General features: G+C 62.0%; 56 protein-coding genes and 1 riboswitch. Of the genes, 37 read left to right on the forward strand and 19 right to left on the reverse strand.

Annotation, left to right across the window (positions count from 1 at the left end):
• The coding region (locus ACCC94_RS06595; RefSeq protein ID WP_413348537.1) for an MFS transporter at positions 1-1085 on the reverse strand (1085 nt) is incomplete at its 3' end.
• A gap of 103 nt (positions 1086-1188) precedes the next feature.
• Between ACCC94_RS06595 and ACCC94_RS06600 the strand changes: the two genes are divergently transcribed.
• Positions 1189-2091 carry a LysR family transcriptional regulator gene (locus tag ACCC94_RS06600; protein ID WP_413348538.1) on the forward strand — a complete coding sequence of 301 codons (903 nt, stop codon included), beginning with the start codon at positions 1189-1191 and terminating at the stop codon, positions 2089-2091.
• A gap of 1 nt (position 2092) precedes the next feature.
• Here the strand turns inward: ACCC94_RS06600 and ACCC94_RS06605 are convergent, their stop codons facing one another.
• The gene (locus ACCC94_RS06605; RefSeq protein ID WP_413348539.1) at positions 2093-2605 is read right to left on the reverse strand and encodes an ankyrin repeat domain-containing protein; all 513 of its coding nucleotides are present in this window, start codon (positions 2603-2605) and stop codon (positions 2093-2095) included.
• Positions 2606-3030: 425 nt separating this feature from the next.
• Between ACCC94_RS06605 and ACCC94_RS06610 the strand changes: the two genes are divergently transcribed.
• The 3 genes from ACCC94_RS06610 to ACCC94_RS06620 are packed head-to-tail and all read left to right on the forward strand — an operon-like array spanning position 3031 to position 4996.
• Positions 3031-4152, forward strand: coding sequence for a beta-ketoacyl-ACP synthase III (locus ACCC94_RS06610; protein ID WP_413348540.1), 1122 nt, complete (start codon positions 3031-3033; stop codon positions 4150-4152).
• Positions 4152-4763, forward strand: coding sequence for an RNA polymerase sigma factor (locus tag ACCC94_RS06615; protein ID WP_413348581.1), 612 nt, complete (start codon positions 4152-4154; stop codon positions 4761-4763). The genes ACCC94_RS06610 and ACCC94_RS06615 overlap by 1 nt, the downstream gene beginning before the upstream one ends.
• On the forward strand, positions 4757-4996 hold the full coding sequence (locus ACCC94_RS06620; protein ID WP_413348541.1) for an anti-sigma factor family protein: 240 nt from the start codon (positions 4757-4759) through the stop codon (positions 4994-4996). The genes ACCC94_RS06615 and ACCC94_RS06620 overlap by 7 nt, the downstream gene beginning before the upstream one ends.
• A 199-nt stretch (positions 4997-5195) precedes the next feature.
• On the opposite strand, the gene ACCC94_RS06625 is transcribed toward ACCC94_RS06620, so the two are convergent.
• Positions 5196-6110, reverse strand: a complete 915-nt coding sequence (locus ACCC94_RS06625) for a DedA family protein/thiosulfate sulfurtransferase GlpE (protein WP_413348542.1) — start codon at positions 6108-6110, stop codon at positions 5196-5198.
• A 300-nt stretch (positions 6111-6410) separates the two neighbouring features.
• Between ACCC94_RS06625 and ACCC94_RS06630 the strand changes: the two genes are divergently transcribed.
• Positions 6411-7727, forward strand: a complete 1317-nt coding sequence (locus ACCC94_RS06630) for an OprO/OprP family phosphate-selective porin (protein WP_413348543.1) — start codon at positions 6411-6413, stop codon at positions 7725-7727.
• 184 nt (positions 7728-7911) lie between these two features.
• On the opposite strand, the gene ACCC94_RS06635 is transcribed toward ACCC94_RS06630, so the two are convergent.
• Positions 7912-8376 (reverse strand): N-acetyltransferase family protein, encoded by a 465-nt coding sequence (locus tag ACCC94_RS06635; protein ID WP_413348544.1) that lies wholly within the window; start codon positions 8374-8376, stop codon positions 7912-7914.
• 145 nt (positions 8377-8521) lie between these two features.
• Between ACCC94_RS06635 and ACCC94_RS06640 the strand changes: the two genes are divergently transcribed.
• Together ACCC94_RS06640 and ACCC94_RS06645 are read left to right on the forward strand one after the other, a co-directional pair.
• The gene (locus ACCC94_RS06640) at positions 8522-9661 is read left to right on the forward strand and encodes an acyl-CoA dehydrogenase family protein (RefSeq protein ID WP_413348545.1); all 1140 of its coding nucleotides are present in this window, start codon (positions 8522-8524) and stop codon (positions 9659-9661) included.
• Between the two features lie 43 nt (positions 9662-9704).
• Positions 9705-10886: a CaiB/BaiF CoA transferase family protein gene (locus tag ACCC94_RS06645; RefSeq protein WP_413348546.1), complete on the forward strand. Its 1182-nt coding sequence runs from the start codon at positions 9705-9707 to the stop codon at positions 10884-10886.
• Between the two features lie 6 nt (positions 10887-10892).
• On the opposite strand, the gene ACCC94_RS06650 is transcribed toward ACCC94_RS06645, so the two are convergent.
• From ACCC94_RS06650 to ACCC94_RS06660, 3 genes are all read right to left on the reverse strand, one after another.
• A complete protein-coding gene (locus ACCC94_RS06650; protein ID WP_138525106.1) occupies positions 10893-11390 on the reverse strand; it encodes a SprT family zinc-dependent metalloprotease in 498 nt (165 codons plus the stop codon).
• Between the two features lie 263 nt (positions 11391-11653).
• Positions 11654-12250: a Yip1 family protein gene (locus tag ACCC94_RS06655; protein WP_088419777.1), complete on the reverse strand. Its 597-nt coding sequence runs from the start codon at positions 12248-12250 to the stop codon at positions 11654-11656.
• 160 nt (positions 12251-12410) lie between these two features.
• Entirely contained in the window at positions 12411-13007 is a 597-nt protein-coding gene (locus ACCC94_RS06660; RefSeq protein ID WP_413348547.1) for a DNA-J related domain-containing protein, read from the reverse strand.
• A 353-nt stretch (positions 13008-13360) separates the two neighbouring features.
• On the opposite strand from ACCC94_RS06660, the gene ACCC94_RS06665 reads away from it, so the two are divergent.
• The 3 genes from ACCC94_RS06665 to ACCC94_RS06675 are packed head-to-tail and all read left to right on the forward strand — an operon-like array spanning position 13361 to position 15921.
• Positions 13361-14005, forward strand: a complete 645-nt coding sequence (locus ACCC94_RS06665) for a hypothetical protein (RefSeq protein WP_413348548.1) — start codon at positions 13361-13363, stop codon at positions 14003-14005.
• Positions 13998-14861, forward strand: coding sequence for an ImmA/IrrE family metallo-endopeptidase (locus ACCC94_RS06670; RefSeq protein WP_413348549.1), 864 nt, complete (start codon positions 13998-14000; stop codon positions 14859-14861). Before ACCC94_RS06665 ends, ACCC94_RS06670 begins: the two co-directional genes overlap by 8 nt.
• Positions 14854-15921 (forward strand): beta family protein, encoded by a 1068-nt coding sequence (locus ACCC94_RS06675; RefSeq protein ID WP_413348550.1) that lies wholly within the window; start codon positions 14854-14856, stop codon positions 15919-15921. Before ACCC94_RS06670 ends, ACCC94_RS06675 begins: the two co-directional genes overlap by 8 nt.
• Here ACCC94_RS06675 and ACCC94_RS06680 read toward each other — a convergent pair.
• Entirely contained in the window at positions 15880-16524 is a 645-nt protein-coding gene (locus ACCC94_RS06680) for a sce7726 family protein (RefSeq protein WP_413348551.1), read from the reverse strand. The genes ACCC94_RS06675 and ACCC94_RS06680 overlap by 42 nt on opposite strands.
• A 478-nt stretch (positions 16525-17002) precedes the next feature.
• Between ACCC94_RS06680 and ACCC94_RS06685 the strand changes: the two genes are divergently transcribed.
• The 12 genes from ACCC94_RS06685 to ACCC94_RS06740 all read left to right on the forward strand — a co-directional run bounded on the left by ACCC94_RS06685 (position 17003) and on the right by ACCC94_RS06740 (position 25413).
• Positions 17003-17224 (forward strand): DNA-binding protein, encoded by a 222-nt coding sequence (locus tag ACCC94_RS06685; RefSeq protein WP_413348552.1) that lies wholly within the window; start codon positions 17003-17005, stop codon positions 17222-17224.
• Between the two features lie 264 nt (positions 17225-17488).
• Positions 17489-17821, forward strand: coding sequence for a lysogeny maintenance protein PflM (pflM, locus tag ACCC94_RS06690; protein ID WP_413348582.1), 333 nt, complete (start codon positions 17489-17491; stop codon positions 17819-17821).
• Between the two features lie 3 nt (positions 17822-17824).
• Complete coding sequence (locus ACCC94_RS06695; protein WP_413348553.1) at positions 17825-18052, forward strand: hypothetical protein; 228 nt, start codon at positions 17825-17827, stop codon at positions 18050-18052.
• Between the two features lie 224 nt (positions 18053-18276).
• A complete protein-coding gene (locus tag ACCC94_RS06700) occupies positions 18277-18690 on the forward strand; it encodes a DNA-binding protein (protein ID WP_413348554.1) in 414 nt (137 codons plus the stop codon).
• 98 nt (positions 18691-18788) lie between these two features.
• The gene (locus ACCC94_RS06705; RefSeq protein WP_259753265.1) at positions 18789-19001 is read left to right on the forward strand and encodes a hypothetical protein; all 213 of its coding nucleotides are present in this window, start codon (positions 18789-18791) and stop codon (positions 18999-19001) included.
• 13 nt (positions 19002-19014) lie between these two features.
• The gene (locus ACCC94_RS06710) at positions 19015-19257 is read left to right on the forward strand and encodes a major capsid protein (RefSeq protein ID WP_401084899.1); all 243 of its coding nucleotides are present in this window, start codon (positions 19015-19017) and stop codon (positions 19255-19257) included.
• A 144-nt stretch (positions 19258-19401) separates the two neighbouring features.
• Complete coding sequence (locus ACCC94_RS06715) at positions 19402-20928, forward strand: virulence factor TspB C-terminal domain-related protein (RefSeq protein ID WP_413348555.1); 1527 nt, start codon at positions 19402-19404, stop codon at positions 20926-20928.
• Complete coding sequence (locus ACCC94_RS06720) at positions 20928-21254, forward strand: DUF2523 domain-containing protein (protein WP_259753269.1); 327 nt, start codon at positions 20928-20930, stop codon at positions 21252-21254. The genes ACCC94_RS06715 and ACCC94_RS06720 overlap by 1 nt, the downstream gene beginning before the upstream one ends.
• A gap of 12 nt (positions 21255-21266) precedes the next feature.
• Positions 21267-22448, forward strand: coding sequence for a zonular occludens toxin domain-containing protein (locus ACCC94_RS06725; RefSeq protein WP_413348556.1), 1182 nt, complete (start codon positions 21267-21269; stop codon positions 22446-22448).
• 135 nt (positions 22449-22583) lie between these two features.
• Positions 22584-23879, forward strand: coding sequence for a hypothetical protein (locus tag ACCC94_RS06730; protein WP_413348557.1), 1296 nt, complete (start codon positions 22584-22586; stop codon positions 23877-23879).
• Positions 23879-24883: a tyrosine-type recombinase/integrase gene (locus ACCC94_RS06735; RefSeq protein WP_413348558.1), complete on the forward strand. Its 1005-nt coding sequence runs from the start codon at positions 23879-23881 to the stop codon at positions 24881-24883. The genes ACCC94_RS06730 and ACCC94_RS06735 overlap by 1 nt, the downstream gene beginning before the upstream one ends.
• 152 nt (positions 24884-25035) lie before the next feature.
• On the forward strand, positions 25036-25413 hold the full coding sequence (locus ACCC94_RS06740; protein WP_413348559.1) for a response regulator: 378 nt from the start codon (positions 25036-25038) through the stop codon (positions 25411-25413).
• Between the two features lie 103 nt (positions 25414-25516).
• Here ACCC94_RS06740 and ACCC94_RS06745 read toward each other — a convergent pair whose 3' ends face one another.
• The gene (locus ACCC94_RS06745) at positions 25517-25726 is read right to left on the reverse strand and encodes a cold-shock protein (protein ID WP_081520103.1); all 210 of its coding nucleotides are present in this window, start codon (positions 25724-25726) and stop codon (positions 25517-25519) included.
• A gap of 276 nt (positions 25727-26002) precedes the next feature.
• On the opposite strand from ACCC94_RS06745, the gene ACCC94_RS06750 reads away from it, so the two are divergent.
• The 8 genes from ACCC94_RS06750 (at position 26003) to ACCC94_RS06785 (ending at position 32476) form a co-directional block, all read left to right on the forward strand.
• Positions 26003-26170 (forward strand): hypothetical protein, encoded by a 168-nt coding sequence (locus ACCC94_RS06750; protein ID WP_401084884.1) that lies wholly within the window; start codon positions 26003-26005, stop codon positions 26168-26170.
• 251 nt (positions 26171-26421) lie between these two features.
• Complete coding sequence (gene ttcA, locus ACCC94_RS06755) at positions 26422-27249, forward strand: tRNA 2-thiocytidine(32) synthetase TtcA (protein WP_017522174.1); 828 nt, start codon at positions 26422-26424, stop codon at positions 27247-27249.
• A 19-nt stretch (positions 27250-27268) separates the two neighbouring features.
• The gene (locus tag ACCC94_RS06760) at positions 27269-27940 is read left to right on the forward strand and encodes a DNA-3-methyladenine glycosylase I (RefSeq protein ID WP_413348560.1); all 672 of its coding nucleotides are present in this window, start codon (positions 27269-27271) and stop codon (positions 27938-27940) included.
• A 25-nt stretch (positions 27941-27965) separates the two neighbouring features.
• Complete coding sequence (locus ACCC94_RS06765; RefSeq protein WP_413348561.1) at positions 27966-28730, forward strand: NAD-dependent protein deacylase; 765 nt, start codon at positions 27966-27968, stop codon at positions 28728-28730.
• 69 nt (positions 28731-28799) lie between these two features.
• The gene (locus tag ACCC94_RS06770; RefSeq protein WP_413348562.1) at positions 28800-29426 is read left to right on the forward strand and encodes a C40 family peptidase; all 627 of its coding nucleotides are present in this window, start codon (positions 28800-28802) and stop codon (positions 29424-29426) included.
• An 80-nt stretch (positions 29427-29506) separates the two neighbouring features.
• Positions 29507-30037 (forward strand): C40 family peptidase, encoded by a 531-nt coding sequence (locus ACCC94_RS06775; RefSeq protein WP_413348563.1) that lies wholly within the window; start codon positions 29507-29509, stop codon positions 30035-30037.
• 15 nt (positions 30038-30052) lie between these two features.
• Complete coding sequence (locus ACCC94_RS06780; RefSeq protein WP_413348564.1) at positions 30053-30721, forward strand: O-methyltransferase; 669 nt, start codon at positions 30053-30055, stop codon at positions 30719-30721.
• Positions 30722-30859: 138 nt separating this feature from the next.
• Complete coding sequence (locus tag ACCC94_RS06785; RefSeq protein ID WP_413348565.1) at positions 30860-32476, forward strand: hypothetical protein; 1617 nt, start codon at positions 30860-30862, stop codon at positions 32474-32476.
• A gap of 67 nt (positions 32477-32543) precedes the next feature.
• Here the strand turns inward: ACCC94_RS06785 and ACCC94_RS06790 are convergent, their stop codons facing one another.
• The 5 genes from ACCC94_RS06790 to ACCC94_RS06810 form a co-directional block, all read right to left on the reverse strand.
• Positions 32544-33239 carry a pirin family protein gene (locus ACCC94_RS06790; protein WP_413348566.1) on the reverse strand — a complete coding sequence of 232 codons (696 nt, stop codon included), beginning with the start codon at positions 33237-33239 and terminating at the stop codon, positions 32544-32546.
• A gap of 126 nt (positions 33240-33365) precedes the next feature.
• Positions 33366-34133 (reverse strand): L-cystine ABC transporter ATP-binding protein TcyN, encoded by a 768-nt coding sequence (gene tcyN, locus ACCC94_RS06795; protein WP_413348567.1) that lies wholly within the window; start codon positions 34131-34133, stop codon positions 33366-33368.
• Positions 34130-34801 carry a cystine ABC transporter permease gene (gene tcyL / locus ACCC94_RS06800; protein ID WP_413348583.1) on the reverse strand — a complete coding sequence of 224 codons (672 nt, stop codon included), beginning with the start codon at positions 34799-34801 and terminating at the stop codon, positions 34130-34132. The genes tcyN and tcyL overlap by 4 nt, the downstream gene beginning before the upstream one ends.
• Complete coding sequence (gene tcyJ / locus ACCC94_RS06805; RefSeq protein ID WP_413348568.1) at positions 34801-35601, reverse strand: cystine ABC transporter substrate-binding protein; 801 nt, start codon at positions 35599-35601, stop codon at positions 34801-34803. The genes tcyL and tcyJ overlap by 1 nt, the downstream gene beginning before the upstream one ends.
• A gap of 119 nt (positions 35602-35720) precedes the next feature.
• Positions 35721-36722, reverse strand: coding sequence for a D-cysteine desulfhydrase (locus ACCC94_RS06810; RefSeq protein ID WP_413348569.1), 1002 nt, complete (start codon positions 36720-36722; stop codon positions 35721-35723).
• 255 nt (positions 36723-36977) lie between these two features.
• Here ACCC94_RS06810 and ACCC94_RS06815 point away from each other — a divergent pair, with 255 nt between their 5' ends.
• The 3 genes from ACCC94_RS06815 (at position 36978) to ACCC94_RS06825 (ending at position 38167) form a co-directional block, all read left to right on the forward strand.
• On the forward strand, positions 36978-37412 hold the full coding sequence (locus tag ACCC94_RS06815; RefSeq protein ID WP_413348570.1) for a hypothetical protein: 435 nt from the start codon (positions 36978-36980) through the stop codon (positions 37410-37412).
• Between the two features lie 96 nt (positions 37413-37508).
• Positions 37509-37715, forward strand: a complete 207-nt coding sequence (locus ACCC94_RS06820) for a hypothetical protein (RefSeq protein WP_138526277.1) — start codon at positions 37509-37511, stop codon at positions 37713-37715.
• Positions 37716-37915: 200 nt separating this feature from the next.
• On the forward strand, positions 37916-38167 hold the full coding sequence (locus ACCC94_RS06825; RefSeq protein ID WP_413348571.1) for a hypothetical protein: 252 nt from the start codon (positions 37916-37918) through the stop codon (positions 38165-38167).
• A gap of 23 nt (positions 38168-38190) precedes the next feature.
• Here ACCC94_RS06825 and ACCC94_RS06830 read toward each other — a convergent pair whose 3' ends face one another.
• From ACCC94_RS06830 to ACCC94_RS06850, 5 genes are all read right to left on the reverse strand, one after another.
• Positions 38191-40191: an acyltransferase family protein gene (locus ACCC94_RS06830; protein ID WP_413348572.1), complete on the reverse strand. Its 2001-nt coding sequence runs from the start codon at positions 40189-40191 to the stop codon at positions 38191-38193.
• Positions 40192-40448: 257 nt separating this feature from the next.
• Positions 40449-41081: an ABC-type transport auxiliary lipoprotein family protein gene (locus tag ACCC94_RS06835; protein ID WP_413348573.1), complete on the reverse strand. Its 633-nt coding sequence runs from the start codon at positions 41079-41081 to the stop codon at positions 40449-40451.
• Complete coding sequence (locus ACCC94_RS06840) at positions 41078-42016, reverse strand: MlaD family protein (RefSeq protein WP_413348574.1); 939 nt, start codon at positions 42014-42016, stop codon at positions 41078-41080. Before ACCC94_RS06840 ends, ACCC94_RS06835 begins: the two co-directional genes overlap by 4 nt.
• Positions 42017-42802, reverse strand: coding sequence for an ABC transporter ATP-binding protein (locus tag ACCC94_RS06845; RefSeq protein WP_413348575.1), 786 nt, complete (start codon positions 42800-42802; stop codon positions 42017-42019).
• A complete protein-coding gene (locus ACCC94_RS06850) occupies positions 42799-43944 on the reverse strand; it encodes an ABC transporter permease (protein ID WP_413348576.1) in 1146 nt (381 codons plus the stop codon). The genes ACCC94_RS06845 and ACCC94_RS06850 overlap by 4 nt, the downstream gene beginning before the upstream one ends.
• 130 nt (positions 43945-44074) lie before the next feature.
• Positions 44075-44299, forward strand: a riboswitch (cobalamin riboswitch).
• Between the two features lie 267 nt (positions 44300-44566).
• Here ACCC94_RS06850 and cobO point away from each other — a divergent pair.
• The 4 genes from cobO to ACCC94_RS06870 all read left to right on the forward strand — a co-directional run.
• A complete protein-coding gene (gene cobO, locus ACCC94_RS06855; protein ID WP_413348577.1) occupies positions 44567-45178 on the forward strand; it encodes a cob(I)yrinic acid a,c-diamide adenosyltransferase in 612 nt (203 codons plus the stop codon).
• Between the two features lie 28 nt (positions 45179-45206).
• Entirely contained in the window at positions 45207-46499 is a 1293-nt protein-coding gene (locus tag ACCC94_RS06860) for a cobyrinate a,c-diamide synthase (protein ID WP_413348578.1), read from the forward strand.
• Positions 46496-47146 carry a 5,6-dimethylbenzimidazole synthase gene (gene bluB / locus ACCC94_RS06865; RefSeq protein WP_413348579.1) on the forward strand — a complete coding sequence of 217 codons (651 nt, stop codon included), beginning with the start codon at positions 46496-46498 and terminating at the stop codon, positions 47144-47146. Before ACCC94_RS06860 ends, bluB begins: the two co-directional genes overlap by 4 nt.
• Positions 47143-47937 (forward strand): cobalamin biosynthesis protein (locus ACCC94_RS06870; protein ID WP_413348580.1); only part of this gene is annotated, 795 nt, incomplete at its 3' end. The genes bluB and ACCC94_RS06870, both read left to right, overlap by 4 nt.

Genomic DNA, 47937 nt, shown 5'->3' on the forward strand with positions numbered 1-47937 from the left:
ATCGACCACGGCCCCGGCCTCGCCGCGCTGCCGTGGTCGATGGTCACGCCGCCGAGCCAGGCGCCCAGGGCGTTGCCCAGGTTGAACGCGGCGATATTGAAGCTGGCCGCGACGCTCTGGCCGGCGCCGTGGGCCTTCTCCAGCACCCACATCTGCAGCGGCGGCACGGTGGCGAATCCGGCGGCGCCGAGCAGGGCGATGAAAAGGACCACGGCAATCTGGCTCTGCAGCGCGAAGCTCATCAGGCCCATCACCACCGCCAACGCCACCAGGCTGCCGAGCAGGGCGGGCACCAGCCGGCGGTCTGCCAGCTTGCCGCCCAGCAGGTTGCCCAGCACCAGCCCGCCACCGAACACCAGCAGCACCGGCGACACCGCGCTTTCGGAGAAACCGGCGAGGCGGGTCAGCAGCGGCGACACATAGCTGAACACGGTGAATACGCCACCGAAGCCGAGCACGGTGGTCAGCAGGCCGAGCAGCACGGCCGGGCGCTTCAGCACGCGGAAATCGTCGCGCAGGTTGCCGGCTGCCGGCGCTGCGCTGGTGCGCGGCAGGTAGATGGTCAGGATCGCCAGGGCCAGCACGCCGATGCCGGTCACCACCCAGAAGGCGGCGCGCCAGCCATAGAGCTGGCCGAGCCAGGTGCCCAGCGGCACGCCGAGGATGGTGGCGACGGTCAGCCCGGTGAACATCAAGGCGATGGCCGAGGCGCGGCGTTCGGCCGGCACCAGGCTGGTGGCGACCACCGAGCCGACGCCGAAGAAGGTGCCGTGGGCGAAGGAGGTGAGCACCCGGGCCGCCATCAGCGTGGCGTAGCTCGGCGCCAGGGCGCAGGCGAGGTTGCCGAGGGTGAAGATCACCATCAGCCCCAACAGGGTTCGGCGTTGCGGCCAGCGCGCGGTGAGGGCGGTGAGCAGCGGCGCACCGAGCACCACGCCCAGCGCGTAGCCGGAGATCAGCAGCCCGGCAGCGGAGATGGACACGCCGAAGTCATGACCGACCTCCAGCAGCAATCCCATGATCACGAATTCGGTAACGCCGATGCCAAAGGCTCCGGCGGTCAAGGCGTACAAGGCAATTGGCACGTGGGCTCTCCCGGATGATTCGTAGAATGGGCGCCACCTTATCCCCGCGCGTATTGCTGATATAGACTGCCTCCAAGCAAATCACCTGTGAATTGAATTCAATATGGCGCGCCCCGACGTCAACCGCTTCGGCGAAATGGAAGTGTTCATCCGCGTGGTGGAAACCGGCGGCTTCACCGCCGCTGCGCAGCAATGCGGGATGACGCCGTCGGCGGTGAGCAAGCTGGTGGCGCGCCTGGAGGATCGACTCGGCGCGCGGCTATTCAATCGCTCCACCCGGCGCCAGCAACTCACGGCCGAGGGCATGGCCTTCCACGAACGCAGCCTGCGCATCCTCGCCGACCTCGACGAAGCGGAGCGCGAGGCCTCGGCCAGCGCCGAGCCGCAGGGCAGGGTACGGATCAGCTGCAACCTGCCGGTGGGCCGGCAGTTCCTGATTCCGGCGCTGCCGCTGTTCTTCCAGTGCTACCCCGGCGTCAGCCTCGACCTGCAACTGACCGATGAAGTGGTGGACCTGCTGGAGGTGCGCGCCGACGTGGCCGTGCGCAGCGGTCCGCTGCGGGATTCGCGGTTGGTGGCGCGCTCGCTGGGAGAGTCCGGGCACAAGATAGTCGCTGCCCCTGGGTATCTGGCACGGCATGGTACGCCGCGGCATCCGGGCGAGTTGAGCGAGCACAACTGCGTGGGGTTCAGCTACCGGCGTGTCGAGCCGGACTGGCCATTCCTGGAGAAGCCGGCACATCTCCCCGAGCCCAGCGGAAACCTGCTGGCCAGCGACGGCGACAGCGTGCGTCACCTGGCGCTGGCGGGACTGGGGCTGGCGCGGCTGGCGGAATTCCAGGTGCGCGAGGATATCGCCGCCGGGCGGCTGGTGGAGGTGCTGGCGGACTTCAATCCCGGCGACCGCAAACCGATGCACGCGCTCTACCTGGGCAAGCCGGGCCACCTGCCGGCGCGGGTGCGCGCTGTGCTCGACTTCCTCGCCGAGCACGTGCGCATCGACTGATTCAGGCGACTTCGAGCAACGCCTGCGTGTCGGCCGCGCCCATCATCCTGGCCGCGGCCAGCGCAGTGAGGCCGCTGGCGTCGCGGGCCTCGCGGTTGGCGCCGTGCTCCAGCAGGCAGCGGACGATCTCCGGGCGATTGAACATCGCCGCCATCATCAATGCGGTCTTGCCGTCGGGGGATGCGCCTTCCACTTCGGCACCGCGGCTGAGCAGCAGCCGCACCATCTCCAGGTCGCCCTTGAAGGCGGCGCCGGCCAGCGGTGTCTGCCCGGCGTTGTTGCGCAGGTCCGGGTCGGCGCCGTGGTCGAGCAGCACGCCGACGGTGTCGTGATGACCGTAGTAGCTGGCCAGCATCAGCAGGCTGTCGCCCTTGTGGTTGCGCAGGTTGGCCGGCAGGCCCTGCTGCAGCAGCTCCGTCAGGCGCGAGGTGTTGCCCTGGCGGGCTAGGTCAATCACCTGATTGGCGAATTCCAGGGTCTGTTCGTCCATTTCCGGGCGGTTCGCGGCGCTCATCCTGAAGTCTCCTTGGCAAAGTCGGGAATGCTCTGAAGGATAAGGACTAGCGCGCCTGGGCGCGCCAACACTGTGCCTATGGTGCCGGTGGAAAATTTCAATCCATTGCCGCAAGGCAGGCGTGGCGTGATTTGCGTCCGTAAACTTGCGCAAATGCCGCCCTCGCACGGCGGCTTTTCGGCGAAAATTGCAGCATAATCAGCGATCAGCAGTTGCACCCTGGGTGAAACCGCAAACCGCCGGGCGGGCAAAGGTGCCCACCGCGGGTGGGAGTGGCAAACTGCCCTGTTGCGGGGATTACCATCCCGAAGCCTTCGCGCCAGGACGCGGAGCGACGAATATCCAGTGCCGGCCCGATGGGCGGGCACCTTGATGCCTAACCTTGCCGCCCGGCCCGGCGGCGCAGATTGAGAAGAGGATTGACCGTGCATAAAGTCGTGATCAGCGGAACCGGCCTGTATACCCCGCCGTTCAGCATTTCCAACGATGAACTGGTGGAATCCTTCAACAGCTACGTCCGCAATCACAACGAGCAGAATGCCGAAGCCATCGCCAAGGGCGAGATCGAGGCGCTCTCCGAATCCAGCTCAGCCTTCATCGAAAAGGCCTCCGGCATCAAGAGCCGCTTCGTGGTGAACAAGGAAGGCATCCTCGACCCGCAGCGCATGGCGCCGCGCATTCCGGAACGCTCCAATGAAGACTGGGGCATTCTCTGCGAGATGGCTGCTGCTGCTGCCAAACAGGCGCTGCAGCGCGCCGGCCGTACTGCCGAAGACATCGACGGGGTGATCGTCGCCTGCTCCAACCTGCAGCGCGCCTACCCGGCCGTGGCCATCGAAGTGCAGGCCGCGCTCGGTATCCAGGGCTTCGGCTATGACATGAACGTCGCCTGCTCCTCGGCCACATTCGGCATCCAGGCCGCGGTGAACAGCGTGCAACTGGGCCAGGCCCGCGCGATCCTGATGGTCAACCCGGAAATCTGCACCGGCCACCTGAACTTCCGCGACCGCGACAGCCACTTCATCTTCGGCGATGCCGCCACCGCCGTGATCATCGAGCGCGCCGACCAGGCCACCAGCGAGCACCAGTTCGAGGTGGTCAGCACCAAGCTGCTGACCCAGTTCTCCAACAACATCCGCAACAACTTCGGCTTCCTCAACCGCGCGGCGGAAGAGGGCATCGGCGCCCGCGACAAGCTGTTCGTGCAGGAAGGCCGCAAGGTGTTCAAGGATGTCTGCCCGATGGTGGCCGAGCTGATCGGCGAGCACCTGGCGCAGAACGACATCCCGGTCAGCGACGTGAAGCGTTTCTGGCTGCACCAGGCGAACCTGAACATGAACCTGCTGATCACCCGCAAGCTGCTCGGCCGCGATGCCGAGGCCCACGAAGCGCCGGTGATCCTCGATACCTACGCCAACACCAGCTCCGCCGGTTCGGTCATCGCCCTGCACAAGTACCAGGACGACCTGCCCGCCGGCTCCATCGGCGTGCTGAGCTCCTTCGGCGCCGGCTACTCCATCGGCAGCGTGATCCTGCGCAAGCGCTGATCGTGCCCGTCGACGACAGCGAGCTGTTGTCGCGCCTGCTGGCCGGTGACCAGCAGGCCTTCCGCACCCTGGTAGCCACCTACCAGGGCGCGATGCGCGCCGTGGCCATCGCCATCGTCGGCGCCGCCCATGCCGATGAAGTGGTGCAGGACGCCTGGCTCGCCGCCGTGCGCAACCTGGACGGCTTCCAGGGGCGCTCCAGCCTCAAGACCTGGCTGCTGACCATCACCGCCAATACCGCCAAATCCCGCCTGCGCAAGGTTCGCCGCGACGTTTCGCTGGACGACCTGCCCGCGCCCCACGGCAGCCTCGACGACACCCGCTTCGCCGCCGATGGCCACTGGAGCCCGGCGCCGCTGGCCTGGCACGAGGACTCGCCCGAGGCGCTGCTGGCCGAGGACGAGCTGCGTCAGTGCCTGGAAAAGACTTTGCTGAGCCTCTCCGAACTGCAGCGCAGCGTATTGCTGCTGCGTGAGCGGCAGGGACTGGAGTTGGAGGAAATCTGTAACCTGCTGGAGGTTTCGCTCTCCAATGTCCGGGTGCTGCTGCATCGTGCGCGGCTGAAGGTGTTCGCCACCGTGGAGCACTTCGAGGAGACCGGTGAATGCTGACCTGCAAGGAACTGGTGGCGCTTTCGAGCGACCTGCTGGACGAACAGCTGGGCTGGCGCGAGAAGCTCGCACTGCGCCGGCACCTGCTGCTATGCCGCCACTGCCGGCGCTACCTTCGGCAGATGCGCCTGACCCAGGCGACCCTGCGCCTGCTGCCGGAGCCGCCTCGCCCCGACTCGGAACGCCTGGCCGACCACCTCGCCGAGCTGCGCCGCGACAGCGCGCGGCGCTGAGCTGGCGGGCCCTTCGTAGGAGCGAGCTTGCTCGCGAAAACCTGGCCGGCGCGGTCTGAACGATCCGGCAGAAAGCGGAACCGATCGCGGACAGAGTCCGCTCCTACCTGAAATATCGCCCCGGGGCCGGCCCTCTCCCCCCGCCCTCTCCCTGAAGGGAGAGGGAGCTATCCGTGTTGCTCCTACGCCAAGTTGTTGCTCAGGTGGAGGCTTGCGCCCGCCACGCATCCAATCCACCCGAAAGCGCCCAGGTGCGCGGATGTCCGAACGCCTGCAGCCGCTCCGCCAGCATCGCCGCGGAGAGCTCGCGGGGGCAGGCGCAGTAGATCACCACGTCCTTGTCTTCGAGGCTGCCACGCAACTCATCCAGCGCCCCGTCCAGGCTGAAGGCGATGGAGCCGGGAATCGCCTCGTCATCGAACTGCGCACGCACATCCAGGATCAGCGGAGGCTCGCCGGCGTCCAGGCGCGCCCGCAGCTCGTCGACGCTGATGCGCGGAATCCGCGCGGTGCGCTTGAGCAGGCTGTAGCGCTGCCAGAGCTTCCAGGCAATGAACAGCGCGAAGGCGCCGAGCAGGGCCGCGATGCCGACGCTGGCGTACTCGGTGAGCCAGTCGAGGAGGCGGTCCACCGCGCTGCTGAAGATGCTCCCGAGCATCAGCGCAGAGCCGGCCCAGAGCGCTGCTCCGGCGCAATCGTAGGCCAGGAAGCGCGACAACGGCGTGCGCGTCATGCCAGCCATGGTGGTGGTCAGCGCGCTGGCGCCGGGGAGGAAGCGCGAGATCAACAGCGCGCGCGGGCCAATGCGCAGGTACAGGCTCTGGCTCTGGCGAATGCAGCTGTCCGGCGACAGCGAAACCTTGCAGACGCTGCGCAACATGAAGCCGCCGTAGCGCCGCCCGGCGCAGAACCAGATGAGGTCGGCGATCAGGCACGCGCACACGGCCACCGCCAATGCCTGGCCCAGCGGTACGCCGCTGCCTTGCAGGGCCAGTGCGCCGGCGACAATCAGCGCGGGGTAGGCCGGAATCGGCAGGCCCAGTTGCTCGAGCAGGACGTTGAAGAACAGCAGGGTCAGGCCGTGCTGCTGGATCAGGGGTTGTAGTTCGTGCATGGGACAGCCTGAGCGGGACGGGACTTCCGGGGAGAACCACAGCATACCGGCAAAGTGGACTACGGAAACTGCGCGTAAACCTAGTCGGACGTGGCCTAGGACGTTTATGCCATATCGAAATCAAAAGTTCCGCTGTAATAAAAGTTTTATCTACGAGCAACTCCTCTGAAATAACCCCTCGCCAAGATTCCCAGCAACACAAACGGGGGCCGCCAGAACGGCCTGTGCGAGTCCTTGGGGGGCGCGCAGCAGCCAGGCACTCGGCGTGTTCAACGCAAATACCATTAAGGGGAATCTTCGATGATCCGTAAGCACTTCGCCGGTTACGCCGCCACTGCCCTGGCACTGGCCGTTTCCGCCCAGGCTTTCGCAGGCACAGTCACCACCGATGGCGCCGATATCGTGATCAAGACCAAAGGCGGTCTTGAAGTCGGTACCACCGACAAGGAATTCAGCTTCAAGCTCGGTGGCCGTCTGCAAGCGGATTACAGCCGCTTCGATGGTTTCTACACCAAGAACGGCAACAACGGTGACGGCGCCTACTTCCGCCGCGCCTACCTGGAGCTGGGTGGCACTGTCTACAAGGACTGGAAATACCAGATCAACTACGACATGTCCCACAACTCCGGTAACGCTGACAACGGTTACTTCGACGAGGCTTCCTTCAGCTACATCGGCTTCGCCCCGGTGACCCTGAAGTTCGGCCGCTTCGACCCGGACTTCGGCCTGGAAAAAGCCACCAGCTCCAAGTGGGTGACCGCCACCGAGCGTACCAGCGCCTACGAACTGGCTGACTGGATCAACACCCACCAGGACGGCATGGGTGCCCAGGTTGGCGGCGTCGTCGCCAACCTGGCTTACCTGGACGCCGGCGTTTACGCCAAGGACGCCGACGACACCGACGGCGACAGCGTCAAGCAGTTCAACTTCCGCGGTGTGTTCGCTCCGCTGAACACCGACGGCAACGTCCTGCATGTTGGCGTGGATTACGCCTACCGTGACCTGGACGACACCGCCTTCGACTCCCGCATCCGTCCGCGTCTGGGCATGCGTGGTATCGCCACCAACGGCGGTAACGACGCTGGCGACAACGGCAACCGCGCAACCTTCGGCGGCGCCACCCTGAGCCCGGCCGGTTCCTACAAGGACGACTCCACCTGGGGTGCTGAATTCGCCTACGCCATCGGCCCGTTCTCGGCCCAGGCCGAATACCTGAAGCGCAAGCTGAAGGCCGATGCCGACGCTTACGAAGACATCAAGGCTGACGGCTACTACGGCCAGCTGGCCTACACCATCACCGGTGAATCCCGCGCGTACAAGCTCGATGGCGCCAAGTTCGACACCATCAAGCCGTCCAACAAGGAAATCGGGGCCTGGGAAGTCTTCTACCGCTACGACCACATCAAGGTCGATGACCCGAACGTGGTCGTGGCTACCGCCACCCGCGACGTGGGCGACACCAAGGCCAGCACCAACACCGTGGGTGTGAACTGGTACGCCAACGAAGCCGTGAAGGTCTCCCTGGACTACGTTCACGTCAGCACCGACGGCATCCGCAACGCCAACGGCGACGACGACGGCAACGGTGTCGTGACCCGTCTGCAGTACGTGTTCTAAGAACGACAGCTCTACCGTTTGACTCCTTTGTGTGAACCCCGCTTCGGCGGGGTTTTTTTATGGGAGTCGGAAAGTCTTTCTGTAGGAGCGAGGGGGACGCCATCGTTATTGCTCGCAAACCAGCCACACGCTGGAACGGCCTGTGACCTCGTTCGCGAGCGAGCTCGCTCCTACACGGTTTGCCTCAGCGAAATCCTGGCCCCGCTGGCTGCCGGCGGAATTCGAATTCGAGCAGCTCATCGAATGGATTGCCCATCTCCAGCCGCGTCCAGCCCAGCTTGAGGAGAAATGCCAGCGCCGCCGGATTGTCCGGCTTCACGCTGGCCCGCCACAGGGGGCTGCCCTGCAGTTCCGGCCGCCTCATCACCAGCGTCATTACCGCGCGCCCGATGCCCGAGCCGCGTAACGCTGGGCGCACGGCGAGGTCGGTAACGAAGTAGTACGGGCGCGCTGGAGTAGGCAGGCAAATCCCCACCACCGCGACCAGCAGGCCGCCACGCAGGATGCTGTATTGGGCCTTGTCCGCATCGGTGAGCACCTGCTCCAGCCAGTACCTGTCCATCGGGCCCAGTTGCGCGTCGAGCAGCGGGTCGTCGAACCAGCTTTCGTACAGTGGGATGTCCGCCGGCTGGAAAGGGCGAATCTGCATGCGGGCGCTCTCCGGTGCAGCTTTGGGAAGTTTCACACTCGCATCAGCTGGGCGATTGCGTCAATCGACCCTGAGCGCTCGCGTCATTGAGGCCGCGCGCAGCCAGCACCTACCCTGCGGGCACTCAACCCACCGGGAGTCGACCATGCTGCGCAATCACTTCGAGACCGAGCACAACCTGTTCCGCGATGCATTCCGATCCTTCCTCAATAAAGAAGTGGTGCCCCACCAGGAGGAATGGGAGGAGGCCGGCGTGGTGGACCGCAGTGTCTGGCGCAAGGCGGGGGAGATGGGCTTCCTGCTGCCCTGGGCGGAAGAGGAGTACGGCGGAACCGCTCTGAAGGATTTCCGCTACGAACAGATCATGTGCGAGGAACTGGCCGCCATCAACGAGCCGGGTTTCATGATCCCGCTGCACTCGGCGCTGTGTGGGCCGTACATCGCCGAGTACGGTAACGCCGAGCAGAAAGCCCGCTGGTTGCCCGGCATCATCCGTGGCGAGAGCATCCTGGCGGTGGCGATGACCGAGCCATCCGCCGGCTCCGACCTGGCCGGCATGCGCACCACGGCGGTGGACAAGGGCGACCACTTCGTCCTCAACGGCTCCAAGGTGTTCATCTCCAACGGCCTGCTGGCGGACCTGGTGATAGTTGCGGCCAAGACCGACCCGGCGAACAAGCACGCCATGGGGCTGTTCGTGGTCGAGCGCGGCATGGAAGGCTTCGAGCGCGGGCGCAATCTGAAGAAGCTGGGCATGAAGAGCCAGGACACCGCCGAGCTGTTCTTCAACAACGTCAAGGTGCCGAAGGAAAACCTGCTAGGCGATGCCAAGGGCGGCTTCTTCTACCTGATGAACATGCTCGCCCAGGAACGCCTGACCAACGCCTGCGGCGCGGTGGCCGGCGCCGAGGCCGCGCTGAACGCGACCGTCGACTACGTGAAGGAGCGCAAGGCCTTCGACCGCCCGGTGGCGCACTTCCAGAACACCCGCTTCAAGCTCGCCGAGATGCGCACGCAGATCGACGTGGCGCAGGTCTTCACCGACCGCTGCGTGATGGACCACAACCAGAAGAAGCTGACTCCGGAAGTCGCCGCCGAGGCCAAGCTGTTCACCACCGAGCTGCTCTGCAAGGTGGTCGACGAAGGCGTGCAACTGCACGGCGGCTGGGGTTACATGTGGGAGTATCCGATCTGCAGGATGTACGCGAACGCGCGTATCCAGCGCATCTTCGCCGGTACCTCGGAGATCATGAAAGAGATCATCAGCCGCGGCATGAAGCTCTGAAGGCGCGGCGCCCACGCATTGATTGAGCGACACAGGAGTGCCCATGAACGGCCCGCTCGCCTCACTGAAGATCCTTGATTTCTCCACCCTGCTGCCGGGGCCGTTCGCCTCGCTGCTGCTGGCCGACATGGGCGCGCAGGTGCTGCGTGTGGAATCGCCCACGCGCATGGACCTGGTGCGCGTACTGCCGCCGCACGTGGACGGCACCTCCGCCAGTCATGCCTACCTCAACCGCAACAAGCGCTGCATCGCGCTGGACTTGAAACAGGCCGAGGCGGTGGAGGTGGTGAAGCAACTGGTGCAGGAATACGACATCGTGCTGGAGCAGTTCCGCCCCGGCGTGATGGACAAGCTAGGTGTGGGCTACGAGGCGCTCAAGGCGATCAACCCGAAGCTGATCTACGTGTCGATCACCGGCTACGGCCAGAGCGGGCCCTTCCGCGACCGTGCCGGGCACGATATCAATTACCTGGCTCTGGCCGGCGTTGCCAGCTACACCGGCCGCCGCGAGAGCGGCCCGCTGCCGCTGGGTGTGCAACTGGCGGACATCGGCGGCGGCTCGCTGCACGGAGTGATGGGGCTGCTGGCGGCGGTCATCCACCGGCAGCAGACGGGGGAGGGGCAGCAGGTCGACGTGAGCATGACCGATTGCGCCTTCAGCCTGCATGGCATGGCGGGGGCGGGCTATCTCGCGGCGGGCGTGGAGCCGGAGATGGAAGGCCTCGCGCTCAACGGCGGCAGCTTCTACGACTACTACCGCACCCGCGATGGTCGCTGGTTCTCGGTGGGCAGCCTGGAGCCGCAGTTCATGCAGCAGTTCTGTGCCGCCATCGGGCGCCCGGAGCTGGCCGCGCGCGGGCTGTCGCCCAGGCCGGAGGACCAGCAAGCGCTTAAGCGCGAGATCGCCGTCGAGTTCGAGAAGCGTGATTTCAGCGAGTGGCAGGAACGCTTTGCCGGGCTGGACGCCTGCGTCGAACCGATGTTGTCGCTCGCCGAGGCGGTGGAACATCCGCAACTGCGCGAGCGCGGCGTGGTCACCAGCGTTCCCAACGGCAAGGGTGGCGAGCAGCGGCAGATGGCCTGCCCGATCCGCTTCTCTGCCGGTTTGCCCGAGCCGCGCCACATTGGCGCTGCGCTGGGTGCGCACACCGCGCAGGTGATGGCGGAACTGGGCTATTCGGCCGAGCAGGTGCAGGCACTGAAGGCAGCGAAGGTCATCGCCTGAGCGGCGTCACTCGCGGCGGGTTTCGCCGGTGAAGATCAGCGTCGCGCGGCAGCGCCGGCAGTAATAGCGGCGGCCCTGGGCGACCAGGTTGTGGCGCTGGGCGGAGAAGGGGAATTCATTGCCCTCGCCACAATGGCATCGATACAGGTAGCGGGTGGAGCGGCGGCGCTTGATCTCATAGGTGTGGCAGCGATCGGGCGGCAGGCCATAGATGCCGCGCATTATCAGCTGCCACTCTTCGCCGTGTGGGCGAATTCGTGGGCCGAACATCTGGTGGGCGATCAGGTGCGCGACCTCATGGGCCACGGTCTGCTGCAGGAAGTGTTCGTGGTTTTCCCGGTACAGCTGCGGGTTGAAGCGCAGCAGGTTTTCATCCAGGTGGGCGACGCCGGCCTTCTGGCCGCGTAGCCGGAAGCTCACTTCCGGGCGGGGAAAGCGCCGCTGGAAGAAGGCTTCGGCCTGCTGGTAGCAGGCTTCGACGCGAGCGTTGAGCTGTTCAGGCATACAGTGGTTCTCCGACGGGGGCAGATTATGCCGCAGTCGGAGCGCGGGTGGAGCATTTCTCGCGGCCGCTCGTCCGGGGTGCAGGTTCAGGCAAGCCGCAGGTCTTTTAGGCAAACACCGCTTTCTGTAGGAGCGAGCTTGCTCGCGAACCACCCGGCGATGAAATCACCGGCGAGCATTGTTCACGACCCAGCCGGCTCTTATGAAGAGCCAAAGAAGAAACCGGGCCACGAAGGGCCCGGTTTCTTTTGTAGTGAATGGGATCAGGTGTATTCCGGGCCGACGCCGCTGCCCCAGAGGATGACCGACAGGGCCATCATCGCGACCAGCACCACCAGTCCCACCGCCAGCACCGAGCTGGAGAACAGGAAACCTTCATCCTTGTGGATGTTCATGAAGGTCGGGATGCCGACATAGAGCAGGTAGACGGTGTAGCAGATCGCCGCGGTGCCGATGATCATGCCCAGCCACAGGTGCGGGTAGAGCGCCGCGAGGCCGCCGATGAACAGCGGGGTGGCGGTATAGGCGGCGAACACGATGCATTGGGTCAGCGATGGCGACGCGTCGTAGGTACGGGCCATCCAGTGGATGAAAGCGCCCATGATGGCGACGCCGGCGAGCATGGCGATGTAGGTCATGATGGTCAGCTGGATGGCGCTGGCGGCTGTCAGCTTGACCGGTCCCGCGCTGCCGAGCACCCAACCGACCTGCGTGGTGCCGATATAGGCGGAAATGACCGGAATGGCAGCAAGGATCAGGACGTGGGTCAGGTACATGTGGCTGATGGATTCCTCCTCGCCACGGATTTCCTGCCATTCCTGATCGGGATGGGTGAAGAGCCCCCATACATGATGGATCATGTCAGCATTCTCCTCTTCTTATAGAAGGTCGCCCCCCAGCGAGGCGCCGAATACGCGTAGCCAGCGTCATCCGGTGCCCGGCCGACCTATGCGACCTTAAGTCGCAGTATAGGAATGGCTGCAGGTCACGTCGTCCGTGGGTTTAGAGCAAATGGAAGCTTCACGGCCGGCTGTAATAGCGCTCCAGAATTTCCATGGCCTTGTTGATCGACTGCAATCGCGTGGTGCTGCCGCCCCGATCCGGGTGATGCTGGCTGACCAGTTGGCGGTAGCGCAGCTTGATCAGCGCGTAGTCCACCGGGCCATCTTCCAGCTCGAACAGAGCCAGCGCGGCGGCTTTTTCCTCGTTGCCCTGCATGCGCGTCCAGAAGCTTTCCAGCAGCTTCTCCACGTCGCGCTCGGTGGTTTCCTTCAGGTGTTTCTCATCGAGGTAGTAGGAGCGCAGGGCGTCCTGCTCGCCGAGCGCCTGCACACCCCTCATATAAGGAGAGAGACGGATCGACAATGGGCCGATCTCCAGGTGTGCGGCGTTCTCCTCCCACAGCCGGTCGCGCAGGCGATACAGCGCGTTGAATACCAGGAAATGGGTGCGAAACAGCACCAGCTTGTCGGTCAGCGGCAAGTTGGGCACATGGGTGGAGTGCCGAGCCTTCAACTGCTGGATCAGCTGGAATTCGGAGATTCCTTCAGGCGCTTCCCGCAGCAGCTGCAGGAGCTGGTCGGTCAGGTCGAGGGAAGGATCAAGATCGGAGGCCATGCCGTCAGATTAGCAGTCGCCCGATGGAGGGGCTGGGGTATGCGTCGCTTTGCGCGTAGAAAAGCTTGGGTGCCTTCTGGGATGGATTTGCTTGGATAGCCTAAGCATCACGCGCCTGTGGTGGGCGGGAATGCTCATGCATTTGGATTGTATAGGGGTGTTTTGGAGACGGTTTTCGACAGTTTTTCGACATACCGGACATGACCCTCTCAGATTCCTGCTGGGCCAGCCTGAACAAGGATTGAGCAAACGCAATCAAAGTGGCATCATCCAATAGCCCTACATCTGAAAAGGACTTCGACTGATGGCGCCAATCGTAGCTACCAATTCCGCCTTCCCGGATGTGCAAGCCGATGGCTGATCCCACACTTGTTTGTCGGAAAACCAACCAGAAATATCCATATGAAATTTTAAATGGATTTAGTCCAGCCCTGGTGCTCGAGTTACATCAGCAATGGGAAGCAGAGAAGCTTAAAATTGTTGCTCAGATTTTTGAAGACGTGCCGGGGGCGGCTGAAGATACTAGTGTGTTTGTTGAACAGCTATTGGCTTATGGATTGTCCGATTTTGGATGGCGTTGGCTAGATAAGGCTATCCTGTTCAATGGCGACGAGTATCATTGGTTTTTCCTTAAGGCAGAGGGGAAAATACAGTCGGTCTGTCTTATCTATCATCCTAAGATAAGTCGATTGGATGGAGATAGGATCTTCTATATAGATTATTTGGCTTCAGCATATTGGAATCGTGACAAGCCAGGATGCCCTAAAAGGTTTGGGAGTGTCAGTCGTATTCTTATTGCTCATGCAACTAACTTTGCGATTAATACCTTGGGCTATCGTCCAGGTTTTTGTCTTCACTCTCTTCCCACTGCCGAAGGTTATTATAGAAGCCTAGGCATGCTCGAATATGAGCATGATGCTGATAAGGAAAATTTACGCTATTACGAGGCGCCGCCGGAAGTGGCAGGTAAACTGGCTTCGGAGGCATCCCATGGATAAGTTTTCTGGGAGTGAAGAAGATTTTGAAGTATATCCGCCGAAACGAGATTCGGTGACAAACTTCAAAACTACTCTTGATAATCTACGTATTGCATTAAGCGCTGCCGACCTGAAATCACACTCTCGAGAGGGTGAGGCGGTTAATGATACGTTAATTAGGCTGGCTCTTAATTCGTCCGCCAATGCTTCAGTGTTGTTTCGAAAAAATGACTCTGCGGAAGAGACAAAAATAAATGCCTGGCTTTCCATAATAGATGAGCGGGCGAAGACGTATTTAATGCGTGGGAATGTGGGGCGATTCTCTGGTTTGAGTGAAGAGTCATTGAGGAATATAGCAGATATTAGTTTGCAGCCTGAACTAATTGCTACGCTTCCTGATATTCTTGCAAGATACCATGGGGTCATACTTGTAGTTGAGCCGGGTTTTAGGTCCATGAAGATGGATGGTTGTGTTTACAATCTTCCGCAAGGAACTCCGGTCGTCGGGATTAGTGTTCGTTATAATCGATATGATAACTTCTGGTTCACGCTTATGCATGAGCTTGCTCATATCAATCTGCATTACGATCGGCTGAACAATCCGATTTTGGATGATCTTGAGTCAGGCAGTGAAGCGGATGTAGAGATTGAGGCCAATATAGTTGCTAAAGATAGCTTGGTTTCTCGGCAACACTGGCGGTTGATTTGGGGTTTTAGAGATAAGGTTGACTTAATGGTTGATGCATGTCGTAAGGCGGGCGTTCATCCTGCTATCGCTGCCGGCATGATTAGATATCAATCTAAGAATTATGCGTTATATCCGGATCTTATTAAGGTTATGGATGTTCGCCGTGCATTTGGATTCTCTGATGATTAAGTATGTTCCGTTTTTAAAGTTTAAGCAGAACGAGATTCAAGGGGTTGCAAAGTTAGACGCGGGTATCCTAGGTCAGATTGTTCCGTTATATGATGTTCCTCTGTCTAAGAAAAATATGACGGAAGAGGATATTGATTCGCGCATACGTATCGCTTGCGAGCATCTTGACGATTCGAATGAGGATGGAGTCAATTATCCATTCTTTATCGATAATTTTGATGTGGATGACACGATAGATCTTGCCGGCATTCCACAATATCGAGAAATATTGAATAGGCTAGCGGCGTATAGGGTTGTCCCGGTTTTAGCATTTGATCGACATGCGGATCATAACTCTGCTGCGCTAGACTTCATTACTCGTAAGCGAGGTGATATCGGGATTCGATTGCAGATTCCTGATATCGAAAGCTATGCTCTAACTAAGCGAAATTTGCTCGCTATTTGGCCAGCCATACAGGCTGCGCAGCCGACAAATATTATCTTGCTTGTTGATTGCCGTGTTGTTGGCGATGAGGTCGACCTTCATAGAAAGATTGAGCGATTCCTAGCTGCATTTAGGCAAGATTTCGTGGTCAGGGCCACTGTTGTAACGGGGTCTGTTATTCCTGGGAATATAGCTGATCTAATTGGTACTAATGAAATAAAAAATGTTTTAAGAAAGGAGTATCGACTCTGGCGCTCCCTTCAGGCAGTTCAAGGTTTGGATGACATTCTTTTGGGCGACTATTGTGTGGTTAGTCCCGAGTATTCAGATATCGATCTACTTCCAGAGCTTATGGGTGGGGTGGCAACGCCGAAGGCCTTTTATGCATATGATGACCAGTTTTATATTGCAAGAGGGCGTCGTTTTCGTACTCATGGCTACCAGCAGTACTTTGGTATTGCCGATTCAATAGTTGGGCAGGTTTTTTATAGGGGTGCACCATATTCATATGGTGATGACTATGTTCATGAGCGAAGTCATCTCTCTGCAGCTCGTCCCGCTAAGGGGGGCAGCCCTAGTACTTGGATTCGAGCGCTAACTGCCGCTCACATTACTTTTATTGTAAATACCATTTAGGTTGCGTTCGACGATGGCGCTTTGAATTCCTATCAAGGCGTCTTCTCGATTTAAGCTGTGGCTGATTTGTTCTGCAATGTCTTCGCGAGTATATGATTTCTTTATGGTTACTTCTGGATGAGCGTTAGCCATGGCTGTCAGCTCCGCCTTCCAAAGCATCATTAGCGCTTTGCGCTTAGAGAAGGAGTGATTGGTAGTGGCTTTTCTAATGTGTTTTAAGATTACTTTTCCAGCATGGCTTCTTGCGAGAATTAGCCCCCAGTGTTCCGGGATGTTAGTAATTGCCCAATTCAGATGGTTTTCGGTAGTTACTAACGTTAGTTTGGGAAATGATAGGGAGTAGTATTCAGATTGAGTTAGTACCCTTCTAACGTTGTCCGTCTGCCCTTTTATCTCGTAGCAGTGCAGCTCTTTATAGCATGCCACAACATCGGCTATGGCATTGCCGTTGTCGATCGTAAGCTCCTCGACTACCCTTGCAGGCTTTGGGTGGCGCTTCATTAGATAGTTCATAAGCGCTAGCCGAATGTCTTGATCTTTGAGCACTGCTGTACCCCGGTATATACGATTTTTTTCCATCTCTTCTAAATTATTGCTTGGCAAAATAAGATCTATTTTTCCTACCCAATCCTTCGGGCATACCAGCGCCTAGCTATTTTCTTGGTAATCGCTATCCCGCGCTTTGATTGGGCAAGTTTCTATTTGCCTCATCGAATTCAGGGCTTGTTTGGCCTGATTCCGGTGCAATTCTTCCGCTAGCGATCCATAGAGCGTACTGCGGAAAAACTGTCACTAGGACGTCTATTTCCTCGCTGCTTACTCGCACCGCTCCCTTGCTCACACTCAGCCACCTGTCGTGATCAATGTCACTAATGGCGCTGAGCTTCTTAGGGCCGATTTTCTTTATCAATAGTCTCGATCTATCAGCAGATCTTTCCATATAGAAAAAATTCCGAAACGCAGGCAAGGAAATAATTGCTTTTTAATAGCCGCAGGGAAATAATTTCCTCAAGGAAATAGTTTCTTTGCGGCGCTATCCAGCGCTATCCAATCAACGGCGAATCATAGCGCAGGTAGGGGCATGGAACAGGACGGAATCAAGGTTTCCGCAGCCGATCTCAGAGGCGCACCGCCGCTTCTCTTTTGGAAAGATTTCGCCAACTGGATCGGCATGGGTGATCACGAGCAAATCGTTTGGGGCTGGATCAGAAGCGGGTACATCCCGCGCTATAAGATCGGCACTCACGTCATGGTTAACGTGACGTTGCTGAATCGCCGCCTGCTGGAACAGGAGGGCATCTGATGAGCCTTCTTTCTCCGCTCAGTGCTCAGCGCGTTCGGGAAAAGCTCGCCGCTGCGCGCCTGTCGTTCCGCCTGATGCACAAGGCTCTGGGCGACGGCTTCGCAGATGCAGCGCGCCGATTTCACGAAGAAGGACGGATGGAGCTTGCCTCCGCGCGATTGACCGTCGAAGCCAACCGCGATGATGACGTTCTTCCTTCTATGCGGTGCTTGTTCTCCCTCGCCGTGATTCATCCGCGTCTGCCTACTGATCGCGAGGTGACTTCTGATGCTGTCGAAGTACGTTCGTCAACCGCACGCCCCGGACTGCGACTGCTCTGTCTGTTGGTCCCGTCGCGAACTGGCGAAGCCCGATCCCTGCCAGTCCACACGCTGCACCGAGTGCCGCCCTACGCGAGTCTTCACGGTCGTTACCACGATGGCCAAGGTCGCGGGAGTGTGGCGCTCGATCCACTCGACGTACCGGGTGGAACCGGGTTTTACCTGCGCGAAACACATGCCCGCGCTCCGTCCGCCGAAGTACTGGCACGTTGTGTACGACAGCGGCGAACCAACACCGTTTGTGCCGATCCGCGAGCCCTTCGAACTGGAGGCCTGAGCCATGCACACTGACGCCGCCTTCAGCCTTACCTTGCTGTTTGCTCTTCTCACCTGCGTTGGCTTTCCGCTGATGTGCGTGGCCCACGAAATTTCGAAGTGGGCCGACCGCCATAGCCGCATCCAGGCCAATCAGGTCCAGGGCCGCCGCACCGGCTTGTCCGAATGCGCTTTCCCGTTCGGACAAACGGAGCGCCGGGCGAAGCGCACCCTTGACCGTCCCCCGCCCTGAATAGCCTCCGCTCGGGAGTGAGGGGCAGCTTCACCGCCCCGCGCTCCTGAGCCCTCGGCGGCAAGAGCGGGATGACAAGGGCAGCGCCCTTGGTGTTTTCCCTACTCACCGCCCGCACCACCACAAAACCCAGGCACCACCACACCCGCTGAATGACGGCCACTAATGCGCCCAATTTGCAGCAGCGGGCCAACTCATGCCCGAAAAAGGCAAAGGAGCTTCACATGAACATGTTTGCGACCACTGGCGGAATCGTTGAACTGTGGGTCACTCAGACCGACACCTTCACCTCCAAAACGTCTGGCGAAATCTTCGCCAGCGTTCAGGCAATTTCGCCGATCCCCGAAGGCGCACGTGGCAATGCCCGTGGCTTCGAAATCACCCAGTACGACATCGAACCGACCCTGCTCGACGGCATCGTCTTCGAAGGCTCCCCGGTGCTCTGCAAGTTCGCCACCGTGGTGCGCCCGACCAAGGACCGCTTCGGCAACACCAAGAACACCCAGGTGCTGACCGAACTGCTCGCCACCGGCAAAGACGCCGCCGCGCCGGCACCCGCCCGCCCGGCTGCTCCGCAGGCCCAGCGCCCCACTCAACAGCCTGCCGCCGAGAAACCCGGCGACTCGGCCAAGAGCTAATTCGGGAGCGCTGCCATGACTAAGTACCTCTCCCTGTTCGCTGTGGGCCTTGCCACTGGCTACCTGTGGGGCTGGGTCGATGGCGTGGCGCGCTTCCTATGAATTTCCTCGCCTGCGACGGCAGCTGGGCGGTCAGCGCCGATGGTTCCGCCATCTGCACCGGCACCCTGCACGTCGTCACCAGCGAGGAAATGCAGAGCGAGTTCGGCTCTGCACTCACCTGGGATCAGGTCGCGGAACTGCGGGGCGAAGTCCTCACGCTGTTCTGCATCGCTTTCGGCTTCCTGGTCCTGAAACGACTGCTCAAGTAGCGAGGTAGTACCCATGAAACAGCTCAAGACCCACCTGCAAAACCGCGCTTCCGGCTACGGCCGTCGCGCTCGCCAAGCCGTGGTTGGTATCGCCGCTGTCGGCTCCACCCTGGCGGCCACCGCCTATGCCGCTGTCCCGGCAGAAGCCACCGGCGCCCTGACCACTGCCGGCGACGACACCAACACCATCGGTTGGGCCGTCTTCGCCGTGCTGGTCGCCGCCGCGGCGTTCAAGTACATGCGCCGCGCCCTGTAAGCCCACCCGGCCTAACAGCCGAAGCACCGAACCCCGCTCCGGCGGGGTTCTTTCTTCTGGAGTCCGAACAATGTCCGTTCAATGGTTCGTCCTCATCGTTACCACCGTGGCCTTCGCCGTGGTCCTGTTCGGGCGGGTCTGACCATGGGCCGTTATCTCGCACTGCTGCTGGCTCTGATCACCGGGCCAGCTCTCGCCACCGAACGGGTGAAGGTCGATCCCTTCATCAAGGCCGGCCCCGGGTACAGCGCCGCCAACGGCTCGATCACCGGCTACGTGCCCTCCAAGTCGAATGCCGATCTTCTGCTCGAAGCCGAGCGTAAGGGCTGGATGGGTAGCTCTGCGGCGAAGACCCCGGTCACCGTCAAACCTAAGGTCACCGTGCCGGTCAGCGGCATCGGTTCCAAGCTTAAGGCCGGCCTGAAGACCAATGCCGGCCAACTGGTGATGAGTGCCGCCATCTCCGGAGCCATCGCGGGAGTCGGTTGGGTGATGTCGGACGACAACACCAAGATTCAAAAGAAGGAGCCCGGCACCGCACCAGAAACCGTTAATACCACGGACGGAACCTACTACTGGAAATACGCACCCGTCTCCAACTCCGCGGCGTCCACCCCACTGGCCTCCTGCGTCATTGTGGGCACTTCGACATTTCAGCCGTTCCATGGTCACTTCGTTTCGAAGGTCAACGACACGCGGTACACCTGCGCCTACTACGACCAGTTCGACCGGCTGATGGGGCCATATAGCTTCATCGAGCGTTCCGGCACCCATTGCGCGACTGGCTACACCTGGGATGCGGTTACGGCCTCTTGCCTTTCGCCGGAGCAGAAAAAGGACCTGAGTGAGTCTGATTGGAATGCCATTGATCCGTGGATCGCCGCCCAGTCGGCGCAGTGGTTGAAGACGCTGCTGACGGATGTCTGCGGCGGCGCCTATGGCACGCTTAATCCGCAAGGTTGCTACGACGACCTGCAGAAGCAATCCAAAGCGATCATCACCGGCCCGGCCTCCGTCCAGGGGCCGAAGCAAACCACAACCGGCACCTACAACCGCCCGGACGGCACCCTCGGCAATACCTCCACCACGACCAACACCACCTACAACATCCGCTACGGCGATTCGTACTTCGACTACGACACCGTCACCACCACGACGACCTATCAGGACGGCCAGAAGACCGGTGAGCAAACCACCTCGGATGAAGGTGAGCCGCAGGAAAAGCCCGACGAAGAAAAGGACAAGGAGGATGAGGAAAAGCCCGAACGCCTCGCCTCCGGTGAGCCTTGCGACGTGCCGCTGTCCTGCTCCGGCGACGCCATCGATTGCGCAGTCCTGACCCAGGAAAAAGCCCTGCGCTGCGCCTACGAAAAGCAGAGTGACTACGAGAAGCACGAGGCCGACATCAAGGCCGCCGTCACCGGTGCCAAGTTCGAAATGGACGACAGCACCGAGATTCAAATCCCGTCCTTCATCAACCAGGGCACGCGCTTTCTCCCCGCGTCCTGCCCGGCTGACAAGACCTTCTCCCTCAGAACCAACGGCGGCCGCACCTTCGCCGTCACCTATGAGCCGCTGTGCGCGGCAGCAACAGACCTTGGCTACCTGATCGTTATCGCGGTCGGGGCTTTCTGCGTCCTGTACGTCGGGCGCTCTCTCGGAGGTGAATGATGCAATACGCCTTTATCGTCCAGATGCTCCTGATCATCGCCGTCCCCATCGTGAAGATGGTCCTGCGCGCTATCGGATTCGCCGTTGTCAGCTACGTCGGCTTCAACCTGCTGATCGATATGGCCCGAAGCTACCTGATGTCGCAGATGGGCAACGTCGCCGTGCCAATCCAGCAGATCCTCGGCCTCGCGAAGATCGATGTAGCGATCAACATGTACCTCGCGGCCGTCACCACCCGTGCGCTCATGGCGGGGTGGCTGAAGGCGCAAGACCGTCTCCGTCGGCAGGTGTGGAACCCGCCGGGCCGCGACTACATCGACGCGTAAGGGGGACCGGTCATGCTCTATATCCGCACCGGTAAGCCCGGCCACGGCAAAACCCTCAACACCATCCGCGAAGTGGATGCCAAGGCCAAAGCTGAAGGCCGCATCGTCTACTTCCACAACGTCGCCGGCCTCAAACCCGAGAAGCTGGAGGCGGCCTGGTTCGAGTTCGAGGATCCGTTCAAATGGTACGAGCTGCCCCAGGACGCCATCATCGTGGTGGATGAGGCCCAGGGTTGGTTCGGCGCCCGCGACCCGCGCAACCGGCCGCCGGAGCACATCACGCGCTTCGAAACCATGCGCCATCAGGGCCACGAAGTGCATCTGGTGACTCAGGACCCGCGTTACATCGATGTGCACCTGCGCCGCCTGTGCAATGGTCACATTCACTACTGGCGGGTCTTCAAGAGCCAGCAGCTGCTGCGCTTCGAGTCGGAAGCCGTGATCGAGGCGGTCGAGAAAAAGACCAGCTTCAAGGATGCCGACAAGACCGTCATCAAGCTCGATAAGAAGTACTTCGGGGTCTACACGAGCACCCAGGCGCAGCACCACTTCAAGTTCAAGCCGCCGAAGAAAATGGTGCTCGCGCTGGCGGTGATCATCGGCGCCGGCTTCATGGTGTATCGCGCCTTCGAGCGCTACCAGCAGGGCAGCAAGCCGGCAGAGGCGGCGGCGACCACCATCGCACCGAAGGACCAGCCCGGCATGGTCGATCAGGCCAAGTCGATGGTGGGTTCGCTGATCAGCCCCAGCGGCGGCGACGCCCCGAAGGCGGTCACCCCTGAGCAGTACATCGAGCAGCGGAAACCCCGCATCGCGGATCTGCCAGCTTCGGCCCCCGTGTACGACCAGCTCAACACCCCGGTCAGCAAGCCGCGCATCTATTGCCTGTCTACGAGCGACCCGAGGCTGGTAGAGCGCCGGCCGCCGGAGACGGTGAAGGACGGCCAGTCCTGCCAGTGCTACACACAGCAGGCGACCAAGTTCGCGACCTCCTTCGAGTTCTGCCTCAGCGTGGCGCGCAACGGCTACTTCGATCCCACGATTCCCGACCGTGGCACTGGCCCTGACGCGCGCATGGCGCAGCCGTCACCTCCGCCCCCGATCTACCCGAACACTCAGCCAGCGGTCAGCAATGAGCCCAGCGGGCCCACGGTGACGGTTATTCCCTATGAGAAAGGCAAGTTCCTGTGGTGAGCCCGCCAGGGCCGTTTTGCGGTTTGAGCCGACGTAGGAGGCCACCCGCAAACGGCCCGGCGGGGCGGGCCGACGACCCTGTAACACGTCGGATAACCCAGTTACTCATTGGATAGCATTGGATAGGTTTGAATCATGACTAAGGCAGCAGAACACCAGATTCGCGCAGTACTTCAGGAGGACGGGCAGTTCTTCGAGTCGCCCAAAGGGCGCATCTTTTTCAGCAGTAGGGCAGGGGAGTTCACCGATCTTTCCGGTGTGCGTCTGTTACGTTGCGGCGTGGATACGGTCCGGCAGCTGTACAACGGCCTGATTCGTCCCGAGGTCATGGCGATCTTCGATGAGCCGGAAGACATCGTGGAGTTCGCCGGCTACCAGTGGGCCAAGGGCCGTATTGGGCGCGATTCCGGCTACCAGTACCGGCTACAGAACGCCGATATGGGCCTGATCCTGCTGATCAAGAACCACAACGTGAAGCTCGAAAACATCGGCCCGCACCTCAAGATCGAAGTGTCCCCCCACGCTCTGGATGGCGCCGATCCGTCGATCCTGCAAGGCATGCTCGATGACCTGGCCGCAGGCGTGCTCTCAGCCTGCGAAACCAATCAATGCGCAGTGCACCTCGCCCTCGACGTGCAGGGTTGGACGCCTCCGTCTGACTTGGTGGATCGCATGCATTGCCGCTCCCGGCGTGTTCGGCAGATCAGCGGCATCGAGCGTATCGAGTTCGATGGCAACGCCTCGGTCTATGGCCGTGGTGAAACGTACATGTTCGGCTCGGCTAGCGGGCTGCAACTGTGCATCTACAACAAAACGCTCCAAGCCCGGACAACCGACAAGCTCGACTATTGGGAATGCGTTTGGGCCAACCTGAATGGCGATCCCTTCGGTGATGGTGACCCTGCTTACAACCCTCTGGAAACGGTGTGGCGTATCGAATTTCGCTTCCACCATTCGGTGGTGCAGCAGTTCTCCGAAGGATCCACGATGACCTCTGGTGAGGTGATCGGCTGCCGTACCTACGCGGGCTTGTGCCCGCATCTGCAAGGCCTTTGGGGGTACGCCTGTGAGAGCTTCCGGTTGTTGGACAGCCCGAAGGAGTTCAATCCTTTCTGGTCGCTCATCACCCTGGATACCCAGGTGCAGGTAGAGGCTGATCCGCTTATTGATCGCACCGAATACCGCCGCTACTACAAGACGGCTCAGGGCTTCTCCGGCAAGAACTGCGAGATGTTCCTGGGCCAGTTCGCCAGCCTGATTGCACGGGAGCGCGTACCACCAAAAAAAGCCTTGGAGGTCGGGCGTACTTTGCCCTTTTGGCACGTGATCGAGGATCACTACACCGCCAAGGGCTACAGCACTCGCGACCTCGAAAGACACATCATTGGACTCATAAATGATCGGTACCTGAAGCGGGGGTACGCGATCTGATGGCGATCACTAAGCTGGAGGATGGCCGTTGGTTCGTCGACGTCGAACCCATCAAGGGGAAACGCTTCCGCAAGCGGTTCAAGACCAAGGGCGAGGCTCAACGCTTCGAAGCTTCAGTGCGCGCGAAGCTGGCAGTCACGCCAGAGTGGAATCCCAGGCCGAAGGACACGCGCCGACTGTCTCAACTCATAGAGCGTTGGTACGAGCTGCACGGGCATGCGATCACCAGCGGGAGACGTCGCAAGAACATGCTGCTGTTCATTGCTGCGAAGCTGGGCAATCCCATCGCTCAGACTTTTACCGTCTCAGACTTGGTGGCACTGCGTAAGGCGGAACTGGAGGAGGGGGCGCTCCCGCGCTCGATCAACGTGAGGTATTCGTACCTCAAGTCGATCTATACCGAGCTGCGCCGACTCGGAGACATCGACTATTCCAATCCCCTGGACACGTTGAAGCCCCTCAAGCCTCAGCAGGAGGTGGTGTCATTCCTGTCGAAAGCTCAGGTCGCGACCCTGGTGTCTGCACTGCGGGCCTACTCAACCTTTCCGCACCTGGCGCTGATATCAGAGATCTGCTTGGCGACGGGAGCGAGATGGTCCGAGGCTCAACGTCTGACTTGGCCGATGGTTCGTGCCGGCTGTGTGGTATTCGCCAACACCAAGTCCAAGCGAGTGCGGACGGTACCCATCTCCCAGGAGCTGCAAGACCGTCTTGAGGCCTACTTCGCCAAGAAAGACCGTTTCCCGTTCTGCCGGGAGGCATTCGCCCGCATGGTGAAACGCTGCAATATCGTGCTGCCGCGTGGTCAATGCACCCACGTCCTGCGCCACACCTTCGCATCTCATTTCATGATGAACGGCGGAAACATCCTGGCGCTGAAGGAGATTCTTGGACACACGTCGCTGAACATGACGATGCGATACGCTCATTTGTCGCCGGAGTACTTACAGGACGCAGTTCGGCTCAACCCATTGTCGATGTACGAAGGGGAGTCGATACCCTGAGCTGGGGGGTGAGTGATGCACGGCTCGTGGCCAGAGGCGTCTGCCGTTCTCCTCATTATGTTTCTGTGACAGGAAATAGCTTGCCCTTTGGGGGAAAAGGGAGGATCACTGCCTCATCCCTCCTGTTTAGGGTGGGCTTTCTGGACATCGTTGTGAAAATCCAAAACTGTAGTGCCGATGATCGGGTGATTTTGATCGTGGAGGATGAAGCAACCCTGGCATTTCTTATTCAGTTAGTGATGGAAGAGGTTGGAATTTCAGCCTTAATGTTTGGAGCGGCAGAGGACGCTCTTGAAGTATTGAGACAGGGAAAACATAATGTTCAGTTGATTTTGACTGATGTAAATCTTGCTGGAGAAATGAATGGGGTTGGATTCTCGGTGCTTTTAGCCTGCGAGTTTCCTGCTCTGCCAGTAATACTGATGTCTGCTGTTCCTCAGCTCGATGCCCCAGTAGATAGATTGTTTCTGCAAAAGCCGATTGCGATGGATGCGCTCATCAGTGCAGTGAAATCCAGTATGGCCGGATGAATGGGGATTTCATCGGTTTTATTTTATGTGAGCGGCTGTAATTTCTAGGTGTATCGACAAGCAAAAAGCCCCGCATTTGCGGGGCTTTTGATTAGTGCAGAAGCTACATCGCTTGCACTTGGTCAGCCTGGGGGCCCTTGGCACCTGAGGTCACATAGAAGCTAACGCGCTGGCCTTCGTCCAGGGTTTTGTAACCGGAGCTTTCAATCGCTCGGAAGTGAACAAAAACGTCCGCGCCGCTTTCGGGGGTAATAAAGCCAAACCCTTTTTCAGGGTTAAACCATTTAACGGTGCCAGTTTGACGAGTAGTCATAATGAATCTCCAAAAAGTTCATGCTATGCAAAATGCGATGCATGACTGGATGCGAAGTGAAGAGGGGCCGCAAAGATGGAGAATCACGAAGATAAGTCATCGAACGGTGCCGCTAAACCGAGCAGGCAGGTGGTCACCATACAGGCTTTGCAGGGAATAGATAGGTAAATTTCAGGGAATTGAAGATATCTGTCAGGCGGTCAGGTATGAATGCGATATTTGCGTATAGTAGATCGGTAGCTGCCGGCTCGGTGGCTCCTCACCTCAGGTGAAGTTATGTCCGATTCAGAGACGAAAGCCGCACGTTTGGAGCTGGATAAGAAAATCTCAGCATTTCTTTCCAAGGGTGGAGAAATTCAGGAAATTCCTGCCGGGAGGTACGGTCGCAAAGAGCCATTCAAGCGATCCGAGTGGACCATAAGCAAGAAGAATCCGCAGGAATAGGCCCTTAAGGCTTGAAAAGGCCGTGCCCGGCTATGTGGTTTGCTTGGTCGTCCCGTAAGTCTGCATTGATCTGGGAAGCTGCCATTGGTTTGCAGGCGTCTTTTGTTGTTTTCGACACTCTTTCGACACCTCAGAATGGCTGGTGGGAAAAATCCTTTGGGATCAGTGGCTTGAAGGGGCAGTGTCCGCCCTGGGCGATTTGCGCGTAAAATGACCGGCTTTTCGTCTCGCCCTTTGGATTCCAGAGCACCATGGCCAGCACTCTTTCGGTCAACCAGAACAAACTGCAGAAACGCCTGCGCCGCCAGGTTGGCGAAGCGGTCACCGACTTCAACATGATCGAGGACGGTGACAAGGTGATGGTCTGCCTGTCCGGCGGCAAGGACAGCTACACCCTGCTGGACATCTTGCTGTACCTGCAGAAGGTGGCGCCGATCCAGTTCGAGATCGTCGCGGTGAACATGGACCAGAAGCAGCCGGGCTTTCCCGAGCATGTACTGCCGGCTTACCTGGAGTCCATCGGGGTGCAGTACCACATTATCGAGAAGGACACCTACTCGGTGGTGAAGGAGAAGATCCCGGAGGGCAAGACCACCTGCTCGCTGTGCTCGCGCCTGCGTCGGGGCACTCTTTATACCTATGCCGATGAGATCGGCGCGACCAAGATGGCGCTGGGGCACCACCGCGACGATATCCTGGAAACCTTCTTCCTTAATATGTTCTACGGCGGCACCCTCAAGGCGATGCCGCCCAAGCTGCTGTCCGACGACGGCCGCAATGTGGTGATCCGCCCGCTGGCGTACTGCAACGAGAAGGATATCGAGGCCTACTCGGTGCTCAAGGAGTTCCCGATCATTCCGTGCAACCTGTGTGGCTCGCAGGAGAACCTGCAGCGCCAGGTGGTCAAGGAGATGCTGCTGGACTGGGAGCGCAAGTCTCCGGGCCGTACCGAAATCATGTTCCGCGCCCTGCAGAACGTGGTGCCGTCGCAACTGGCCGACCGCAACCTGTTCGACTTCAACAGCCTGCGCATCGACGAGACCGCCACCCCGCGCTTCCTCGACGTGATGAACCTGTAACACCCAGCAAGGACGCCCGATGCGCGATTACCAGTGGCTGTATGAGTTCTGCCTGAACCGCTTCGGCTCCGTCGAGGCCCTGGAGGCCCGCTTGCCCCACGCCAGGTCCGCGGCCGAGCTGGAGGCAGTCGGCGACGATCGCTATCTGTCGCTGATCAGCCTGCGCATCTTCCGCGCGGGGCTCAAGCACAGCCTGGTGGATGCCAAGTGGCCCGCCTTCGAGGAGGTCTTCTTCGGCTTCGACCCGGAGAAGGTCGTGTTGATGGGCGGCGAGCGCCTGGAAAACCTGATGCAGGATGCGCGGCTGATCCGCCATCTGGGCAAGCTGAAAAGCGTGCCGCGCAATGCCCAGTTCGTCCTGGACATTGCTCGCGAGTACGGCAGCTTCGGCAGGCTGCTGGCGGATTGGCCGTCGAGCGACATTATTGGTCTGTGGCGACTGCTGGCCAAGCGCGGCAACCAGTTGGGCGGCATGTCCGCACCGCGTTTCCTGCGCATGGCGGGCAAGGACACCTTTGTCCTCAGCGACGACGTGGTCGCGGCACTCAAGGCCCAGGAAATTGTCGACAAGGCGCCGACCAGCCAGAAAGACCAGGCACTGGTCCAGGCGGCCTTCAATACCTGGCAGGAACAAAGCGGTCGTCCGCTGTGCCACATCTCTATGATGTTGTCGTATACCGTCAACCACTGAAGCGCGGCCCGGCCGCGGAGGGCGCATGGATTCGGCGATCGAACGCACTGGCGCGGCACTGGCGCGCGCCGACCGCATCCTGGTGATTACCGGCGCCGGGCTCTCCGCCGATTCCGGCATGCCTACCTATCGTGGCCTGGGTGGTCTGTACAACGGTCGCACTGAAGAGGGAATACCCATCGAGGTGGCGATCTCCGGCCCGATGCTGCAGAAGGACCCCGCGCTTTGCTGGAAGTACCTGGCCGAACTGGGCAAGGCCTGCCTGAATGCGCACCCCAATGCTGGCCACGACGCGATCGCAGAGCTGCAGCGGCGCAAGTCGGAATGCTGGGTGCTGACCCAGAACATCGATGGCTTTCACCTTTGCGCTGGCTCACCGCCGGAACGATTGATCGAGATCCACGGCCAACTGGCGCCGCTGTATTGCCAGTCGTGCGGATTGGAAAGTGACGAGCTGGCTGGGCACCTGGGCGGCCCGTTGCCGCCGAAATGCGCTCGCTGCGCAGGCGTATTGCGGCCGCCTGTGGTGCTGTTCGAGGAGATGCTGCCGGAAGAAGCAATCGACACGCTGTATGCGCAATTGCGCAAGGGTTTCGATGCTGTGCTGCTGGTGGGGACCACCGCGAGCTTCCCCTACATCATCGAGCCGGTGCTGCGTACACGGGAGGCGGGAGGCTTCACCGCTGAGGTGAATCCGGGCCTGACTGACCTCAGTTCGGTGGTCGAAGAAAGAATGGTGGGTCGAGCCTTAGACATTATGCCGCGCCTGCTGGGTCACATTCCGCGATAAAAAACTTGCATTACCCCCATTGAGCGGGCAAATTAGCCTGCTATTAAATGGAACTAATGAGACACGGTCGTGCCCATGCTTAAACGCTTCGCACCCCTCGTGCCCATGAGTTTCGTTCTGCTGCTGGCAGCTTGTGCCAGCCATTCGCCGGAATCGCAGCCGAACCAGGTCGCTTCAGCGCCTGCCACTCGAGCCGCTCTCCAGGTCAATCAGCACAACATAGTGCTGATGAATGAGTCGCAGGACGAGGGGGCCAAAAACGATAACGGCAGTTCGACTGCCCATGTATCCGACATTCTGGACCGCGCGTTCTCGCTGATCGGCACGCCGTACCGCTTTGGCGGGAAATCCGAGCGGACCGGCTTCGATTGCAGTGGCTTCGTGGGCTATCTGTTCCGCGAAGAAGCGGGCATCAGCCTGCCGCGCTCCACGCGCGAGATGATCAATATGGATGTCCCGCTGGTCTCGAAAGAAGACCTGCAGCCGGGCGACCTGATCTTCTTCAACAATCGTGGTCGCGGTCGGGTCAGCCACGCCGGTATCTATATCGGTGATGGACAATTCATCCACTCCGCCAGCCGCCGTGGCGGTGGTGTACGGGTGGATCGCCTGGACGAAAGCTACTGGCGCCTGAGCTTCATGGAAGCCAAGCGCGTGCTCGAGCCCGGCTACGAGCCGAAGACGGCGACCCGCTAAACTTAAAGTTTTACTTTAAGTATTGCGCTCAACTCGCTGTTGGTACAAAGTGATGGCACTCCTGGATGGGATGCCATCATATGCTCGTTATTCAGCGCATCATTCTTCTCGCTGCTCTCGCCTCGCTGGCTGCCTGCGCCAGCCGCACTCCGCCGTCGCCGCCTCCCGTGGTGAACGCGCCCGCCGCTCCCGTCTACAACACCCAGGCTGCTGACGATGTCCTGATCCGTGCCATTGGCCTGGTCGGTACGCCTTATCGCTGGGGCGGCAATACGCCCGACGGCGGTTTCGATTGCAGCGGCCTGATCGGCTACGTCTACCGCGACGCCACCGGCCTGATGCTGCCGCGCTCCACTCGCGAGATGATTTCATTGCGCGCGCCTACCGTTGGCCGCGAGTCCCTGCAGAGCGGCGACCTGGTGTTCTTCGCCACCAGCGGTGGACGTGGCGTCAGCCATGCGGGTATCTATGTCGGGGAAGGGCGCTTCGTTCATGCGCCCAGAACGGGCGGGACCGTACGCCTGGACAGCCTCGACAGCGCCTATTGGCAGAAAGCCTTCCTGGAAGCCAAGCGCGTCCTCGCCGTCCAGAGTCTCGCCCTCCATCCCTGATCCTCAGGAGGGCCCATGACCACCCGCACCTTGAACCTCGACGATGCGCTCTACCAGTATCTGCTCGACGTATCCCTGCGAGATTCGCCCGTCAAGGCACGCCTGCGTGCGGAGACCGCCAACCTGCCCATGTCCCGCTGGCAAGTCGCCCCGGAGCAGGGTCAATTTCTCGCCCTGCTGGTCCGACTGACCGGCGCGAAACGCATCCTCGAAATCGGCACCTTTACCGGCTACAGCGCCCTGTGCATGGCTGAGGCCTTGCCTGAGGGCGGCCATATTCTGTGTTGCGATCTTCCTGGCGAGTACAACGACATCGCCCGAGGTTACTGGCGTGACGCGGGTGTCGATTCGCGTATCGAACTGCGCCTCGGGCCCGCCTTGGCGGCACTGGAAGCCTTGGTCGCCGGCGATCAGCGCGGCAGTTTCGACCTGATTTTCATCGATGCCGACAAGGCCAACTATCCCGTTTACCTCGAGCATGCCCTGACCCTGCTGCGTGAAGGCGGCCTAGTTGTCTTCGACAATGTGCTGTGGAGCGGGCGGGTGCTCGAAGCTAATCCCGAGAGCGCGGACACTCGGGCGATACAACAGCTCAACCTGGCATTGAAGACAGACGAGAGGGTGGATTATTCGTTGGTTCCTATTGGCGATGGCATGAGTCTGTGCCGAAAAAGTGCAAAATGATGCTGCAATCGCTACTGGTCTGGGTTTCGAAAACGTCAAAACTTCGGTATGTCTAATTTGTTTCGCTTGGACTCGGCCAGGTTGTTTCTTTCAAAACGTAGATATATTGGCTCGAAAGTAAGATGGTAGGTAATAAGCGTGAGTAGAGCTAAAGGCGCCGAAGTGAGGGTTGCCCGCCATTGCCTGAGAGAGGCACTTCCGGGGGCGTTGCTGCTGTCAATATTTGCCTTCCTTATGCAATGGAAGTTCGGATTTGGTTGGGCAGATGAGGGATTGCTCTGGTACGGCTCGCAAAGGGTTGCACTGGGAGATATTCCGTTGCTGGATTTCTTCAGCTACGACCCTGCGCGCTATTACTGGAATGCGATGATTTTTCGCCTGGCTGGCGATGATGGGCTGTTCACCTTGTTGCTGTCCTGTTCGCTGTTTGGTGCGCTGGGCCTCGCGGCAGCCTGGTATGCCTTATGTCGTGCGCGCATCCCTGCACTCTGGAGATTAAGTTGCGTGCTGGTTCTGCTAGTGGGGCTTGGTTTTCCTAGGCACAAGATATTTGAGCAAAGCTTGTCATTGATCCTGGTTTGCGTTGTATTCGAGACGCTGCTCAAGCCGGAATCGGCCAAACGCTGGATGTTGTTCGGTCTGGCAACAGGGGTTGCAGCCATATTTGGCAGGAACCATGGCGTGTTCTTTGTTGCTGCGGCGATCCTGACCGGAGCCTACCTCGTAGGTATTGGGAGAAAGAACCTCTTCTTCATGGGCTTCCGCAGTTTTTCTGCTGGAGTTATTGTCGGATATCTCCCCATGATTTTGCTTTTCCTTGGCAATGTGGAGTTTCGTAAAGTCTTCGTTGACTCGGTGCTTTTAACTTCGCAATGGCAGTTACCATTGCCCATTCCGTTTCCCTGGCGCCTGGACTGGCACCGTGCATTGACCCTTGAGCAACTACAAGCCATTGCGGTTGGACTTCTCTGCCTTTTGGTGCCCGCCCTCTACGTCACCGGCGGCCTACTGCTTCCAGCCAATGGATCGGTCATCGCTCGGCATGTGCCGGAGCGATTGCTCCTCGGGGCTGCAAGCATTGCTGGCCTACCCTATCTACATCAGGCTTTCGATAGGGCCGACTTCGGGCATATCGCGCAATCTATTCTGCCGGTAGTTCCGGTCATGTTCGTACTGTTTCACCTGTCGTTGCGACAGCCCGGATGGCGAAGGCTGGCGCCTGTCCTGTCAGTTGGGGGGGCAGTGGTAGTGCTTTTGGCCTGGATACCGTCGGAACCGATCGTACAGATGCTCCGCGCGCAAAAGGCCAATCTGCAAAGCGTACAGCCGTTGTCGATGGGCAATAAGACATTTCTACTCTACCGCTCACAAGCCGATTTTCTGGAGACAGTAAGGACAATCGCCGCAAAATGTTCCCTGAAGGATGGCGAGTTCATGGCTGCGCCCAGTTTTCCTGGGCTGTACGCTTTCCTGAGGCTGAAAGCGCCTTTTTGGGAGATGTACTATCTCTATGAGCGCGCACCAGAGTTCCAGCGTAAGCACATCGCGGCGATAGGCAATACGCAACTGATCCTTCTTGCACCGGAAAATACAGTCGATTACCTCGAGCGGCTAAAACTCGCCAATACCTATGGGTTGTTGCTCACACATATCAGAGAGCACTATCAGGAGCTTTCTATTCCTACCTTGCCGGCGGGTACCGTGTTATTCGCAAAGCCCGGCTCGTGCGTCGCAACGCTGGAAGTGCAGCGCTGATTCGTCGCTCTGGAAAGAATGTAAAAAGGCACGCCAACCGGCGTGCCTTTTCGTTTCCAGCGCCTGATCAGGCGACATCCACCAGGATCACTTCGCTGTCTTCCAGCGCAGTGACCTTCACCACAGCCTCATCGGCAATGGCGGCGCCGTCGCGGGCCAGCAGTTCGATGCCGTTGACCTCTACCTTGCCCATGGCTGGCACCAAGTAGCCGCGGCGACCGCCCAGTTCGTACTCGGCGGTCTGGCCGGCCTTCAGGGTGGCGGCGACCAGGCGGCCTTCGGCGCGGATGCGCAGGGCGTCGGCGTCATTCTCATAGCCGCTGGCCAGGGTCACGAAGCGCCCGGCGCGGTCGCCCTTGGGGAAGGGCTTGGCGCCCCAGGACGGTGTGCCGCCGCGTACCGAGGGGATGATCCAGATCTGGAAGATCTTGGTGACATCCTTTTCCAGGTTGTACTCGGAGTGCACGATCCCGGAACCCGCGCTCATCACCTGCACGTCGCCCGCTTCGGTACGGCCCTTGTTACCCAGGCTGTCCTGGTGGGTGATCGCACCCTGGCGAACGTAGGTGATGATTTCCATCTCGCGGTGCGGGTGCGGCGGGAAGCCGGTGCCGGCGGCGATTTCGTCATCGTTCCAGACGCGGAGGTTGCCCCAGTCCATACGCTCGGGGTCGTAGTACTCGGCGAAGGAGAAGTGGTGCTTGGCGTTGAGCCAGCCGTGGTTGGCGCCGCCGAGTTGCTGGAAGGGTCTGCGTTCGATCATGACTTAGTCCTCGTGGGGCACGGCTGGCCGGTGGGCCAGTCCGCGCGGTTCATGGGACTATCTTCTCGCGCAGATGATCGATAAAAAAGCGCAAATATCGGCGGATATTGATCGAATAAATTGATTCTACTCCGCGGTGCGTTTCTCGCCTTGATCAAGGAATTTGCTGAGGAACTGGCGGGTACGCTCTTCCTTTGGCTGGGCGAACAGCGCCCTGGCATCGCCCTGTTCGACGATCACGCCCTTGTCGATGAAGATCGCGCGGTTCGCGACATCGCGGGCGAAGCTCATCTCGTGGGTGACGATGACCATGGTGCGTTTTTCCTGGGCCAAGCCGCGGATTGTCGCGAGGACCTCACCGACCAGTTCCGGGTCCAGCGCCGAGGTGGGCTCGTCGAACAGGATCACGTCCGGCTGCATGGCCAGCGCGCGGGCGATGGCGACGCGCTGCTGCTGACCGCCGGAGAGACGCTTGGGATACGAATCCTCCTTGCCGGCCAGCCCGACCTTCGCCAGCAACTGGCGGGCGCGCTCGATGGCCTGGGCGCGCGGCTCCTTCTTCACGATGATCGGACCTTCCACCACGTTCTCCAGCGCGGTGCGGTGGGGGAACAGGTTGAAGTTCTGGAAAACGAAGCCCACATGCTGGCGCAGCTTGCGGATCAGCCCCTGCTGGCCGCTGAGGGGGCGGGAGGCATCGATGCGGATGTCGCCGACCTGGATGGTCCCGCCGTTGGGCACCTCCAGCAGGTTCAGGCAGCGCAGCAGGGTGGTCTTGCCCGAGCCGCTGGGGCCGATGATCGCGACCACTTCGCCGGCCTCGACGGTCAGGTCGATGCCCTTGAGCACCTCCTGGCCGCGGAACTGCTTGGTCAGCTGGCGAACTTCGATCATGCGTCGTGCTCCTGGTCGTGGCGGTTGACCCGGTCTTCCAGGCGATTCTGCAGGTGCGACAGGATGCTCGCGAGGATCCAGTAGATGAGTGCCGCGGCGAGGTACATGGTGAACACCTCGAAGGTGCGCGCGGTGATCAGCTGGGCCTGGCGGAACAGTTCCGGGACCTGGATGGTGGCGGCCAGGGCGGTGTCCTTGACCAGCGAAATGAAGCTGTTGCCCAGCGGTGGCAAGGCGGTGCGCGCGGCCTGCGGCAGGATCACCCGGCGCAGGGTTTCGGCGCGGGTCATGCCGATACTGGCCGCCGCTTCCCATTGGCCCCTGTCGATGGAGCCGATGGCAGCGCGGAGGATTTCGCAGACATAGGCAGCCATGTTCAGCGAGAAGCCGATCAGCGCCGCCGGCAGCGGGTCGAGTTCGATACCGGCCTGGGGCAGGCCGTAATAGATCATGAAGAGCTGGACCAGCAACGGCGTGCCGCGGAAGAACGACACGTAGATGCGCGCGATCCAGCGCACGGGAGTGAATCCGTACAGGCGCATCAGCGCCAGTACGAATCCGAGCAGCAGTCCGAAGAACATGCCGCCAACGCTGAGGACTACCGTAAAGACCGCGCCCTTCAACAGGAAGGGCGCGGAATCCAGCGCTAGCTGCAGGCTTTCATCGATCATTGGGTGACGTCAGCCTGGAACCATTTCTCCGAGAGTTTTTTCAACGTGCCGTCGGCCCTGAATTTCTCGATGGCCTTGTTCAGTGCGGCAAGCAGTTCCGGGTTGCCTTTGCGCAGGGCAATGCCGGCTTCCTGGCGAGCGAAGGGCGCGCCGGCCAGCGCCATGGCGCCCTTGGTCTTGTTGACCATGTCGAAGGCCGCCAGGCGGTCCACCAGGATCACATCGATGCGGCCGCTGCGCAGGTCCTGGAACTTGGTCGGGTCGTCCTCGTAGGTGCGCACGTCAGCCTGCGGCACGTGCTCGCGCAGCCACTGTTCATAGTTGGTGCCCAGGCCCACGCCGACCTTCACGCCGGCCAGTTTTTCCGGTGCGTCGTACTTGCCTTCGTCACCCTTGCGCACCAGCGCCTGGATGCCGGAAACGGTGTAGGCGTCGGAGAAGTCGTACTTCTTCTTGCGCTCCTCGGAGATGGTCACCTGGTTGATCACCAGGTCCAGGCGCTTGGATTCCAGCGCGGCGAGGATGCCGTCCCACTTGGTCGGCTGCAGCTTGGCGGTAGCGCCCAGTTCCTTGGCGATCAGGTTGGAGAAGTCCACTTCGAAACCGGCCAGCTTGCCGTTCTCGTCCTGGAAACTGAAGGGTGGGTAGGTGCCTTCCAGGCCTACGCGGACTTCGCCCTTGGACTTGATCTGGGCGAGCAGGTCGTCGGCGGCCTGGGCCTGGCCGAAGAGGCTGGCGCCGAGGGTGAGGGTCAGGCTGGCAAGCAGGAAATGACGTCGCAGTGCGGAGAAGGTCATGGTGGTCCCCGTTTTTGGTGTTTTAAGCAGGTTAGTCAACGCGTGGCGACTATATGGGCAGAATTGTTATGCAATAAAATAATAAAAAATTACATACCTAGTTCTGATTGTTATGTAAGTCAATTCGCTGAGTGATAGGCGAAGAGTGCCGGTGAGCCACCTGTGTGCAGGAACAGGATCGGCCCGACGTTCTCGAATCGATCACGGCGGATGCCATCGAGCAATCCGGCCATTGCCTTGCCGGTGTATACCGGATCCAGCAGCAGCCCTTCGTGGCTCGCGAGCAGGCGCACCGCCTCCAGCGTACCGGCGTTGGGTTCGCCGTAGCGTGGGCCGAAATACTCGTCCCACAGTTGCACTTTCGGCATTACCGGGGCGTCGTTGCCGAGCAGCTCCAGCGTGCGCTCGACCAGTCCCTCGACCTTTGGCCGCTGCGCCGCGTCGCTGCGCGAGACAGTGACGCCGATGACGTCCAATTGCGGCAGGGCCTCGGCCAGCGCGATGGCCAGGCCCGCATGGGTGCCCGCGCTACCGGAGGCAAGCACCACGGCGGAGAAATCCTGTCCGCCGGTGCGAATCTGTTCCGCCAATTCCAGCCCGGCGCGTACGTAGCCGAGGGCTCCCAGCGCGTTGGAGCCGCCAATCGGCACGAGGTAGGGTTTGCGGCCTTCGCGGCGCAGGCGCTCGCCGGTCTCTGCCAGCAGCTCGTCCGCGGTATCGAGATTGGGTACGAGTTCGACTTCGGTGCCGAACAGGTCCAGCAACAGGCGGTTGCCGTTGCTCAGGTAATTGCGGTCATCGGTGCCGATGGGGTTTTCCAGCAGGGCGACGCAGCGCAGGCCGAGCTTCGCCGCCACGGCGGCGGTCTGGCGTACATGGTTGGACTGGATCGCGCCAGCGGTGACCAGCGTATCGGCGCCGGCCTTCAGGGCGTCCGCGGCGAGAAACTCCAGTTTGCGCACCTTGTTGCCGCCCAGGGCGAAGGGCGTGGCGTCGTCGCGCTTCACGTACAGCTCGCGGCCCAGATGCGCGGACAGCCGTTCCAGCTTGTCCAGCGGTGTCGGGCCGCCAGCCAGGTCGAGACGGGAAAAGCGGGCGAGGGCTTCGCGCAGGGCGCTCATGGAGGAATCTCGGTGTGGCAGTGGGGATGCGTCACGATAGAGCGCGCGAGGGCCCGCTGCAATGTGGCCGGCGGACGCGTGACGCCGCCTTGCACGGCAATGTCGCGCGATGATCATCCTTATCGCCGTGGGAATCTCCGGAGGCTGTGAATCAATGTGCGGACAGCGGCGCGGCGAACCGCTACGCTCCACGCTCAGATCCGGAATCACTAACCGGGCGATAACGAAAACAGGAAAACCAGGGCGGGAAATCCGATGACTTCAGCAGTACCTTCACGCGCTTCGCTGCATCGCTGGACACTGCAGCTGCTTGGTGCACTGGCCCTTGTGCTGGGGCTGAGCAGCCCGGCGCTGGCCGACCGCGTGATTCCCTCGGGGATGATGGTGGGGTATGTCGACAGCGCGGTATATCCGGTCATCACCCTGAAGCGACCCAAGCCCAGCCTGCTGCGCCGGGTGATCACTCTCGGGCTGTACCAGAAGACCGTCAGTTATCCGCTGTCGGTCTCCATCCGTATCCGTGACGAGGACAACCGCTTCATGGTCTACGGGCAACTGCCGAAAATTACCGGCAAGTTCGTCGGCATCAAGGTGGGCCTGGACAGCCGGATCAGCCAGATCTGGGTGCTGACCGAAGCCGAAGCAATCGAGTACGTCCACCGGCCTGACACGCTGTTCCCGCCGAGCTGACGGCCCCGCGCCCGCCGCTCGTGCGGTGGGCAGCCGGAACGGGCCGAGATCGGCTATCATGTGCGCCGTTTCGAACCTTTCAGAACCGGTCTACCCATGACGTCCTCTCAGCAGCCGCCCCGCGACGACAGCGCCGACAACGCGCAGGAACAACCCAAACTCTCCCTGGCCGAGCTGGCCAAGGCCGCACTTGCCGCGCAGCAGCAGGCGAAAACCGCCTACCAGCATCGCAAGCCTCACGACCAGGCCGAGTACCGTCCGCCGCACCCTCGCGGCTCGCGTCGCTCGATGGGCAAGCGCTGATCCAGCCTCTCGTCTGAAACACCTTCAGCCAGCACTCTTGCGGGGGCGCTGGCTGAACTGCGGCGACCGGCCTCGGTCGTATCCGCATCGGCCTTGCCATGCTGGCTGGCCATTCCCGCTATCGCGAACCCGTCACGGATAGACACCCCGCGCAGCCCTCAGCTCGGCATCAGGGAGCGCCTCGCGTCCAAGGAGAATCCATGAAAGTCCTCGTACCCATCCTTTCCCTGCTGGCGCTCGCCGGCTGCATCACCATGACCGGCAACTACGAAGTCAGCGCCCATGACGAGTCCGGCAAGGCCCTGAGCAACGGCAAGTTCCTCGCCCACGGCAGCGGTATCTACACCGTGCGCAACTCCCTCTGCTCGGTCTACCCGAAGGCCATCGTCACCATCACGGACGTGGAAACGGACCAGGAGCTGGAGGGGGAAAGCCCCTACCACTGCCGCTGAGTCCGCAGGCCCGCTCGGTCGGATCAGAGCGCGGATTGCTCGTGCTTGTGCGGTGAACCGGTGCGGATCTGGCCGAGGACCTGCTCGACGAAGATCGGCTGGAACATCGGCACCAGCAGCCGATTGCCGAATTCGCTCAAATGGTCGTCGTCGTAGTACATCGGCCGGCCGTGGCGGCTTGCCGCACACTGCTGGTCATCGCACAGGTAAGGCGCCGGATCGAGTACATGCGCACCGCATTGCTGATGGGCGGCGTCCTGTACCTGGCTGACGAACGCGTTGCGCTGCCGGTAGGCCTCGCGGCTGACGGATAGCTTGCGCTCGCGCTTGAGCAGCATCGCCCGGCCCATGGCTTCGGGCACCCGCACACCCATTTCCGGCGTCGGACGAACCAGGTAAAGCGGATGGTTCGCCGCCAGCTCGCAGGCGGTGGCGACATAGTGCTGGCGGTACTGTGCCAGCAGCGCTTCGCTCGGCTTGTCCGCGGGTTCGGTGAAGTACAGCTTCGGCTTGTTCGGCGTCTCGTCCGCCTCGCCGCGCAGCCCGCCGAAGAGGTAGTAGGAAGCGCGGTTGATCACTATCACCGGCGTGCCCGGGAGCAGGCTCGCCTGGCGCTCGCGGATACGTCCCAGAATCTTCTGGCAGATATCCTGTTTGGGCGTGTCCAGTTGCGCGCCGAAGATGATCGGACAGCCGCTGGTGCCGATGAACAATACGCCGTCGTCCGCCGAGGAAAGGCTGGCGACAATGGCGTTCACCGTCGCCTGGGCGTGGCTGTCGCCCAGGACAATGGCGCGGGTGTTCGGGCCGCCGTACTGGCACTCGGTCTTGGCATCGCACTCGTCCAGGCGCGGGTTGCGGTTGTCGCGCTCCTCGTCCACACGCTGCACCGCCTCGGGCAGGCGATGCTCGAAGTCTGCCTTGCGCACCACCTTCGCCGGCCCCATGACCGTCATCATCGCCACCACCACCACCGCTGTGGCGGTCACGGGGCGAAGCATGCCGAGCCGGCGTCCGCTGGGCTGTTCCACCCAGTGATAGGAGAGGTGGCCCAGTATCAGCGTCACCAGCAGGCCGACGGCTATCGCCTGTGGTTGGCCTGCCAGCTCCAGGTACGCCAGCGACACCACCACCGGCCAGTGCCAGAGGTAGATCGAGTAGGAGCGCGTCCCCAGCCACTGGGCGGCGCCATTGGCTGTGAGCCAGGCGTCGTCCCGGCGGGCCAGCAGCACCAGTGCGGCGCCGCTCACGGGTATCAGGCTCAGCAGGCCGGGCCAGGCCATATCGGGCGTGATGAGCAACAGCGAGCCGATGATCAAGGCCATGCCGGCGCGCTCTATCCAGATAGCCCGGAGCGCGCCGGGCTGCCAGCGTGCCTGGATGAGGAAGACGATCCCGCCGGCCAGCAGCTCCCAGGCGCGAGTGGGGAAGAAGTAGAACGCCTGCGAGGGGTTCCGGGCTGCCAGGGCGACGCAGTAGGCCAGCGAGGCCAGAGCCAGAGCGCCCAGCAGGAGCAGCATCCAGCGGCGCCCGCCAAGCCAGCGCCACGCGGCAACCAGCACCAGCGGGAAGAGCAGGTAGAACTGCCACTCCACTGACAGCGACCAGGTGTGCAGCAGCCATTTGTCATGGGAGGCCACGTCGAAGTAACCGGCTTCCTTCATGAACATCCGGTTGGAGGTGAACAGCACGCTGCCCCAGACGTGCTTGCCCAGCCGCTGGTAGTCCGACGGCAGCAGGAAGAACCAGCCCAGCGCCAGCAGAACCGCGCACAGCACCAGCAGCGCCGGAAGGATGCGGCGCGCGCGAGCCAGGTAGAAGTTCCAGAAGGAGAAGCCGCTCGGAGCGGCGATGGCGCCGAGGATGATGCCGGTCATCAGGTAGCCGGAGATGACGAAGAACACGTCCACGCCGACGAAGCCGCCGCTGAAGCCACTGATACCGAAGTGATACAAGACCACCGCGACAACTGCCCAGGCCCGCAGGCCATTGATGTCGTGGCGGAAACTGCCTGCGCTGCGCACGAAGGTTCCTCGAACTGCCATTCGGGTGCCGCCAGCCCGGCGGCACCACGCGAGAAAAATGAAAATCGGCTTCGGCCTGGCCGAAGCGCGCCGCAATGTATCTTGCTTGATACGGAAATGCCATTAGCGGAGGGGGAATGTTCCGCCAAGGGTTGTGCAAAATTTGTACAAAATATGAGCGAATTTTGTGAGGGAAGGTTCCATGGGAATGGCGGCGAGGATGGGAATGAAAAAAGCCGGCATTCGCCGGCTTTTCATCAGGGGGCCGAGGGAGGTGACAATCGTTGCGCCTGCCCCTGCTGCAACGTCCACTCCACCACCTGCGCGGACAGCTGGTCGGCGGCCTTGCCGAAGGCGCTGACCACCTCGGGGACCTGCTTGCCGTCCACCGGCTGGGTGACCTCGAAGGTGCGCGAGGCGACGATGCGCTGGCCGAGGGTGCGCACCAGGCGGGCGTCATAGCGGATGTGGATCACCGGCTTGCCGTTCTGGTACTCGCTCTGGAAGGCGCGCAGTTCGCCGGTCAGGTCGAGGTCGGCCTGCAGGCTGGCTTCGTCGCTGCTCAGCGCTTGCACGCTGCCGTTGGCGGTGAAGGCGTCGAGCAGGCGATCACGCAGCAGGCCGGGGGCGCGGTTGCTCCAGCGCGCGCCCTGGTAGCTGCTCAACTGGTTGCCCTGCGGGACGACGGCGATACGGTTGCTGTCCAGCGCCAGGCTGGCACTGGGCGCGCTGACGCGCAGCGACCAGTTCACCGGCGAGTTGCTACGCGCGGGTTGTTGGGTGGCCGGCAGCAGGAAGAAGTCCGGGCTCTCCGCTTCCGGGAGTATCGAGCAGGCGCCCAGCAGGCCGACCAGAGCGGCGGCGCCGAGCAGGCGGGGAAGGGCGGTCATGGCTGGAACTCCTTGTTGCGTTCGCGGCCGAGCAGGTAGCCGGTGGGGTTTTCCTGCAGGCGGCGGGTGACGCCGCGCAGGTCTTCCAGGGTGGAGCGCAGTTCGCGGATCGCCGGGCCGATCTCGCCCAGGCCGTTGAGGCCGCCGTTCACCGAGTCGTAGTTGCTGCCCAGCAACTGCTCCACCCGCTCGCTGCTGGCACGCAGCGAGGCGAGGGTCTTCTGGGTGTCGTCGAGGATGTCCTGGCCCCTGCCGCCCAGCGTCTGGTTGGCGCGTTCGAGCAACTGGCTGGCATTGGCCAGGGTGATGCGCGCCTGCTCGCTGGCGGCGGCCAGCTCCTTGAAGGTCTGGCGGATGTCGTCGCGCTGCTCGGCGACCACGCCGGTGGCCTGGTCGATGTGGTCCAGCGTGCGGCTGATGCGGTCGACGTTCTCCTGGGAGAACATGCGGTTCACGTTGTTGATCAGGTTGTTGATGTTGGTCGCGATGTCCTCGCCGTTGGCCAGCAGCTTGGCGAAGGGCGACGGAATGGTCTTGATCACCGGCACCTCGCCGTCCTTGCTGGCCAGTGGCGGGCTGTCCTGGGCGGCGCTGGAGAGCTGGATGATGGCCTGGCCGGTGACGCCGGTGAGTGCCAGCTTGGCGCGCGTATCTTCGCGGATCGGCGTGCTGTCATAGACGCGGATGCGCGCGCGGACCTTGCGCGGGTCGTTCGGGTCCAGGCGCAGGGACACCACGTCACCCACGCGGATGCCGCTGTACTGCACGGTGCCGCCCTCGGACAGGCCGGTCACCGCCTCGTTGAAGATCACGTCGTAGACCTTGTACTTCTGGTCATTGCTCGATTGCGCCAGCCACAGGGCGAAGAGCAGCGCGCCAATCGACACGACCAGGGTGAACAGGCCGATCAGCACGTGATGGGCACGGGTTTCCATTCAGCTTTCCTCCCGCAGGTGTTCGGTGGCCTGCAGCGCAGCACGGCCGCGCGGGCCGTGGAAGTAATCCTGCACCCAGGCGTCGTCGGTCCGGGCGACCTGATCCAGCGGTCCCACCACCAGCACGCGTTTCTGCGACAGCACGGCGACGCGGTCGCAGATGGTGTAGAGGGTGTCGAGGTCGTGGGTGACCAGGAACACGGTGAGGCCGAAGGCGTCGCGCAGGGTCAGGATGAGTTGGTCGAAAGCCGCCGCGCCGATGGGGTCGAGGCCGGCGGTGGGTTCGTCGAGGAACAGGATGTCCGGGTCCAGCGCCAGGGCGCGGGCCAGGGCGGCGCGCTTGACCATGCCGCCGGAGAGTTCGGCCGGGTACTTGCCGCCGGCATCCGGCGGCAGGCCGGCGAGGGAAATCTTCACCTTGGCCATGAATTGCGCGTCGGCGCGGGATAGCCCGGCATGCTCGATCAGCGGCAGGCAGATGTTCTCGCTCACGGTCAGCGAGGAGAACAGCGCGCCGTTCTGGAACAGCACGCCGAAGCGCCTCTCCAGCTTCGAGCGCTCCAGCGGCGGCAGCGCCGGCAGGTTCTGCCCGAACACATGCACGCTGCCTTCGCTGGGCTGGCGCAGGCCGATGATGCTGCGCAGCAGCACTGACTTGCCGGTGCCGGAGCCGCCGACCACGCCGAGGATTTCGCCCTTCATCACGTCGAGGTCGAGGTGCTCGTGCACGGCGTGGCTGCCGAAGCGGTTGGCCAGGTCGCGGACGACGATGATCGGTTCGCTCACCAGCCCATCTCCATGAAGAACAGCGCGAACATCGCGTCCAGCAGGATCACCACGAAGATCGACTGGACCACGCTGGAGGTCGTGTGCTCGCCCACCGACTGCGCGCTGCCGCTGACGCGGAAGCCTTCCAGGCAGCCGATCACGGCGATGATGAAGGCGAACACCGGGGCTTTGACGATGCCGACCAGGAAGTGCTGCACGGCGATGTCGTTCTGCAGCATGTAGAGGAACATGCGCGGCGAGATATCCAGGCTCAGGGCGCAGACCACGCCGCCGCCGAAGATGCCGGAGATCATCGCCAGGAAGGTCAGCATCGGCAGGGTCAGCAGCAGGGCCAGGACGCGCGGCAACACCAGCAGCTCCACCGGGTCGAGGCCCAGGGCCTGGATGGCGTCGATCTCCTGATTGGCCTTCATCGAGCCGATCTGCGCGGTGAAGGCGCTGGCGGTGCGGCCGGCGAGCAGGATCGCGGTGAGCAGCACGCCGAATTCGCGCAGGAAGGAGAAGCCCACCAGGTCGACGGTGTAGATCTGCGCGCCGAATTTCTGCAGCACCGTGGCGCCGAGGAAGGCCACCACCGCGCCGACCATGAAGGTCAGCAGGGCGACGATGGGCACGGCGTCGAGCCCGGTTTCCTCCATGTGCGCCGCCAGCGAGGTGAGGCGCCAGCGGCGCGGGCGCAGGAGGTTTCTGAGCAGCGTCTGCAGGGTCAGGCCGATGAAGCCGAGCACGCCCACCAGGTGTTCGCGGAAGGCGAGCGTGGCGATGCCGATGCGCTCCAGCACATCGACGAAGGCGTTGCCCGGCTCCGGCGCCTTTTCGTCCAGGCGGCACTGGGTGATGGCGCTGCCGACAGCGCGCAGCAGTGCCTGGCGTTCGGCGGGGAGGTTGCGGGCGATCTGCCCCAGCTGGTTCATGCGCGCGCCGCCGATGATCTCGGCGAGCAGTGCGGCGCCGGCGGTATCCAGTGCGCCGAGGCCGGCGAAGTCCAGTTCGGCGGGGGACTCGGCGTGGCGCTGGGCGGCTACCTGGGCTTCCAGCGTGGAGAAATGCGCGAGCGTCCAGTCACCGCTGACGTGCATCAGGGGTGGGCTGGCGGATGGGTCGAGTTGAAGCTGGCCGGGCTGGGCGGTCATCGTCATGGTTCGCATTCTAGCGGAGTTACACAGTGCCATGATTGGACAGGTGTGTCGCTTTGTAGAGCGCCTCCCTGGTGTTCGGACAAGCCCGGCGACATCCTGTTCAATTGACGCCCCAGCCCGCCAGCCACTAAGCTGCGCGCCTGCTTCAGGTGCTCTCGGCGCAAGCCGCGAGTGAAACAGGGAAGCCGGTGACGTCGATGCGCAATCGACCATTCCGGCGCTGCCCCCGCAACGGTAAGCGAGCTTCGAACCGCAAACAGCCACTGTGCCCAGGCATGGGAAGGCGCGGTTCTTCGGAAACGCCAGGCGCTTCCACTCGCGAGCCCGGAGACCGGCCTGCTGCATCGCATGGCATCGCGGGAGGCGCTGCCGACGCCGGCCCTGCGCCGCGCGTTGCCGTCCTCCGCCTGCCCCGACTGGTCAGTGCCGCGCGGGTGAGAGCGGCGGAGAATCCTTCAGGTGAAATCCCTATTCCCCGGGTCGCCAGCCTTTGCGCTGGGCGGCCACTACCGCGTGGCGCCGTCGTGCGCCGGCGGTGCGTCCCCGTTTTTTCCTCTTCCCGCGCGCTGCCACCTGGCCGGCAGGCCGACGCTCGTGCATTGCCTTTCAGGAGCCACCTGCCATGACTGAATCCCCGGAAAAGGACGAGCGCCATCGCTCGCGCATGCAGCGCAAGAAAGAGGTGATCGACGAGAAGATCGCCCAGGCCCAGGGAGAGCGCGGCGTGTTCCTGGTCAACAGCGGCAATGGCAAGGGCAAGAGCAGCTCGGCCTTCGGCATGGTCGCCCGCGCGCTGGGCCACGGCATGAAGGTGGGCGTGGTGCAGTTCATCAAGGGCGCCGCGACCACGGGCGAGGAGGCGTTCTTCCGCCGCTTCCCCGAGGAAGTCAGCTTTCATGTGATGGGCGAAGGCTTCACCTGGGAAACCCAGGACCGCCAGCGCGATATCGCCAAGGCGCAGGCGGCGTGGGAAGTCGCGCGGCAGTTGCTGGCCGACCCCGACATCGGCCTGGTGGTGCTGGACGAGGTGAACATCGCCCTCAAGCACGGCTACCTGGAGCTGGACACCGTGCTCGCTGATATTGCCGCGCGTCCGCCCATGCAGCATGTGGTTGCGACCGGCCGCGGTGTTCAGCCGGCCATGGTCGAGGCTGCCGATACCGTGACCGAGATGGGCCTGGTGAAACACGCCTTCAAGGCCGGCATCAAGGCGCAGAAAGGGGTGGAGTTCTGATGCATCCCGTTGTGGCGGAGCGCGCCCGATGAACTCGCGCCAATGCCCCGCACTGCTGATCGCCGCCCCGGCTTCCGGGCAGGGCAAGACCACCGTGACCGCCGCCCTGGCGCGCCTGCACACGCGCCTCGGGCGCAGGGTGCGGGTGTTCAAGTGCGGCCCGGATTTCCTCGACCCGATGATCCTCGCCCGCGCCAGTGGTGCGCCGGTCTACCAGCTCGACCTGTGGATGGTCGGCGAGGACGAGAGCCGCCGCCTGCTCTGGGAAGCGGCCGGCGAGGCTGACCTGATCCTCATCGAGGGCGTGATGGGCCTGTTCGACGGCTCGCCCTCGGCGGCCGACCTGGCGCGGCGCTTCAACGTGCCAGTGATGGCGGTGATCAACGGCCAGTCCATGGCGCAGACCTTCGGCGCGATGGCTGTCGGCATGGCGACCTACCAGAGCGACCTGCCGTTCTCCGGCGTGCTCGCCAACCGCATCGGCAGCCAGCGTCATCGCGACCTGGTGCGCGACAGCCTGCCGCAGTGGATTCGCTGGTACGGCGCGCTGCCGCGCGATACCGAAGTGGAGCTGCCCAGCCGCCACCTCGGCCTGGTGCAGGCCGACGAACTGGCCGATCTCGACGCCCGCCTGGACGCCGCCGCCGATGCCCTGGCGGCCAGCGCCAGTACCGAGTTGCCGCTGCCGGTGAGCTTTGCTGCGCCCGAAGCGCGCCGTGAGACTTCGCGCCTGGATGGCGTGCGCATCGGCGTGGCGCGCGACAATGCATTTGCCTTCCTTTACCAGGCCAACCTCGACCTGCTGTGCGGGCTGGGCGCCGAACTGGTGTTCTTCTCGCCGCTGCGTGATGAAGCATTGCCCGACGTGGACAGCCTCTACCTGCCCGGTGGCTACCCGGAACTGCACCTGCAGGCGCTGGCCGGCAACCGCGCCATGGCCCAGGCCATCCACGCGCACCACGAGATGGACAAGCCGATCCTCGCCGAATGCGGCGGCATGCTCTATCTGCTCGATGCGCTGACCGATGTGGCCGGCGAACGCGCGCCGCTTCTCGGCCTGCTGCCGGGCGAGGCGCGCATGCAGAAGCGCCTCGCCGCCCTGGCGCTGCAGGCCGTGACGCTGCCCGAAGGCACCCTGCGCGGGCACACCTTCCATCACTCGTTGCTGGACAGCCGCGAAGCGCCGCTGGCCCGCGGTGTCTGCCCCAACGACAAGCCGGTGGCCGAAGCGGTGTTCCGCCGCGGTCGGCTCACCGCCTCGTACATCCACTTCTACCTGCCGTCCGACCCGGACGCCGCAGCAGCCCTGCTGAGACCATGACCGAGCACGCCTACAGCCTTGAAGAGCGCGCCGCGCTCTACCGCGCCATCGCCGAGCGCCGCGACATGCGCCACTTCAGCGGCGGCGAGGTGGCGCCCGAACTGCTCGCGCGCCTGCTCGAAGCGGCGCACCAGGCGCCCAGCGTCGGACTGATGCAGCCGTGGCGGTTCATCCGTGTCACCTCGCGGGAGCTGCGCGAATCGATCCACGGCCTGGTGGAAGAGGAGCGCGTGCGCACCGCCGAGGCGCTGGGCGAGCGTTCCGACGAGTTCATGCGGCTCAAGGTCGAGGGCGTGCTCGATTGCGCGGAAGTGCTGGTGGCCGCGCTGATGGATGGCCGCGAGACCCACGTCTTCGGTCGCCGCACCTTGCCGAACATGGACTTGGCCTCGCTGTCCTGCGCCATCCAGAACCTCTGGCTGGCTTCGCGCGCCGAAGGGCTGGGCATGGGCTGGGTTTCGCTGTTCGACCCCGCCGCACTGGGCGAGCTGCTTGGCCTGCCGCCCGGCGCCGAGGCCGTGGCGGTGATCTGCCTCGGCCCGGTCAGCGAGTTCTACCCCGCGCCCATGCTGGCTCTGGAAGGCTGGCGCCAACCGCGCGCGCTCAGCGAGCTGCTGTACGAGAACCAATGGGGAGAGCAACTATGAGCCTGGCCCTGCTGAGCGTCCTCGGCCTGGCGCTGGATGCCCTTCTGGGCGAGCCGAAGCGCTGGCATCCGCTGGTGGCCTTCGGGCGTCTGGCGGATCGGCTGGAGCGACGATTCAATCGTTCCCGCGTGCCAGAGCCCCCTCTCCCTAACCCTGGCTACGCGCCCCGCTCCGAAGGGAGAGGGGACCGATCGGAGCAGGTGGAAACGGTGGAGTCAGCCGGCACATTCGACTCCCTCTCCCTTCAGGGAGAGGGCGGGGGAGAGGGTGCCTCAACCCGCCCCGAAATCTCAGGGAACGACACCCCCGGCCTCGCCTGGCGCAGCCACGGCGTCACCGCCTGGATCATCGCGGTCCTCCCGCTCACCCTGATCGCCCTGCTGCTCAGCCTGCTGCCTTACGTCGGCTGGGTCGTCCAGGCGCTGGCGCTGTATGCCGCGCTGGGCCTGCGCAGCCTGGGCGAGCACGCCGAACCGGTGGCCCTCGCCCTGCGTGCCGGCGACCTGAACGAAGCGCGCCTGCGCGTGGGCTACATGGTCAGCCGCGAAACCGCTGAGTTGGATGAAACCGCCGTAGCCCGCGCCGCTACCGAATCGGTACTGGAGAACGGCAGCGATGCGGTCTACGCCGCGCTGTTCTGGTTCGCCCTGGCCGGCGCGCCGGGCGTGGTGCTCTATCGCCTGAGCAACACCCTCGACGCCATGTGGGGCTACCGCAACGCGCGTTTCGAGCGATTCGGCTGGGCGGCGGCGAAGATCGACGACGTGCTCAATTACATTCCGGCGCGCCTG

It is taken from the genome of Pseudomonas sp. Pseusp97, from assembly GCF_047304025.1.
GTDB lineage: Bacteria > Pseudomonadota > Gammaproteobacteria > Pseudomonadales > Pseudomonadaceae > Pseudomonas.

What these genes read in the sequence shown, in the direction of transcription:
- ACCC94_RS06635 (WP_413348544.1), bottom strand. Translation starts at nt 8,376, where the DNA reads ATGCAGATTCGCCCTTTCCAGCCGGCGGACATCCCACTGTACGAAAGC.
- ACCC94_RS06765 (WP_413348561.1), top strand. Translation starts at nt 27,966, where the DNA reads ATGGATTCGGCGATCGAACGCACTGGCGCGGCACTGGCGCGCGCCGAC.
- cobO (WP_413348577.1), top strand. Translation starts at nt 44,567, where the DNA reads ATGACTGAATCCCCGGAAAAGGACGAGCGCCATCGCTCGCGCATGCAG.
- ACCC94_RS06820 (WP_138526277.1), top strand. Translation starts at nt 37,509, where the DNA reads ATGACGTCCTCTCAGCAGCCGCCCCGCGACGACAGCGCCGACAACGCG.
- ACCC94_RS06745 (WP_081520103.1), bottom strand. Translation starts at nt 25,726, where the DNA reads ATGACTACTCGTCAAACTGGCACCGTTAAATGGTTTAACCCTGAAAAA.
- ACCC94_RS06810 (WP_413348569.1), bottom strand. Translation starts at nt 36,722, where the DNA reads ATGAGCGCCCTGCGCGAAGCCCTCGCCCGCTTTTCCCGTCTCGACCTG.
- ACCC94_RS06630 (WP_413348543.1), top strand. Translation starts at nt 6,411, where the DNA reads ATGATCCGTAAGCACTTCGCCGGTTACGCCGCCACTGCCCTGGCACTG.
- ACCC94_RS06835 (WP_413348573.1), bottom strand. Translation starts at nt 41,081, where the DNA reads ATGACCGCCCTTCCCCGCCTGCTCGGCGCCGCCGCTCTGGTCGGCCTG.
- ACCC94_RS06665 (WP_413348548.1), top strand. Translation starts at nt 13,361, where the DNA reads ATGGCTGATCCCACACTTGTTTGTCGGAAAACCAACCAGAAATATCCA.
- ACCC94_RS06620 (WP_413348541.1), top strand. Translation starts at nt 4,757, where the DNA reads ATGCTGACCTGCAAGGAACTGGTGGCGCTTTCGAGCGACCTGCTGGAC.
- ACCC94_RS06660 (WP_413348547.1), bottom strand. Translation starts at nt 13,007, where the DNA reads ATGGCCTCCGATCTTGATCCTTCCCTCGACCTGACCGACCAGCTCCTG.
- ACCC94_RS06720 (WP_259753269.1), top strand. Translation starts at nt 20,928, where the DNA reads ATGCAATACGCCTTTATCGTCCAGATGCTCCTGATCATCGCCGTCCCC.
- ACCC94_RS06725 (WP_413348556.1), top strand. Translation starts at nt 21,267, where the DNA reads ATGCTCTATATCCGCACCGGTAAGCCCGGCCACGGCAAAACCCTCAAC.
- ttcA (WP_017522174.1), top strand. Translation starts at nt 26,422, where the DNA reads ATGGCCAGCACTCTTTCGGTCAACCAGAACAAACTGCAGAAACGCCTG.
- ACCC94_RS06710 (WP_401084899.1), top strand. Translation starts at nt 19,015, where the DNA reads ATGAAACAGCTCAAGACCCACCTGCAAAACCGCGCTTCCGGCTACGGC.
- ACCC94_RS06780 (WP_413348564.1), top strand. Translation starts at nt 30,053, where the DNA reads ATGACCACCCGCACCTTGAACCTCGACGATGCGCTCTACCAGTATCTG.
- tcyJ (WP_413348568.1), bottom strand. Translation starts at nt 35,601, where the DNA reads ATGACCTTCTCCGCACTGCGACGTCATTTCCTGCTTGCCAGCCTGACC.
- ACCC94_RS06860 (WP_413348578.1), top strand. Translation starts at nt 45,207, where the DNA reads ATGAACTCGCGCCAATGCCCCGCACTGCTGATCGCCGCCCCGGCTTCC.
- ACCC94_RS06815 (WP_413348570.1), top strand. Translation starts at nt 36,978, where the DNA reads ATGACTTCAGCAGTACCTTCACGCGCTTCGCTGCATCGCTGGACACTG.
- ACCC94_RS06715 (WP_413348555.1), top strand. Translation starts at nt 19,402, where the DNA reads ATGGGCCGTTATCTCGCACTGCTGCTGGCTCTGATCACCGGGCCAGCT.
- ACCC94_RS06700 (WP_413348554.1), top strand. Translation starts at nt 18,277, where the DNA reads ATGAACATGTTTGCGACCACTGGCGGAATCGTTGAACTGTGGGTCACT.
- ACCC94_RS06655 (WP_088419777.1), bottom strand. Translation starts at nt 12,250, where the DNA reads ATGATCCATCATGTATGGGGGCTCTTCACCCATCCCGATCAGGAATGG.
- ACCC94_RS06605 (WP_413348539.1), bottom strand. Translation starts at nt 2,605, where the DNA reads ATGAGCGCCGCGAACCGCCCGGAAATGGACGAACAGACCCTGGAATTC.
- ACCC94_RS06850 (WP_413348576.1), bottom strand. Translation starts at nt 43,944, where the DNA reads ATGACGATGACCGCCCAGCCCGGCCAGCTTCAACTCGACCCATCCGCC.
- ACCC94_RS06775 (WP_413348563.1), top strand. Translation starts at nt 29,507, where the DNA reads ATGCTCGTTATTCAGCGCATCATTCTTCTCGCTGCTCTCGCCTCGCTG.
- ACCC94_RS06760 (WP_413348560.1), top strand. Translation starts at nt 27,269, where the DNA reads ATGCGCGATTACCAGTGGCTGTATGAGTTCTGCCTGAACCGCTTCGGC.
- ACCC94_RS06730 (WP_413348557.1), top strand. Translation starts at nt 22,584, where the DNA reads ATGACTAAGGCAGCAGAACACCAGATTCGCGCAGTACTTCAGGAGGAC.
- ACCC94_RS06825 (WP_413348571.1), top strand. Translation starts at nt 37,916, where the DNA reads ATGAAAGTCCTCGTACCCATCCTTTCCCTGCTGGCGCTCGCCGGCTGC.
- ACCC94_RS06640 (WP_413348545.1), top strand. Translation starts at nt 8,522, where the DNA reads ATGCTGCGCAATCACTTCGAGACCGAGCACAACCTGTTCCGCGATGCA.
- ACCC94_RS06670 (WP_413348549.1), top strand. Translation starts at nt 13,998, where the DNA reads ATGGATAAGTTTTCTGGGAGTGAAGAAGATTTTGAAGTATATCCGCCG.
- ACCC94_RS06625 (WP_413348542.1), bottom strand. Translation starts at nt 6,110, where the DNA reads ATGCACGAACTACAACCCCTGATCCAGCAGCACGGCCTGACCCTGCTG.
- ACCC94_RS06695 (WP_413348553.1), top strand. Translation starts at nt 17,825, where the DNA reads ATGCACACTGACGCCGCCTTCAGCCTTACCTTGCTGTTTGCTCTTCTC.
- ACCC94_RS06735 (WP_413348558.1), top strand. Translation starts at nt 23,879, where the DNA reads ATGGCGATCACTAAGCTGGAGGATGGCCGTTGGTTCGTCGACGTCGAA.
- ACCC94_RS06750 (WP_401084884.1), top strand. Translation starts at nt 26,003, where the DNA reads ATGTCCGATTCAGAGACGAAAGCCGCACGTTTGGAGCTGGATAAGAAA.
- bluB (WP_413348579.1), top strand. Translation starts at nt 46,496, where the DNA reads ATGACCGAGCACGCCTACAGCCTTGAAGAGCGCGCCGCGCTCTACCGC.
- ACCC94_RS06650 (WP_138525106.1), bottom strand. Translation starts at nt 11,390, where the DNA reads ATGCCTGAACAGCTCAACGCTCGCGTCGAAGCCTGCTACCAGCAGGCC.
- ACCC94_RS06675 (WP_413348550.1), top strand. Translation starts at nt 14,854, where the DNA reads ATGATTAAGTATGTTCCGTTTTTAAAGTTTAAGCAGAACGAGATTCAA.
- ACCC94_RS06705 (WP_259753265.1), top strand. Translation starts at nt 18,789, where the DNA reads ATGAATTTCCTCGCCTGCGACGGCAGCTGGGCGGTCAGCGCCGATGGT.
- ACCC94_RS06840 (WP_413348574.1), bottom strand. Translation starts at nt 42,016, where the DNA reads ATGGAAACCCGTGCCCATCACGTGCTGATCGGCCTGTTCACCCTGGTC.
- ACCC94_RS06790 (WP_413348566.1), bottom strand. Translation starts at nt 33,239, where the DNA reads ATGATCGAACGCAGACCCTTCCAGCAACTCGGCGGCGCCAACCACGGC.
- ACCC94_RS06600 (WP_413348538.1), top strand. Translation starts at nt 1,189, where the DNA reads ATGGCGCGCCCCGACGTCAACCGCTTCGGCGAAATGGAAGTGTTCATC.
- tcyN (WP_413348567.1), bottom strand. Translation starts at nt 34,133, where the DNA reads ATGATCGAAGTTCGCCAGCTGACCAAGCAGTTCCGCGGCCAGGAGGTG.
- ACCC94_RS06645 (WP_413348546.1), top strand. Translation starts at nt 9,705, where the DNA reads ATGAACGGCCCGCTCGCCTCACTGAAGATCCTTGATTTCTCCACCCTG.
- ACCC94_RS06685 (WP_413348552.1), top strand. Translation starts at nt 17,003, where the DNA reads ATGGAACAGGACGGAATCAAGGTTTCCGCAGCCGATCTCAGAGGCGCA.